The following is a 56378-nucleotide window of genomic DNA, read 5'->3' as shown; positions in this document are numbered from 1 at the left end:
TGAGCGTTTCCCAGTTCTTGTACACCTCGCCATCGGGCAACACGACCGTCGACACCTGCTTGCCGAGCGGCGCCAGCGCACGCCGCAGCGCATCGCCGTAGAGCGGCTCGACTGTCGTGTTGGTGACGATCGTCACCGATGCACCGGCGATATGCGGCGCAAACAGCGCCGTCTGACCGATCAGATCGGCGCCGATGTGGATGGGATAGGCGCGCTCGCCCAGTTCGACGTTGACGGTAATCATGGGGGTAATCATGCTTGCCATTATGGCGCAGGATGCCGGGTGACGCCGGCCAGCTCGAGCTGCATCAGGACCATATTGACGAGCCCGTTGACCGATGGGCGCCCGGTTTCGATGACGAAATGCGCGCATTCGCGGTATAGCGGATCGCGCACTTCATACAGCGCTTCGAGTTTCGCTTTCGGGTCGTCGGTCTGCAACAGCGGACGATTCTTGTCGCGCCGCGTGCGCAGCCACAGGTCGTGCGGATTGGCGCGCAGATAAACCACGAGACCGCGATTGCGCAGCGCCTCGCGATTTTCGGGGCGCAGTATCGCGCCACCGCCGGTGGCGAGCACGATGTTCTCGCGTGCGGTCAGATCGCCGATCACCTGGGCCTCGCGGTCGCGAAAACCGGCCTCGCCTTCGTGCTCGAAAATCAGTGCGACGCGTGCGCCGGTACGCGCTTCGATCTCATGGTCCGAATCGAAAAACGGGCGATCGAGCCGGCGTGCCACCGCCCGGCCCACCGTGGTCTTGCCCGCCCCCATGAGCCCTACAAAAAAGACATTGGCGTGTGCGTCCCGCGCTTGCAACGGTATCCTCTGGTTAATCCGGTAGTTCGTGCCGCAGCTTACTGGCAAAGCGACTGCCTTGTCGAGCCTGCGGCCGCGGCGGGCAGGGGCACTCATGGTCCCGGCACGACGCGTGGTGTGATGAAAACGACCAGTTCGCCGTTACGCTGGCGACGGGCCCGATGACTGAAAAGTGCACCCAAAACCGGTATTTTGCCCAGAAGCGGCACTCGCGTCACATCGTCGCGCTCATCCTGCTCGTAAATCCCACCGATCGATACCGTGCCGCCGTCCTCCACTTCAACGCGCGTCTGCACATGTTTCGTGTTGATTGCGGGCCCTGCCGCGGTCTGTTCGCCGACACTGTCCTTCGCTACATCGAGGTCAAGGACGACGCGGCCGTCGGGTGTGATCTGCGGTTCGACCTCGAGTTTGAGGCCCGCGCGGCGGAACTGCACGCCAGAGACGCCCTGCCCAACCTTCGCCTGATACGGCAGCTCGGTGCCCTGCTCGACGATGGCCTTCATGCGGTCCGCGGTGACGACACGTGGGCTCGATACGGTTTGCCCGTGTCCCTCCGCCTCCAGCGCGCTCAGCTCGATATTCAGCAGGCGCGTGGCTTGCGCCGCGAACAACGTCAAGCCTGCGGTCGCGGCGTCAAACCCGGAGAGCGGCCGCGCCGACAGGTCCATGACCTTGCCTTCGCTGCCGCCGACCACACCAATCCCCGAACCGCTCTCGTGCGTATTCGCGAGCAACATGCGCGCGCCGAGGTTGCGCGAAAAGCCTCGCTCGCCTTCGACGATGCGCGCTTCGATCAGCACCTGTCGCGTCGGCCGGTCGATGGCTGCGATCACGTCCGCGATCTGCGCGAGCCGCGCGTCGAGATCGGTGATGAACAGCAGGTTGGTCCGTGCATCGGCCATCACCGCGCCGCGTTTCGACAGCACCCGCTGGTTGCCCGCCGCGCTCAACAATCGGCGGACTTCTTCCGCGCGGGCATAACGCAACTCGAACACGCGGCTCGCGAGCGGCTCGAGGTCGGCTGCGCGCGCATGCGTTTCGAACCGCTGACGCTCGCGCGTCGCCAGTTGCGCGAGCGGTGCAACCCAGATTACATTGCCGCGGCGTTCCATCGCGAGGCCGTTTACGTCGAGCAGCATATCGAAAGCATCTCGCCAAGGGACCTTGTCGAGTCGCAGCGACACGGTGCCGCGCACCTGGTCGCTCGAGACGATGTTGAGCCCGGTAAATCGCGCGAATGCGTTCAGCACCGCGCCTAGCTCGGCCTTTTGGAAATGCATCGTGATCGGGCGATTGGCGGGGATGCCGCTGGCGGGATCGTTGGATTCATCGGCGCTTGTTGCGATCCGTTGTGCGCGCGGTAGCGGCACCGGTGGCCCCTCGAGTGCATCATGGGCGGCGCCCGCCGAATGCGCGGCTTCGCTGCGAGGCGTCGTGATGCCGTCGACTTCGCCGCTACGCGTCTCCCTGCTCCCGCTATCGCCGCCGGACCCGGCAACACGCTCAGCAGCATCTAGCTGGAATCGATTCGCCACCTCCACGATCTCATCGCGCGGCAATGGCGGGACGCCGAACGGCGCGATCGTATCGTCGAGCGGCATGCGTTCGGGCAACGGTGGCAACGATGCGTGCGCTGCAGGAACCATGGCGACCGCGATGGCCGAGACACACACCGCGATATACGTCGTTTTGCGGAGCACGCTCATTCCGATTCCCCAAGTTTCCCAGCAAGCGTCAGCAGATGCGCGCCACCACGGGTCGCAAGCGTGAGTCCGAGCGCGTCGATCTTCGTCACGCGTTGCTCACCGAACGGCTGGCCAGGCTCGACGGTCTGTGTACCTTCCGCCGTTTCTACGAGCGCGAGCCCATGCGTGTCGTCGCGCAGCAGACCGACGAGCCGCAACGGCGTCGCTTCCGGCAGGTCGACGTCGCCAATCCGCTGCGGCGAAAACGGATCGTGGAACGCGACATCCTGGTCGATCTGCGCATCGCTCGCGTCGAGCATCTGATCCGGTGGTGCCAACTGCCCCGCGCCGACGGGAAAGAGCCTGCTGAACACCTGCAACGTCGTGGCGATTTCAAGCGCGTCGTCATGACGCTTCACGGTCAGATCGGCAGGGACAACCAGCACCGGCAAACCTGCCAACCCGCGCACGAACTTCACGACCTGAGCAAAATTGCCACGTGCAGCGAGCCTCACGGACCGCATCGCGTCGAGTCCTTCGCCACTCGCAGCACCCGGTTCGAGCGAGACGAGAACGAGCCCACTGCGCGCAGCGAGTTGCGAAAACGCGCGCACATCGTCTGCGGATGTCCAGACCACGGGTTGTCCGTGCAGTGTTTTCGCCGCGACGCGCGCGCGTAACGCGGGCAGTTGTGCCAGTGCATGACGTGCCGACGCGAGGCGGTGTTGCGCATCATCGAGTGCGGTGTGGCTGGCCGCGATGCCGCCGAGATCCACGGCATTCCAGCTACGCGCGCCCAGTACGAATACACCGGCAGCAACCAGCAATGCGATAGCGAGCCGGCGTGTGCCGCTCCACGCTTCGAGCGGCACACGCAACCGGTCCAGCCAGCGCTCGAGAGACGTCGCAGTGCTTCGCCGCGGGGCAATGCCCGTTGTCATGGACGGATTCATCGCACCCCTCCCGCACGTGATGCAACCTGCTGATGCGTCACGCTGCCCGCAGGCGCAAGCGGCTTCATCCAGCGCACGTTCGCTCCGAATTCGAAGGTACCGTCGCCGATAGCGCCCGCGCCGCGCCCGGCACTCGCCGGTCGACGCAGTTCGCTCGCTTCCGCACTCTCAACACCTCGCACACTATCGAGCCGCTCGATCCACGCCGCCGCCGCGGCATGGTCATCCGATCTCGCAAGCAGTTCCGTTTCCTCTGCGCGATGTCGTAACTGTTGCAAGGCCACGCCGGCAGCCGGTTCGCTGCTCAAGGTATCCAGCACGTCCAGCAGGCGCTTGAGCGGCACCCCACGTGTCCGCGCGTGTATGGCGCCCGACTGCGCATCGGCTTCGTTGCGCGAAAGCCGGGTCTGCTCGGCAAGCGGCGCGGCCAGTTGCACGAGCGTTCGCTCGACCGACGCACGGCTCGCCTCGATACCCGTGCGCTGCCACGTCTGCCACATGGCAAGCAGCAGCACGCACGCACCGCCTGCCAGCGCGGCGCAGCCACATTCCACGAGACAGCGACGCCGCGCCAACGCAGCGTTGCGCCGGCGATACGGCAGTAGATTGAACCCGCCGATCCACGGTCGGCCAGGCATCGCATGACCCGGTCGGTCAAACAGAGCGTGTACGAACTTCATTCGAATACGCCGCGCAACGCGAGACCAAATGCAACGGTACATGCCGGCTCATGCAGCAGCGCAAGAGCAAACGGATGCGCGCCCTCATCGAACGCCGCGCATTCGAACGGCAACGTCGTGCAGCCAAGCACGTCGCCCACGTCGGCCGTGGAAAAACCGATCCCATCGAGCAGATCCACCTCGCCGCCAATCAACACGCAACCCGATGCGTGGTCCGCCGCGAGATCGCGCAATGCGTCGGCGAAGTCGTCATGCTCGGGGGCGGGATAGCGGATTTCGCCGTCGATCGCATCGCCTGCGATGCGCCACCCGTGAACACCCTCGGCACCGATCCAGATCGCGAGATAAGGCTCGTGCGCGCCGAGTTCGCGCCCCGCCGCATAACGCAATGCGCGCAACGCGGCAAACGGCTCGCTGTCGAGCGCCGTCAACGTAATGCCCGCCGACGCCGCACACTCCACCCGCGCTTCGAGATGCGCCCGCCCGGCGGCCGCGATCGTCAGACGATCCGGCTCGGGCGAAGCGTCGTCGATAAACCAGTCGACCGCGAGCGCATGTCGTTCGATGCCCGCGATCCGCTCCGCCTCGACGAGCACCGCCGGCTCCAGTTCGCTCAACGCATGACGCCGCACCGAACGCACGGCGCCCGCTCCAAGCTGCGAGAGCGGCATCGTCGCCGTCAGGGTCGCCGATGCCGGCAACCCCATCGCACAACGCAACGTCCGTGCGGCACAGATGGGCGGCAATCCGGCAAACAGATCGCGTAGCGCACGCGCTACCGCGGCGCGATCGACGATTTCCGCGCCCGCCATCGCACCGGCCGTGAGCGGCGCGAACGCCACATGTTCGAGCCGTACCGCACCGCCGCGGCGCGAACGCGTGCTCAATACGACTAGCCGCAACGCCTGTGGGCCCACATCGATGCCGGCCGCAAAGCGTCGCGCCGGTAACAGCAACGAATTTCTGAATGCCATCGCGTCTCCCGTGCTGGCTGCCGCGACGAACCATTCGTGCGCGGATCACGGAAGACATTCTGCAAAGCGAACGCCGCGTGCGACATTCGGCCGGATGGCCAATGCGTACAGGAGCCGTCCAGCGACAACTCACACGGCACGCCGCAGCGGGCCGCAAAGCGACTACAGTTGAGCTATCCCGACGCGAAAGAATGGATGAAGCGGCCCGCAAAGTAAGCATGTCGAAAGCAACGGAATCGGGCGGCTATAATCGCGGGACTGTTTTTTGGTGTTCATATGCAATCTTCGTCCCCGACATCTCCGCCGCCCGCGCCGCAAAAGCGCAAGCGTCCGCTGTGGCTCACACTCGTCTTCGGACTGGTGGGCCTTATCGTGGCGTGCATTGTGTGCGTCGCGCTCGTGCTCGGCTACGCACTGGTCGTCGCAACGCCCAATCTGCCGTCGCTCGATGCACTCACCGATTACCGGCCGAAGGTACCGCTGCGCATCTATACCGCCGACCACGTGCTGATCGGCGAATTCGGCGAAGAGCGGCGTGACATCGTGCGTATCCAGGACGTGCCGGACAATCTGAAAAAAGCCGTGCTCGCCATCGAGGACGCGCGCTTCTACGATCATGGCGGCGTCGATCTGACCGGTATCGCGCGTGCCGGCTTCGTTGCGCTGACCAACGGTCATGCCACCCAAGGCGCGAGCACGATCACGATGCAGGTGGCGCGCAACTTCTTCCTGTCGAGCGAGAAAACCTATACGCGCAAGATCTACGAGATGCTGCTCGCGTACAAGATCGAATCGAAGCTGTCGAAGGATCAGATTCTCGAGGTGTATATGAATCAGATCTATCTCGGTCAGCGCGCCTACGGTTTTGCGAGTGCCGCGCGGGTCTACTTCGGCAAGGACCTGAAGGACCTGACGCTCGCCGAATGCGCGATGCTCGCGGGTCTGCCGAAAGCGCCGTCGGCCTATAACCCGGTGGTGAATCCGAAGCGCGCGAAGGTGCGCCAGGAATACATCCTGCAGCGCATGCTCGAACTGCGCTACATCACGCAGGAACAGTACGACGCTGCAAGTCACCAGCCGCTCATCGTGAAGGGCGCGGGCAAGGAGTTCAGCGTGCACGCGGAATACGTCGCGGAAATGGTGCGCCAGATGATGTACGCGCAGTACCGCGAGGACGCCTACACGCTCGGCCTGAGCGTCGTGACGACGATCGATTCCGCCGATCAGGACGTCGCCTATCGCGCGCTGCGCAAGGGCTTGATGGACTACGAGCGGCGCCACGGCTACCGTGGCCCCGAAGCGTTCATCGATCTGCCCGACGATGCCAACGACCGCGAACAGGCCATCGACGACGCACTGCTCGAACATCCGGACAACGGAGAAATCATTGCGGCCGTGGTGACGTCGGCGAATCCGAAAGCGGTGCAGGTAACGTTTATCGACGGCAACGCTGTGACGCTGCAGGGCGACGGGCTGCGCTTTGCGTCGTTTGCGCTCGGTCCGCGCGCACAGCCGAACCAGCGTGTGCGTCCGGGCGCGATCGTTCGCGTCGTCAAGGGCGATGACGGCAACTGGGCGATCACACAGTTGCCGCAGGTGGAAGGCGCCTTCGTGTCGGTCGTGCCGCAGGATGGCGCGATTCGCGCGCTGGTCGGCGGATTCGACTTCAACAAGAACAAGTTCAATCACGTGACGCAGGCGTGGCGCCAGCCGGGTTCGAGCTTCAAGCCGTTCATCTATTCGGCTTCGCTCGAGAAAGGCCTCGCGCCCGCCACCATCATCAACGACGCGCCGCTCTTTTTCAGCGCGGCGGAAACCGGCGGCCAGGCATGGGAGCCGAAGAATTACGGCGGCGGGTTCGACGGTCCGATGACGATGCGCACCGCGCTGCAGAAATCGAAGAACCTCGTATCGATCCGGATTCTCAACCAGATCGGCACGAAATACGCGCAGCAGTACATCACACGCTTCGGCTTCGATGCGGATCGTCATCCGGCCTATCTGCCGATGGCGCTCGGTGCGGGTCAGGTCACACCGCTGCAGATGGCCGGCGCATTCTCGGTGTTTGCGAACGGCGGCTATCGCGTGAACCCGTATCTGATCGCGGAAGTGACCGATTTGCACGGCGTCGTGGTCGCGCATGCGCAACCGCTTATCGCAGGAGAAAGCGCGCCGCACGCAATCGAACCGCGCAACGCGTATGTGATGAACAGCCTCTTGCAAAGCGTCGCGCAACGCGGCACCGGCGCGAAGTCGAACGTTCTGAAGCGCACGGATCTCGGTGGCAAGACAGGCACGACCAACGATTCGCGCGATGCGTGGTTCGGCGGCTATCAGCACACGCTGACTGCAATCGCGTGGATCGGCTATGACAATCCGCGCAGCCTCGGCGATCGCGAAACCGGCGGCGGGCTCGCGCTGCCGGTATGGATCGAGTACATGGCCAATGCGTTGAAGGGTGTGCCGGAATACCGGATGCCGATGCCTGACGGCGTCGTCACGCTCGGCGACGAACTGTATTTCGAGGACTTCACGCCGGGCCACGGTTTCGTCGCGACGGTCGGCGTAAGCCAGGCGTCGCTGGATGCCGGGGCGAGCGGCGCGATGCCGGGCGCTGCACCGGTACAGGTCGGCGAGCAGGAAAAGCAGGACATCATGAATCTGTTCCGCGGGCACTAAGCCGCTGTGCAGCCGCTCCGGCGCGCAGCAGGCAGACGGCGTTACGGTTCGAAATGAACCGCCTCGCCGGCCTGCTGCGTTGCGTAATCCGATAGCGCGGAGAAAAACTCGGTGCCGCCGCGCGTATCGCGCCACGCGCCATCCGTGAAGCGGAAGTGAAAACCGCCCGCCTTCGCGGCGATCCAGATCTCACGCATGGGCGGCTGAAGATTCACGATAATCTTCGTGCCGTTCTCGAATTCGAGCGTCAGGACATTGCCGCTGCGCTCGAATTCGATATCCGCATTCGAGTCGTCGAGCGTGCGCTCCACAGCCGCCAGTGCGGCCTCGGCGCGGGTCAGGTATTCGTTGTCGGACATGCTAAACTCCAGCGATTGATTATTCAGGGACAGTCTCATGCGAGTCGTCTTTCGGATGAGCGCGATTGTAGCGGCTTTGGCCATTCTCGCAGGTGGCGCGCTGAGCGGCTGCGGTCAACGCGGCGCGCTCTATATGCCTGTCGTGCCGCCTCTGCCGCCCAAACCCGTCGAACAGACCCAGCAACCCAACGCGGATGCTGCATCGTCGGCACAAACGGGCAGCGTGCCCGACACGTCGGGTACGCCGCTGTCGCTGTCGCCGGATACCCAGTTGAGCAACCCGCCGGCGTCGGACGCCGTGCCGGCTTCGGCAGCGTCCGCGGCGACACCATATACACCGTCTACACCGTTGCCGGCCTCCTCCGGCACTCAAACCACAGAGTAAGACTTTCGCATGACTCGTTCCGCATTCGCGTATGTCGACGGCGTGCTGCACGTCGAAGGCGTGTCCGCTATTTCGCTCGCCGACCAGTTCGGCACGCCGCTGTACGTCTATTCGCGTGCTGCGCTGACCGATACCTGGCAAGCCTATGCCGGTGCCTGCGCAGGTCGCCGTGCAACCGTGCACGTGGCCGTCAAGGCCAACAGCAATCTCGCGGTACTCAACGTGTTTGCGCGTCTCGGGGCGGGCTTCGACATCGTATCGATCGGTGAACTCGCGCGCGTGCTGGCTGCTGGCGGCAAGGCAGAACACACCGTGTTTTCGGGAGTCGGCAAGAACGGGAGCGAAATGCGCGAAGCCCTTGCGGCCGGCGTGAAATGCTTCAACGTCGAATCGATTCCCGAACTCGACCGGCTCAATACGGTTGCCGGTGCGATGGGCAAAATTGCGCCGGTGTCGCTGCGCGTGAACCCCGATGTGGACGCAAAGACGCATCCGTATATTTCCACCGGGCTGAAGTCGAACAAGTTCGGCGTCGCCTTCGACGAAGCGCGCGCCACCTATCGCGCGGCCGCGGCGATGGCCCATCTCGAGGTGGTCGGGATCGACTGTCATATCGGCTCGCAGATCACCGAAATCGCGCCGTATCTCGATGCCGTCGACAAACTGCTCGAGCTGGTCGAACAGATCGAAGCGGACGGTGTGAAGATCCGGCACATCGATGTCGGTGGCGGGCTCGGTATCACCTACGCCGATGAAACGCCGCCGGACATCGGCGAGTTCGTGCGGACGGTGCTCGATCGTATCGATGCGCGCGGCCACGGTCATCGTGAGGTGTATTTCGAACCGGGCCGCTCGCTCGTCGGCAATGCGGGCATCCTGCTGACGCGCGTGGAGTATCTGAAGCCCGGCGCGGAAAAGAACTTCGCGATCGTCGATGCCGCGATGAACGATCTGGCTCGCCCTGCCATGTACGGCGCGTATCACGTGATCGAACCGGTCGTGCAACGCGAAACGACTGCGCAGCTCTACGATGTAGTCGGTCCGGTTTGCGAAAGCGGCGACTGGCTAGGCCGCGAGCGGCAACTGGCGCTGTTGCCCGACGATCTGCTCGCGATCCGCTCGGCGGGGGCGTACAGCTTCGTGATGAGCTCGAATTACAACACGCGGCCGCGTGCGGCCGAGGTGATGGTCGACGGTGACGCGGTGCATCTGGTGCGCGAGCGGGAACAGATTGCGCAACTGTTCGCTGGCGAAACGATCCTGCCGGAGTGAATACGATGCGAGCACGGTCCATCCGGACCGGCCGCATGAAAAAAGGCGATGCTTATAACGGCATCGCCTTTTTTTATTGGTTGCATCGGTGTCGCATGCCCCCTTCAATCACACAGCGGGTCGAGCTTGCTCACCGATCACCGTAAGCGCCGCCGCGCCATACGCTCCCTCAACCACACCAGCAGCCGCCAGCCGAGCAACGCCACCACAATCGCGCCATAGATCTTCGGCAGCACCAGGTCGTGCTTGCCGGCCTTCATCCACCAGAAATGCAGGATCGCGAGCGCACCGATCAGGTAGATCGTGCGATGCAAGCTCTGCCACCGACGTCCCAGCTTGCGAACCATCGCGCGCGGCGACGTAACAGCCAGTGGAATCAGCAGCACGAACGCGGCAAACCCAACCGTGATGAACGGACGCTTGACGATGTCCTTCAAAATCGCCGCAACGTCGAACCATTTGTCGAACCAGAAGTACGTCGTGAAGTGCAGTGTCGCGTAGAAGAACGCATACAGGCCCAGCATGCGGCGGAACCTGACCAGCGCAGTCACGCCAGTGAGCCGACGCAACGGTGTGATCGCCAGCGTGATGCACAGGAAGACGAGCGTCCACAGGCCGGTTGAACGCGTGATGAATTCGATCGGGTTCGCGCCGAGCCGATCCGTCACGCCGAAGAACACGATACGCACCAGCGGGTACCACGCGGCAACAAAAACGAAGATCTTTGCCAGCACGATCCAGCGGTTAGCGGCGGCCGCGGTACGCGTCGCGCCAGCGCGGGTGGGCGGCGGTGCGGTTGGGGTATCGGATTGCATGGCCCGCCCCGCTCAAAAATTCTTCTTCAGGTCGAGGCCCTGATATAACGACGCGACCTGATCGCCGTAGCCGTTGAACATCAGCGTCTTGCGCTTCGGCGTGAAGAAACCGTCCTCACCGATACGCCGCTCGGTGGCCTGGCTCCAGCGCGGATGATCGACGTTCGGATTCACGTTCGAATAAAAGCCGTACTCTTGCGGCGCGTAGGTGTTCCAGGCCGTCGACGGCTGCTTTTCGACAAAGCGGATCTTCACCAGCGACTTCGCACTCTTGAACCCGTACTTCCACGGCACGACGATGCGGATCGGCGCGCCGTTCTGGTTCGGCAGCACCTGACCATAGACGCCCACTGCGAGCAACGTGAGCGGATTCATCGCTTCGTCCATCCGCAATCCCTCCGAATACGGCCACGCGAGGATCGGCTGCGACAAGCCGGGCATCTGTGACGAGTCTGCCAGCGTGATGAACTGCACGTATTTCGCGTTACCGGTGGGCTGCGCGCGCTTGACCAGCTCGGACAGTGAGAAGCCGATCCACGGAATCACCATCGACCAGCCCTCCACACATCGGTGCCGGTAAACCCGCTCCTCGAGCGGCGCGAGCTTCAGCAACTCATCGATGTCGTAGACCTTCGCATTCTTCACCTCGCCTTCGACGCTCACGCGCCACGGCCGCGGGCGCAGCGTGCCGGCATTTTCGGCGGGGTCGCCCTTGTCGGTGCCGAATTCGTAGAAGTTGTTGTAGGTGGTGATGTCCTTATACGGCGTCACCTTGTCCGTCACGACGAACTTCGGATTCGTCTTCGCGGCCAGTTTCTGCGCACGGCTATCCGGCGACGTGTACGCCGCGAGCGCTTCGCCATTTACCCCGATCAACCCGCCGAGCGCGGCCGCTCCCGCCGCCTGCAGCACGCGCCGCCGGTTCTCGAAGAACTGCTGCGGCGTAATGTCGCCGCGCGCGATGTCGTCGCCACGCAGGGCCATGCTGCCGGTTCGCCTGATCCACATGTTGCCGCTCCCCGTGACGCCGCGCGCCACATCGATGTCCGTTCGACCCGCCAATACAGGGGTCATGCTGTAGTGAACGCCGGGAAGGTCCCGAATCATCCACCGCCTGAATAAAAAAACCGCCGGTGCAACGCACCCGGCGGTTTGATAGTCGTTGCAGCGCGGCGGATCTTACAGCTTGCCGTAGCTATGCAGGCCCGACAGGAACATATTGACGCCCAGGAAAGCAAAGGTCGTAACCAGCAGGCCGGTGAGCGCCCACCAGGCCGCCACGGCGCCGCGCAGGCCTTTCATCAGCCGCATGTGCAGCCAGGCCGCGTAATTCAGCCAGACGATCAGCGCCCACGTTTCCTTCGGGTCCCAGCTCCAGTAGCCGCCCCACGCTTCGGCGGCCCACAGCGCGCCGAGAATGGTCGCGATCGTGAAGAACGCAAAGCCGACTGCAATCGACTTGTACATCAGGTCGTCGAGTACATCGAGCGGCGGCAGCCGGTCCGCCAGCACGCCACGTTCCTTCACGAGGTACGCGACACCAACCATCGCCGACAGCGCAAAGCTACCGTAACCGATGAAGTTGGCCGGCACGTGGATCTTCATCCACCAGCTTTGCAGCGCGGGAACAAGCGGCTGGATCTGCTGCGCGTCGCGCGCAATCGAGTACCACATCAGGAAACCGACGGCCGCGCTGATCACCAGCAGCACGAACGCGCCGAGCGCCCGCGTGTTGTAGTGGCGCTCGTAGTACAGATAGAACAGCGCCGTGATCAGGCTGAACAGCACGAACACTTCATAGAGGTTCGAGATTGGGATGTGGCCGACATCCGCGCCGATCAGGTACGACTCGTACCAGCGCACCATCAGTCCGACGAAACCCATCAGCACCGCGGCCCACGTCATCCGCGAGCCGATCGAGCCACCCGTGGGCGAGCGCGACAGCAGACCGATCCAGTAGAACAGCGTGGCGAGCACGAACAGCGCGCTCATCCAGAGGATCGCGGACTGGCTCGACAGGAAGTATTTGAGGAAGAACGCGTTGTCGGCTCGCGCCAGATCGCCGTGGTAGGTCTGGATCGCAAACAGCGACAGCACGGCGATGCCGGCCATCAGCAGCCGCGCCGGCTTCCAGCGCCAGCCGAGTACGATCATCGCCGGCACTGCGCAGACCAGTATCAGCTTGTCGTAGTAGTTCATGAACGGGTGGTACCGCCACAACGCAAAGCCCGCGCCCGCGACCAGCGCGAGGGCGAACAGCCAGTCGGTGGGACCAAGGCGTTTCAGGAACGGGCGCTCGTCGAACAGCGCCGGATCGGTTGCCGGAGTGGCGGGCGCGCTTGCCCGCGGAGAAGCCGCGGGGCGCGATGAGGACGTGGGAGATTGAGTTAAATCCATGTTCTTACCGGGTCGAATCGGGTGAGCCTGAGGGCTGCGGCGCCGTGGAGGCGCCGGCTGGGCCGGATGCGTCGGTCGGTTTGGCGCCCAGCGCCGCACCGACCGCGTCGCGCGTCTGGACAAACTCTTTTTCGAAATCGAGTGTCTTGCGGGCGCTGGACATCGCCATGACGATGTTGACGCCGCGATCGGTATCTCTGAGCCAGAACCACAGCCTTCGTTCGCGGACGTAGAACATCGAGAAGATGCCTAGCACGAGGAGCAGGCTGCCAAGATACACGACTTTTTTGCCAGGTGCGCGCGTGAGCTGAAATACCGAAGCTTGCACCTGCTTGAATGAATCCAGCTGCAAATAGACCGGCGAACCATACAAAAAGCTGTCAGATATCGCGTTGATCGCGCTTTGCAGGAAGCGGCTGTTGTCCGCTGTGGGCGTTTCCGGTGCTTCGCCGGCCTGGGCACGGGACAGTTGCCACAGGTCCCAGGTCGCGCCTTCCAGCATGCGCAGCAGCAATCCGGCGGCCTTTTCCTGCTCAGCCTTCGGCACCGAACGGTCGATGAAGCCCGCCACCGCCTGGAACCCGCCCATGTCCTGCCCGGTCGACGTCTGGCCCATGCTGCTATCGGCGCCGGCGAACAAGGTCAGCACGCGCACGGCGCTTTCCTGCAAATGTTCCTGCAGATCGCGGTTCGCCTCGGGCACCGAGCGCGCCGCGAAACGACGCGCGGCTTCGGCACGCAGCGCCGGGTCTTCGAACGCCGCGCGCAGATTCATCCACTCGTTGACGGTACCGCCGCTGTCGGCGGGAATTCGCAGATAGCGGAATGGATCGTCGGGATTGACGCGCATGCCGGCGAGGAACATTCGTTCGCCGGCGACATCGACGGGCAGCATGTAGTTGTTGTACTCGCGTGCCTGGCCGTCCTTGCCGCGGACCTTGTACTGCACCGATGGGCCTACGTTATGCAGATCGAGTGGCTTCGATGTCTTCGCACCGGAGCCGAGCCGTTCGTCGAACGCTTCCTTCAGCGTGCGGTGAGCAGCCACGCCGCGCGCGTCGTTCATCCCGCTGCCGTCCGAGATGTTCTCGACGTTGATCGCACGGAAATCGGCGAATTCGACGGTCTGGCCGTTCACGCCTGGCATCGCGGGGGAAAGCGGCGCCGAATTGCCGATCGTGCCGCTAAACGGCATCGTCTTCGTCGTGCCGCCGACCATCGGAAACGCAGTCATCTGCATCTGTGAGCCGCCGTCCTGGAAGCTCGACTGGTAGATCGACACGCCGTCGTAGGTGAACGGCTTGTTCACCTCGACGCGCGCCGGAATACGTTCGCCAGTCTTGTGATCGATCACGACGATATCGCTCGCGAACAGCTTCGGCATGCCCGTCGAGTAGTAGTCGACGATGAACTTCTTCAGCTCGATCGAAAACGGCAGATCCTGGATCAGCGAACCGTCCTGCTGGTTCAGGATTGCCGTCGACACATACTGTCCTTCGGGCACCCACGCATAGCCGCGGAAGGTCGGGTTGTTCTGCGAGAGACGGTGCTCGGCGGCAATGTCGTTGATGACCGTGTTGCCACGAACCGGTGTCTTGTCGAACAGCAGCATCTGCAGCTTGATTGGCAGGTTGCTGTCGAGCAGCCCACCGATACAGATCACCACAAACGCAACGTGCGCGAAGATGTACCCGATCTTCGTCAGCGCGCCGCGTTTCGCCGCAATCAACGTTGCGCCTTCGCTCTCGCGTGTGACGAACCGGTAGCCGAGCTTGCCGGACAGACGCGCCAGCAGCGCGGTCGCGTCCGCCCGCGTACCGCTCACGGCGAACTCACCCTTGTGATGGAACGCGCGCAGGCTGCCTTCGCGTACCTTGTCTTTCCAGCTCTTCATGTCGGCCAGCATCTTCGGCGCGTTGCGGATCACGCACAGCGACACCGATACGACGAGGAAGCTGAGAATCAGCATGAACCACCACGCGCTGTACACGTTGTACAGCGACAGCGAGCGGAAAATGTCCGCCCAGAACGGGCCGAACTGGTTGACGTAGTTGGGGTACGGGTCGTCCTGGGTGAGCACGGTGCCGATGATGCTGGCGATCGCGAGGATCACGAGCAAGGCGATCGCAAAGCGCATCGAACTCAGTAGCTCGACTGTGCGACGGACGACCCGCTGACCCGACTTCAACTGCAAACCCGACGTGGTGACGCTCATTCAAACTCCGACTGAACAGCAAAAAAGGGTGGAGGGCTGTCGCTATGGGCGCGACGCCCCCACCCTTTTCTTGTTTTTCACCGGCCTCGCCGGGCCGGCTGCACTTGCGTGCGGACCGCTGTTTAGTGCAAGCCCGCGATGTAATCGGCTACTGCCTTGATCTCGCTATCCGACAGACGCGATGCGATCGTATGCATCGCCTCGTTGTTGTTCCGCGCGCCCGGACCCTGCTGGAACGCGGTCAACTGCGCCACGGTGTAGTCGGCCCACTGCCCCGACAACCGCGGATACTGCGACGGAATGCCCTGACCGGTCGGACCGTGGCAGCTTGCGCATGCCGGTACGCCCTTCTCCGCGATGCCGCCGCGATAAATCTTCAGACCGAGCGCAACCGTGTCCTTGTTATGCGCGAAACCCGGCTTGGGTGTCTGCTCGGAGAAATACGTTGCTACGTTGACCATGTCCTGGTCGGACAGTCCAGCCACGATGCCCACCATGATCGCGTTGTTCCGCGCGGGCTTCGTCGCACCGGGCTGCGTCTTGAAATCTTTGAGCTGCTTGACGAGATACTCGGGATGCTGGCCTGCCAGCTTTGGATACGCGCCGCCGGCGCTATTTCCGTCTGCTGCATGGCATGCCGCGCAAACCTGCGTCGCGATGACCTGCCCTTTGTTGGCGTCCGGCTTTGCCGGATCTGCTGCTCTTGCCTGTGCCGCGAAAACTGAAAGACCTGCTGCTGTGTGAAGTACCACCAGAAACTTGCCCAGTCGATTCATTCGCACACCCTGTCTCGTCTTGTGGGAATTAGATGTTTTGCAAAACACGACGGTGACCGAACAACCTTGCAAAGACGCGCGCACTGGCCTCGCTGGTATTCAGTAAACCGTCGTATTGTACAATAACTCGCTAATCGCGAAGACGCCAGTCGGGCATGTCCCGGCCCCAATCCGGGTTCCCGTCGCGTCTCACCTCCTGGTTCCTCCATGGCCTTTCTGCTCCACCAAGCCCGTTTCTTCACTACCGTCAATCATTTACGCGATCTGCCGGCAACGCCTCAGCCTGAGATTGCATTCGCCGGACGGTCGAACGCGGGTAAATCGACGGCCATCAATGTGCTGTGCAATCAAAAACAACTGGCGTTCGCCAGCAAGACGCCGGGGCGCACGCAGCATATCAATTACTTCTCCGTGGGGCCTGCAGACGAGCCGGTCGCCCACGTGGTCGACCTGCCCGGCTACGGTTATGCCGAGGTGCCGGGTGCGGCCAAGGCCCACTGGGAGGCGCTGCTGTCGACCTACCTGCAGTCGCGCGCGCAGTTGCGCGGCATGATCCTGATGATGGACGCACGGCGTCCGTTGACCGAGCTGGATCGCCGCATGATCGAATGGTTCGCGCCGACCGGCAAACCGATCCACGCCCTGCTGACGAAGTGCGACAAATTGACGCGTCAGGAATGCGTCAACACGCTGCGGGCTGCACAGAAGGGTTTCGCCGAGTACAAGGCGGCCGGCTATCAGGGCGAACTGAGCGCGCAGCTGTTTTCGTCGCTGAAGCGGATCGGGCTGGATGAGGCGCATGTGCTGATCGAGAGCTGGCTCATACCGGGCGAGTCTTCCGTGGGTGTCGATGCCTGACGCATCCGGACCGGCTTCGACCTCGCCGTAGCGTTTTTCGATCGCCCATAAAAAAACCCGCCGCTATGTGACGGCGGGCGAAACAGCCTAATCGAAAAACGACAGGCACCCGCTCAGGGAGGAGAAGCGGGGAGGTCAGCGCATGGCGCCTTGCTCGATCGGTATGATATACCATTGTCTCAAAAAGAGTTTTCGGGGCGCGCGGCAAGCCCCGCGGTAGGCCATTTTGTCATCTCTTCCATATTCGCCATGAGCTTCTATCCGCATCACCGTCCGCGCCGCATGCGCCGCGACGACTTCTCGCGCCGCATGATGCGCGAGAACATCCTCACCACCAACGACCTGATCTACCCGGTATTCGTCGTCGAGGGCAGCAACCAGAAACAGGCCGTGCCGTCGATGCCGGGCGTCGAACGCGTATCGGTCGATTTGCTGATGGGCGTAGCCGAGCAGTGCGTTGCGCTGGGCATACCCGTGCTGTCACTGTTTCCGGCCATCGAGCCGTCGCTGAAGACACCCGATGGTCGTGAAGCGACCAATGAAGCCGGTCTGATCCCGCGTGCGGTCCGCGAGCTGAAGAAACGCTTCCCCGAACTGGGCATCCTGACAGACGTTGCACTCGATCCGTACACGAGCCACGGCCAGGACGGTGTACTCGACGAAAACGGCTACGTGATCAACGACGAAACCGTCGAGATCCTCGTCGATCAGGCGCGTGCGCAGGCGGAAGCCGGCGTCGATATCGTCGCACCGTCGGACATGATGGACGGGCGCATCGGCGCGATCCGCGAGATGCTCGAAAGCGATGACCACATCCATACGCGGATCATGGCTTATTCGGCGAAGTACGCGTCGGCCTTCTACGGCCCGTTCCGCGACGCGGTCGGTTCGGCGACGAATCTGGGCAAGAGCAACAAGATGACCTATCAGATGGATCCGGCCAACACCGATGAAGCGCTGCGCGAAGTGCAGGCGGACATCGACGAAGGCGCGGACATGGTGATGGTGAAGCCCGGCATGCCGTATCTGGACATCGTGCGGCGCGTGAAGGATGAGTTCCGCTTTCCGACCTATGTGTACCAGGTGAGTGGCGAATACGCGATGCTCAAGGCCGCCGCGCAAAACGGCTGGCTGGATCACGATAAGGCGATGATGGAAGCGCTGCTGGCGTTCAAGCGGGCTGGCGCCGATGGTGTGTTGACGTACTTTGCGCTCGATGCTGCGCGGCTGTTGCGGGCTCAGGGGTAGTTGGCGCAGGCCGCACGACGCGGCCGTGCGAGTATGGGAAAAGCAAAGGCGCTGATCAGCGCCTTTGCTTTTTGCCTGCTGCTTATGCAGTACCGCTCACGATTGCGGCTGCGGAGTCGCAGCCGCAGCACGGTCGAGACTACGCAGAAACACATCCGCCGATTCATAACCGACGACGCGCAGCACTTCCTTCCCGCTACGATCGAAGAAAATAATGCCGGGCGGCCCGAACAGCTTGAAGCGCTTGAGCAGCGCCTGGTCGTCGGAATTGTTCGCCGTCACGTCGGCGCGCAGCAGAGCCATCTGCTTGAGTCGCGCCTGCACGCGCGGATCGCTGAACGTGAACTTCTCCATTTCCTTGCAGCTCACGCACCAGTCGGCATAAAAATCGAGCATCGCTGGCTGGTTGCTTGCGGCGACCGCCTGATCGAGTTGCTGCGACGACCGGACCGGCGCAAAGATGAGATCGCTCTGCGCCGCCTGCGCGGCTTGCGCGCCGCCTGCCCCCACCGCTGCATCACGCGCTGCGAGAACAGCGAGCGGCCGCAGCGGATCGGTCGATCCCGCTGCGAGGCCGACGAGCAGCACCGCGGCCCAGATCGCCAGCGCTGCGCCGAGCCCGCGCCCGAGGCCACGCCAGATCGAACCGCCAGCCGCCTGCGTCGAAAACAGACCGAGTCCCGCTGCGGCGACGAGCAGCCACAACACGCTCAGCAGCATCTGTGCGGTCGCGCCAAGCACCGGCCAGACGATCCATAACGCAGCCGCCAGCAGCACGATGCCGAAGAACACCTTCACGCCATCCATCCAGGTGCCGGCGCGCGGCAGCAGCGTTCCCGCACCGAGACCGATGATCAGCAGGGGAACGCCAAGCCCGATCCCCATCGAGAACAGTGCGGCCCCACCAAGCCATGCGTTTCCTGTATGCGCAATGAACGCAAGCACGGCGAACAACGGCGCGGTCATGCATGCGCCAACGACGAGTGCCGAAAGCGCGCCCATCACCGCGACGGCCGCGAACTTGCCGCCCGAGCGTCCCTGCGATGCCTTCGACACACCATCCTGCCAGCGCTGCGGCAGGGCGATATCGAAACCTGCGATCAGCGTCAACGCAAACGCCGTGAGCAGCACCGCGAAGACGCCGAGCACCCAGGGGTTCTGCAGCCACGCGCCGAGGCTCTGGCCGATCAGTGCCGCGGCAATGCCGAGCGCTGTGTAGACGAGCGCCATCCCGATCACGTAGGCGAGCGACAACGAGAAGCCGCGCCTGCGCGTAACCCGCGCACCTTCACCGATGATGATCGCGGACAGAATCGGGATCATCGGATACGAACACGGCAGCAGGCTCAATACGACACCCGCGATGAAGTACAAGCCAACGATCGTGAAGAAGCCACCGCCTTCGAGCAACGATTGCGCATAGTCAGCGCTCGTTGCGCGTTCGTACCACGAGCCCTGCTGCCCCGCCGATGTTGGCGCAGGCGTCGTAGCGGTCGTGGCCGCCGCAGCGTGGAGCGCAGCACCGCTCACGTGATAGACACGCTCCATCGGCGGATAGCAGATGCCTGCATCGGCACAGCCCTGCGACGTCACCGCCAGATCGAAACCGCCGGTAGCCTGTTTAACGGGAATATGGATCGTCAGATCGCCGCGATAGGTCTCGACGTTTTTCGCGAACGTCTGATCGAACTTCACATGACCGGCCGGCAACTGCGGATCGCCGAGCGTCGCGGTACCGCTTTTCACCGCGAAGGCAAAGCGCTCGCGGTACATGTAGTACCCGTCGGCGATCTTGTAGTGAACGTCGACGACACCGGGTTGTTCGCTTGCGCTGAAGCGGAATGCATCGGCGGGATCGAGGAAATCGTCGGCGGCGCGTGCGACACCCGTCGACAGCAGGATCAACGCAAGACAAGAAAGCAGCAGTGCGACGACGGATGTTGCGAGGTTCGATCGACGGTCAGTACGCTTAAACATGAAGGGGGCGTTGGGTTTCGGCGTTGACCCACTGCCCGTATGCGGCAGATGCGGTGACTTGCCATGAAAGGATCTCAGGCGTGTCGTACGGATGATGCGCCTGAATGAACTGTTCCAGTTCCAGCGCGCGAACCGCGCTGGTCTTGAAGAGCAACTGGATCTCGTCCGCGGATTCGATCTTGCCTTGCCAGTGATAGCTCGATTGCACGTCCCCGAGCTGCGTTACACAGGCTGCGAGTCGCGAGGTCAGCGCATCGGACGCAAGCTTCTGGGCGGTGTCCACATCGGGCACGGTGGTCAGAATCAAGGTCACGTTCACGCTCACAAACGGCTCCGGCAGCGGGGAAATCGGATGCCGCAATCGTAACACCTGATGCTGTGCGCCCGCTCGCGGCCAGTGCGGCTATCGGTCGCGCGGTATAGGGTGAAAACAGGCGCAAGAACAGGCGCGATAGCTATCGGCACCAACAAAAAAGCCAGGCATTGTGAGCCTGGCTTTTTAGCACAATTCGTTGCCGCAGATCTTCAACTGCGGCCGCAGAATTTATTCTGCTTCAGTAACGTTGTCGCCTTCCGGGGTTTCCGGACGATCGAGCAGTTCGACCAGCGCCATCGGTGCATTGTCGCCGACGCGGAAACCGAACTTCAGGATGCGCAGGTAGCCGCCCGGACGGTTCGCGAAACGCGGACCGAGCACGTCGAACAGCTTGCCCACCGAGTCACGATCGCGCAGGCGGTTGAACGCCAGACGACGATTGGCCAGCGACGGCTTCTTGCCGAGCGTGATCAGCGGCTCGACGACTTTACGGAGTTCCTTCGCCTTCGGCAGCGTCGTCTTGATGACTTCGTGCTCGATCAGCGAGTTGGACATGTTACGGAGCATTGCCAGACGGTGGCTGCTCGTGCGGTTCAGTTTCCGCAAACCATGACGGTGACGCATTTCAGTTCCTTCGATTCAAAGTTTTGGTCCAGCTCTTCTATCGCTTCCTTTACTGCGGAAGCACGGGCCGGTAGTGAAAAAAGGCAAGACGCGGATTTTAAAGGAAAATCCGCGCCTTTACCAGTCGCGGTACAGCCTGCGATTTACTTGTCCAAACCAGCCGGCGGCCAGTTTTCCAGCTTCATACCCAGCGTCAGACCGCGCGAAGCGAGTACTTCCTTGATCTCGTTCAGCGACTTGCGGCCCAGGTTCGGCGTCTTCAGCAACTCGTTTTCCGTACGCTGGATCAGGTCGCCGATGTAGTAGATGTTCTCGGCCTTCAGGCAGTTCGCGGAACGAACCGTCAACTCAAGATCGTCCACCGGACGCAGCAGGATCGGATCGATCTGCGGTGCACGCGACGGCGCTTCAGCAGCGGCTTCCGTGCCTTCCAGCGCGGCGAACACCGACAGCTGGTCGACCAGGATGCGCGCCGATTGACGGATCGCTTCTTCGGGCGAGATCACACCGTTGGTTTCGATGTTCATCACGAGCTTGTCGAGGTCGGTACGCTGTTCGACACGCGCGCTTTCCACGGCGTAACTCACACGGCGAACCGGCGAGAACGATGCATCCAGCACGATACGACCGATGATCTTGGCCGATTCTTCGCCATAACGACGCACGTTGCCCGGCACATAGCCACGGCCCTTTTCGACCTTGATCTGCACGTCGAGCTTGCCGCCCTTCGACAGATGCGCGATGACGTGGTCAGGGTTGATGACTTCGCAATCGTGGGCGAGTTCGATATCGCCGGCGGTAACGAGGCCTTCGCCTTCCTTGCGCAACGTGACCGTCACTTCGTCACGATTGTGCAACTTGAATACGACACCCTTGAGGTTCAACAACAGGTTGACGACATCCTCTTGCACACCGTCGAGCGTCGAGTACTCATGCACGACGCCTGCGATCGTCACTTCGGTCGGCGCGTAGCCGATCATCGACGACAGCAGCACGCGCCGAAGCGCGTTACCCAAGGTATGGCCATAGCCGCGTTCAAACGGCTCCATGACCACTTTCGCGTGGCTCTCGCCAAGCGATTCGACAGCGATGATCTTGGGCTTCAACAAACTGGTTTGCATAGGTTTTCCTTTTCAATACCCTCGGCTCGTTACACCGATAAGGCTGACCGGTAACAACCTGAAAATAAACAGCCGAGCCGCCCCCTTGCTCAGCGCAATCAGGGCGCCCCGGCCGTCAATCCGATTACCGCGAATACAATTCGACGATCAGGCTTTCGTTGATATCGCCAGCGATGTCGCTGCGTTCCGGCTTTTGCTTGAACGTGCCTTCGAATTTCTTCGAATCGACGGAGACCCAGCTCGGCAGACCGCCTTGCTCGGCCAGCGACAGCGCTTCGAGAATCCGCGCCTGCTTCTTCGCCTGTTCGCGCACCGACACGACGTCGCCAGCCTTAATTTGCATCGACGGAATGTTGGAGACGACGCCGTTCACCGTGATCGCCTTGTGGCCCACGAGCTGACGTGCTTCAGCGCGCGTCGAGCCAAAGCCCATGCGATACACGACGTTGTCGAGACGCGACTCGAGCAGTTGCAACAGGTTTTCACCCGTGTTGCCCTTGATACGATCGGCGTCAGCGAAGTAGCGGCGGAACTGGCGTTCGAGCACACCGTAGATGCGCTTCACTTTTTGCTTTTCGCGCAGCTGCGTGCCGTAGTCGGACGTACGGGCACCCGAGGTGCGGCCATGCTGGCCAGGCTTGCTGTCAAGCTTGCACTTGTCAGCGAGCGAACGACGGGCGCTCTTCAGGAAGAGGTCAGTGCCTTCACGGCGGGACAACTTGGCTTTAGGGCCGATATAACGTGCCACTTTGCATTCCTTCTATGATTGATCACGTGAACTTGCATTCACGCTAGTCCGAACCCTTTGGGTCGAACGGTGGGCTTAGTTAATTCAATAACGCAAGTAGCCTGTCGACGCCCAAGGCGGCAACAGGCACAAGCAAACGCGGCGCCTTAGATACGGCGACGCTTCGGCGGACGGCAGCCGTTGTGCGGAACCGGCGTCACGTCGGAGATCGTGGTGATCTTGATACCAAGACCATGCAGCGCGCGCACCGCGGACTCACGGCCAGGGCCAGGGCCCTTGATCCGCACTTCGAGGTTCTTCACGCCGTATTCCATCGCCACGCGGCCAGCCGATTCGGCTGCCACCTGAGCTGCAAACGGCGTCGACTTACGCGAGCCCTTGAAGCCCTGACCACCCGACGTTGCCCAGGCAAGCGCGTTGCCTTGACGATCGGTGATCGTGATGATGGTGTTGTTGAACGACGCGTGAACGTGAACCACGCCCTCGGCGACGTTCTTCTTGACCTTCTTGCGAACGCGTTGCGCCGCCGAGTTGTTCGAAGCCTTAGCCATTACGTTTTCCTGTAACTGTCAATTCCGCTTACTTCTTCAGCGACTGCGCTGCACGACGCGGACCCTTGCGTGTACGGGCGTTCGTACGCGTACGCTGACCACGCAGGGGCAGGCCCTTGCGATGGCGCACGCCACGGTAGCAGCCCAGATCCATCAGGCGCTTGATGTTCATCGTCGTCTCACGGCGCAGATCGCCTTCGACGATGAACTTGCCGATTTCTTCACGCAGCTTTTCGAGGTCTGCGTCGCTCAGGTCCTTGACCTTCTTCGAAAATGCCACACCAGACGCGACGCAAATGTCGCGTGAACGCGTGCGGCCAATACCGTAGATCGCCGTCAGGCCGATTTCGGTATGCTGGTGGTTCGGGATGTTAACCCCTGCGATACGAGCCATTGTTTTTCCTCAAACAAAAAGCGCAAGCAAAAGCGCGGCGTTCAGCCTTGACGCTGTTTGTGGCGCGGATCAGAACTGCAAATCACCCGCACAACGCCCTTGCGCTTGATGATCTTGCAATTGCGGCAAATGCGCTTAACCGATGCCATCACTTTCATGATATTACCCTTTTTTCAAATCACTTCGCCCGGAACACGATCCGCGCACGCGACAGATCGTAAGGCGTCAATTCAACCGTCACCTTGTCGCCGGGCAGGATGCGGATGTAGTGCATCCGCATCTTCCCGGATATGTGTCCCAATACGACATGGCCGTTTTCCAGCTTCACCCGAAAGGTAGCGTTGGGGAGGTTTTCGATGACCTCACCCTGCATCTGGATTACATCGTCTTTGGCCATGTGTCCTTTCAACGCATCGGGACGCCGCCGCCTTTGAAGTTTGCTTTCTTCAGCAGCGATTCATACTGTTGCGACATAACGTACGACTGCACCTGCGCCATGAAATCCATTGTGACGACGACAATGATCAGCAGCGACGTTCCACCAAAATAAAACGGCACGTTCCAGCGCAGCACCAGAAACTCGGGCAGCAGGCAAACAAACACGATGTAGATCGCACCCGCCAGCGTCAAACGCGTGAGAATGCGGTCGATATATCGCGCCGTCTGATCGCCCGGGCGAATGCCTGGGACGAAAGCGCCGCTCTTCTTCAGGTTGTCAGCTGTTTCTCTGCTGTTGAACACCAGCGCGGTGTAGAAAAAGCAGAAAAACACGATTGCCAACGCATACAGCAATACATACACCGGTTGCCCAGGCTTCAGCGCTTCGGCCACGTTATGCAGCGTGTCCGAGAACCAGCCTGTGCGCGACCCCGAACTAAACCAGTTCAGGATAGTTGCCGGGAACAGGATGATCGACGATGCGAAGATCGGCGGAATCACACCCGACATGTTCAGCTTCAGCGGCAAATGCGAAGACTGACCGCCGTAAATCTTGTTGCCGACCTGCCGCTTCGCGTAATTCACAAGAATCTTGCGCTGGCCGCGTTCGATAAACACCACCAGATACGTCACAGCAGCAATCAGCGCGACCACGATAATCGCCGACACGGGACCCATCGAGCCGGTTTGCACCAGCGAGACCAGCCCGCCGATCGCGTTCGGGAAACCCGCCGCAATCCCGCCGAAGATGATGATCGAAATACCGTTACCAAGACCGCGTTCCGTGATCTGCTCGCCGAGCCACATCAGGAACATCGTGCCCGTCACGAGCGTCACGACCGTCGTCAACCGGAATACCATCCCCGGATCGATTACCAACGCCGGTTGATTCTCCAGCGCCACCGCAATACCAAAAGCCTGGAACGTTGCCAGCACAACCGTAAAGACCCGCGTGTACTGCGTGATCTTTCGCTGTCCCGACTGCCCTTCCTTCTTCAGCGCCTCGAGCTGCGGCGATACGATCGCCAGCAACTGCATGATGATCGACGCCGAGATATACGGCATGATCCCCAGCGCAAAAATCGTAAACCTCGAAAGTGCGCCACCCGAGAACATGTTGAACATGCCAAGGATGCCGCCCGACTGGCTTTGGAACAGCTTTGCCAGTTGGTCCGGGTCAATACCCGGCACCGGAATATGCGCGCCGATACGGTAGACGATCAGTGCCAGCAGCAGAAACACTGCCCGCCGACGCAGATCGCCATACTTCGCCGCGCTTCGACCGGGTTTTGCGAGACTCGGGCTGTTAGCCAAGTAGCTTCTCCGATGCAAATGCTAGTGACGGCAACCGACTTGCTCGTTACTCGGCAAAAGAACCGCCTGCTGCTTCAATCGCAGCACGCGCGCCCTTCGTCGCACCCAAACCCTTCACCACGATCTTGCGCTTCAGTTCGCCCGTAGCGATGATCTTGGCGCTGCGCGTCAGTTCGCCGACCAAGCCGGCTTGCTTCAGTGCGAGCAGATCGATTTCGTCGACCGGCAGCTTTTCCAGATCCGAGAGACGCACTTCACCGACAAATTCCTTCGTCAGCGAGGTGAAGCCGCGCTTCGGCAGACGGCGTTGCAAAGGCATCTGACCGCCTTCGAAACCCACCTTGTGGAAGCCGCCCGAACGCGATTTCTGACCTTTATGGCCACGACCTGCGGTTTTGCCGAGGCCGGAGCCGATGCCGCGACCGACGCGACGCTTAGCGTGCTTCGAGCCTTCTGCCGGCTTCAGGGTATTCAATTCCATTATCAACTCCTTGAGTCCCGGTCAGCTGCTTAGCCGATGACCTTAACGAGGTACGAAACCTTGTTGATCATGCCGCGCACAGCAGGCGTGTCTTGCAACTCGCTAACCGAGTTGAGTCGGCGCAGGCCGAGACCACGGACCGTTGCACGGTGTGTTTCGCGGGTCCCAATCACGCTCTTGACGAGCTGAACCTTGACAGTTTTTTCAGACATGGTGTCCACCTTTAGCCGAGAATTTCTTCGACGGACTTGCCACGCTTCGCCGCGATATCACCCGGCGTCGACTGCTTGCGCAGGCCGTCGAGCGTTGCACGAACGAGGTTGTACGGGTTCGTCGAACCGTGGCTCTTGGCCACAACATTCTGCACGCCCATCACGTCGAACACTGCGCGCATCGGGCCGCCGGCGATCACACCGGTACCGTCCTTCGCCGGAGCGAGGAGGACCATCGATGCGCCGTGCTTACCGTGCACTTCGTGCTGCAACGTACCGTTCTTGAGCGGTACCTTGAACATGTTGCGACGAGCCTGTTCCATTGCCTTCTGGACGGCAACCGGCACTTCCTTCGCCTTGCCCTTGCCCATACCGACGCGACCATCGCCATCGCCAACCACGGTCAGTGCGGCGAAACCGAGAATCCGGCCGCCCTTCACCACCTTGGTCACGCGATTGACCGAGATCATCTTTTCACGAAGGCCATCGTCGCGTTCGTCAGCCTGAACTTTCGCTTGCATCTTTGCCATGACGAATTCTTCCCTTAGAACTTGAGCCCGGCTTCGCGCGCCGCATCAGCCAGCGCCTTAACGCGGCCGTGGTAGCGGAAACCCGAGCGGTCGAAGGCGACGGATTCGATGCCGGCAGCCTTAGCCTTTTCTGCGATGCGCTTGCCGATCAGCGTGGCAGCGGCGACGTTGCCGCCCTTGCCTGTCTTTTCGGCCAGTTCTGCACGCACTTCGGCTTCGAGCGTCGACGCGCTGGCGAGCACCTTGGTGCCGCACGGCGAGAACACCTGTGCATAGATGTGCGTGTTCGTGCGATGCACGGCGAGACGCGCGACCTGCAGCTCAGCGATCTTGATACGCGTCTGACGAGCGCGGCGCAGGCGAGATTGAGTCTTATCCATGATTGCGCACCCTTACTTCTTCTTCGTTTCTTTAAGGATCACGACTTCGTCGGCGTAGCGCACACCCTTGCCCTTATAGGGCTCGGGCGGACGATAACCGCGAACTTCCGCAGCTACCTGGCCAACCTTCTGCTTGTCGATTCCCTTGATCACGATTTCGGTTTGCGTCGGGGTTTCAGCCTTGATGCCTTCCGGCATCTGGTGCACCACCGGGTGCGAGAAACCCAGCGACAGATTCAGCTTGTCGCCTTGCGCCTGTGCGCGGTAACCGACGCCAACCAGCGTCAGCTTGCGCTCGAAACCCTTCGTAACGCCGTGCACCATGTTCGCAACCAGTGCGCGCATCGTGCCCGACATCGCATTCGCTTCGCGGCTTTCGTCAGCCGGCTCGAACTTCACGACGCCGCTGTCGATCGCCACCTTCACGAGGCTGTTGCCAGCCCGCGAAATCGTACCCAGTGGGCCCTTGACGATGATGTCGTCGCCGCTCAAGGCAACTTCTGCGCCTTGCAGCACGATCGGGCTTTTACCTACTCGAGACATGTTTCTCTCTCCTTTCGGCTTAAGCGACGTAGCAGATGACTTCGCCGCCCACGCCAGTAGCGCGAGCCTTGCGGTCAGTCATCACACCCTTGGGCGTCGAAACGATCGCCACCCCCAAGCCATTCATGACCTGAGGGATGTCGTTACGGCCACGGTACACACGCAGACCAGGCTTCGAAACGCGTTCAAGGCGTTCGATAACCGGGCGGCCAGCGTAGTACTTCAACGCGATATTCAATTCAGACTTCGCACCTTCGGACTTCACTGCGAAATCATCGATATAGCCTTCGTCCTTCAGGACCTGCGCGATCGCAATCTTGACTTTCGACGAGGGCATTGTCACCGAAACCTTCTCGACCATCTGCGCGTTGCGGATGCGAGTCAGCATATCGGCGATAGGATCACTCATGCTCATTTACATCTCTCCTATTACCAGCTCGCCTTGGTCAGGCCAGGGATCTCGCCACGGAACGCGATTTCGCGAATCTTGCTACGGGCAAGGCCGAATTTGCGGAACGTGCCGCGCGGGCGACCAGTAATCGCGCAACGATTGCGCTTACGGGTCGGGTTCGAATTGCGCGGCAGTTGCTGCAGTTCCAGACGGGCTGCATAACGCTCTTCGTCCGTCTTGCTTTGATCGTCGATGATCGCCTTCAGCGCAAGGCGCTTCGGTGCGAACTTCGCTGCAAGGCGGGCGCGCTTCTTTTCACGTTCGATCAGTGCCAGTTTAGCCACGGTAACCTCAGTTTCTGAACGGGAACTTGAAGCTGGCGAGCAGTGCCTTTGCTTCGTCGTCAGTCTTCGCAGTCGTCGTGATGCTGATGTTCAGCCCACGCAGTGCGTCGATCTTGTCGTAGTCAATTTCGGGGAAAATGATCTGCTCTTTCACACCGATGTTGTAGTTGCCGCGACCGTCGAACGCACGACCCGACACGCCACGGAAGTCACGCACCCGGGGGAGCGCAACCGTCACGAAACGGTCCAGAAATTCGTACATTGCCTGGCCACGCAACGTGACCATCGCACCGATCGGATAGCCCTGACGGATCTTGAAGCCGGCAATTGCCTTGCGCGCCTTCGTGATCACCGGCTTCTGACCAGCGATCTTCGTCAGATCGCCCACAGCGTTTTCGATGATCTTCTTGTCAGCGACGGCTTCGCCAAGACCCATGTTCAGGGTGATCTTGGTGATGCGCGGCACTTCCATCACGGACTTGTAACCGAACTTCTCGGTCAGGCCGGGAACAACCTTCTCTTTATAAAACTCTTGCAAACGTGCCATTTTTCACTCCGCAGCGTCAGGCGCTCAGCACTGCACCGGTCGATTTCAGGAAACGAACTTTCTTGTCTCCCTCGACCTTGATGCCGACACGCGACGGCTTGCCATTTCCGTCGACCAGCGCGACGTTCGAAATGTGCAACGGCATTGTCTTTGCTTCCACGCCGCCCGTCGTACCCTTCATCGGATTTGGCTTGACATGCTTCTTGACGATGTTGATGCCTTCGACAGTCAGGCGATCTTCGTCAAGGGCCAGCACGACGCCGCGCTTGCCTTTGTCTTTGCCGGTGATGATGATGACCTCGTCACCCTTGCGAATCTTGTTCATCGCGACTCCTTACAGCACTTCCGGTGCCAACGAAACGATCTTCATAAACCGTTCGGTACGCAACTCACGTGTAACCGGCCCGAAAATGCGGGTGCCGATCGGCTCAAGCTTGGCATTTAAAAGCACGGCGGCATTGCCGTCGAACTTGATCAGCGAGCCGTCCGGACGACGCACGCCCTTGGCGGTGCGAACCACCACGGCGTTATAAATTTCGCCTTTCTTGACGCGCCCGCGCGGCGTTGCCTCTTTGACGCTCACCTTGATGATGTCGCCGATGCTGGCATAACGACGCTTCGAGCCGCCGAGCACCTTGATGCACAGGACTTCACGTGCACCCGTGTTGTCGGCCACTTCAAGCCGAGTTTCGGTCTGGATCATGGTTTATCATTCCCAACTTAATCCGGACGCACCACCATGGCACACCCGGTCAGTCTTGGTCCCGTCAGCCGACTGGCTGCTTGGGTAAGAACAGCAGCGACAGCAAACGAAACCCGCCATCGCAATCCGGTGAATCTTTCAGCCCGGACTGGCGTCCGAACTGCTTCCCCCACCAACTTCGCCCGCGATGGGGCTCCCACAAAGAGGGAAGACCGAGATTATAACAAATAATCTCGGTCTTGCAAGCGAAACTTACTGCGATTTCAGCTACTGCTACAACTGTGCAATCTTTAGATCACGCGAGCTGCTTCAACGAGGCGCGACACGGTCCAGGCCTTCGTCTTTGCGATCGGACGAGTTTCCTGGATTTCAACGAGGTCACCCTCGTTGTACGTGTTCGTCTCGTCGTGCGCGTGATACTTCTTCGAGCGCACAACGTACTTGCCGTACATCGGGTGCTTCACGCGGTGCTCGACCAGCACGGTAACCGTCTTGTCCATCTTGTTGCTGACGACCTTGCCGACCAGCGTCCGCTTAAGCGAGGTTTTTACGCTATCGTTCATTTCTGGTTCGCCTTCTCAGTCAGGACGGTCCGCACACGTGCGATGTCGCGACGAACCTTCTTCAGCTGACTCGTGTTCGTGAGCTGCTGGGTCGCGAGTTGCATGCGCAGGCCGAATTGCGCCTTCAACAGGTCCGACAGCTCCTTGTTGAGCGCGGCCTGATCTTTCGGGTGAAGTTCGGAAGCCTTCATCGTTTACTCCTTAGGCGCCGAGCTGGCGCACGATAAACGCCGTCTTCAGCGGCAGCTTCGCTGCAGCCAGACGGAACGCTTCGCGTGCCAGTTCTTCGGTTACGCCGTCCATTTCGTACAGCATCTTGCCCGGTTGAATCTCTGCGACGTAGTACTCAGGGTTACCTTTACCGTTACCCATCCGTACTTCAGCCGGCTTTTGCGAGATCGGCTTGTCCGGGAAAATGCGGATCCAGATCCGGCCGCCGCGCTTGATGTGACGCGTCATGGCACGACGAGCAGCCTCAATCTGACGCGCCGTCAGGCGGCCACGACCGATCGACTTCAGACCGTACTCACCGAACGACACCGCGTTGCCGCGAGTAGCCACGCCGGTGTTACGACCTTTCTGCTCTTTGCGATACTTTCTGCGTTTCGGTTGCAGCATCGTTATTCTCCAGTCTTGCCGTCGCCGTCGGGCTTGCCACCCGTCGTCGCGCGACGCGGCGCGCCACGGCGCGCACCTGCCGGGGCTCCGCCTTCGCCATCACGGCGCGGACGACGATCGCCACCCGGGCGCGCGTTGCGGCGCGGACGCTTTTCTTCAGCGACTTCTTCCACCACCGGTGCGTCGTTGCGGCCAAGCGTGTCGCCCTTGTAGACCCACACCTTGACGCCGATGATGCCGTACGTCGTCTTCGCTTCCGAAGTGGCGTAGTCGATGTCCGCACGCAGCGTATGAAGCGGTACGCGACCTTCGCGATACCATTCCGTACGGGCGATTTCGATCCCGTTCAGACGGCCCGCGCTCATGATCTTGATGCCCTGGGCACCGAGACGCATCGCGTTTTGCATTGCACGCTTCATCGCGCGACGGAACATGATCCGGCGCTCGAGCTGTTGCGTAATCGAATCGGCGATCAGTTGCGCATCAGTTTCCGGCTTGCGGATTTCTTCGATGTTCACGTGAACCGGAACACCCATGCGCTTCTGCAGCTCGGACTTCAGCAGTTCGATGTCCTCGCCCTTCTTGCCGATCACGACACCCGGACGCGAGCTGTAAATCGTGATGCGAGCGTTCTTTGCCGGACGCTCGATCACAACACGGCCCACCGAAGCGTTCTTCAGCTTCTTCTTCAGGTATTCACGAACACCGATGTCTTCCTGCAACATCGCCGCGAAATTGTTGTTGTTCGCGTACCAACGCGACGCCCAATTGCGGCTGACGGCCAAACGGAAGCCAGTCGGATGAATTTTCTGTCCCATCGTATGACCCCTTAATTCCCGACCGTCACAGTGATGTGACAGGATTGCTTCTCGATGCGGTTGCCGCGGCCTTTAGCGCGCGCGGTGAACCGCTTGAGAGAGGCCGCCTTATCGATATAGATGCTCGTGATCTTGAGCTCGTCGATATCAGCGCCTTCGTTGTGCTCCGCATTCGCGATCGCCGACAGCACGACCTTTTTCACGATGCCAGCCGCCTTCTTCGGCGAGAACGTCAGAACGTTCAGCGCCTTGTCGACCGGCAAACCGCGGATCTGGTCAGCCACAAGGCGCGTTTTCTGCGCCGAGATGCGGGCACCGCGATGAATTGCTTTCACTTCCATCATGAGCCCCTTATTTCTTGGCCTTCTTGTCGGCTGCATGACCCTTGAACGTACGGGTCAATGCAAACTCGCCAAGCTTGTGGCCGACCATGTTTTCCGAGACATACACCGGAACGTGTTGACGGCCGTTATGAACGGCGATCGTCAGACCGATGAAGTCCGGCAGGATCGTCGAACGACGCGACCAGGTCTTGATCGGTTTCTTGTCGCGCGTAGCTGCAGCCGCCTCTACCTTCTTCAGCAAATGGGCGTCGCAGAACGGACCTTTTTTTACAGAACGTGCCATTGTCTGCTCCTTAACGCTTGTGACGGCGCTGGACGATCATGCTCGTCGTGCGCTTGTTGCTGCGGGTACGGTAGCCCTTCGTCGGCGTGCCCCACGGGCTCACCGGATGGCGACCTGCTGCCGTCTTGCCTTCACCACCACCGTGCGGGTGGTCGACCGGGTTCATGACAACGCCACGCACCGTCGGACGGATACCGCGCCAGCGATTTGCGCCGGCCTTACCGATTTGACGGAGGCTGTGTTCTTCGTTGCCCACTTCACCGATCGTTGCGCGGCACTCGACGTGCACGCGGCGGATTTCGCCGGAGCGCAGGCGAACCTGCGCGTACGTGCCTTCACGAGCCAGAAGCATGGCCGACGTGCCGGCCGAACGCGCGATTTGCGCGCCCTTGCCCGGCAGCATTTCGATGCAGTGAATCGTCGTACCGACGGGGATGTTGCGGATCGGCAGCGTGTTGCCCGCCTTGATCGGCGCTTCCGAACCGGACAGCAGTTGCTGGCCGACCGTCATACCCTTCGATGCGATGATGTAGCGACGTTCGCCGTCTGCGTACAGAACCAGCGCGATGTTTGCGCTGCGGTTCGGATCGTATTCGAGACGCTCGACCTTTGCCGGAATGCCGTCCTTCGTACGCTTGAAATCGACGATACGGTACTGTTGCTTATGACCACCGCCCTTATGGCGCGTGGTGATGTGGCCGTTGTTGTTACGGCCGGCGGTCACGCTCTGCGAATCGAGCAGCGGTGCGAACGGCTTGCCCTTATGCAGATCCTTGTTGACCACCTTGACCATCGCACGGCGGCCCGGCGAAGTCGGCTTAACTTTAACGATTGCCATGATTACTTGGCCTCCGCTTCAAAGTTGATTTCCTGGCCGGGCTTCAGGCAGACATACGCCTTCTTCACGTCCTTGCGCTTGCCCATGAAGCGGCCAAAGCGCTTGGCTTTACCCTTCTGGACCAGCACGTTGACGGAATTGACTTCCACCTTGAACAGCAGCTCGACAGCAGCCTTAACTTCCTGCTTCGTCGCATCCGGCGCGACTTCGAACACGACCTGCTCGTGCTTGTCGGCCACCAGCGTCGCTTTTTCGGAGATCACCGGCGCGAGCAGAACCTGCATCAAACGATGATCGTTTTTGCGAATCTCGCTCATGACAGCAACTCCTCGATCTGGGCGACCGCGGCTTTCGTGATCAGTACTTTCTTGAAGTAGATCAGCGACAGCGGGTCGGCATAACGCGGCTCGACAACCGCCACGTGGGCGAGGTTGCGCGACGCGAGGTACAGGTTTTCGTCAACCGTGTCGGTAATGACCAGCACGGAATCGAGACCCATTGCCTTGAATTTTTCGGCCAGCAGCTTGGTCTTCGGCGCTTCGAGCGTCATCTCGTCGACCACCGAGATACGGCCTTCACGGGCCAGCTGCGAGAAGATCGAGCAGAGACCTGCGCGATGCATCTTCTTGTTGACCTTGTGCGAGAAGTTTTCTTCCGGCGAATTCGGGAAGATACGGCCACCGCCGCGCCACAACGGGCTCGACGACATACCGGCACGGGCACGGCCCGTACCCTTCTGGCGCCACGGCTTCTTGGTCGTGTGCTTGACCTGCTCACGATCTTTCTGCGCGCGGTTGCCGCTACGGGCATTGGCCTGGTAGGCCACCACGACCTGGTGAATCAGGGCTTCGTTGTAGTCACGGCCGAACACGACGTCCGACGCGCTGACTGCTGCGCCTTCCTGACCATTGGCGTTCAGGAGCTTAAGTTCCATTATTTCGCTCCTTTCACGGCACGCGTCTTCACGGCCGGCGTCACGAAGACCTTGCCGCCTTTCGCACCCGGAACGGCACCCTTGACCAGCAACAGCTTGCGGTCGGTGTCGATACGAGCGATTTCGAGGTTTTGTACCGTAACGGTGTCGTCACCCATGTGACCGGTCATGCGCTTACCCGGGAACACACGGCCCGGATCCTGCGCCATACCGATCGAACCCGGCACGTTGTGCGAGCGCGAGTTACCGTGCGAGGCACGGCCAGATGCGAAGTTGTGACGCTTGATGGTACCGGCGTAGCCCTTACCGATCGACACGCCTTGCACGTCGACTTTCTGGCCCACTTCGAAGACATCGACGTCCACCACTGTGCCAGCCGACAACTCGGCTGCCTTAGTGGCATCGATCTGGAATTCCTTGAGGATTTCGCCTGCCTGAACACCGGCTTTGGCGAGATGACCTGCGAGCGGCTTCACCACGCGTGAAGCACGGCGCGTACCGAACGCAACCTGAACAGCTGTGTAGCCGTCGGTTTCAACAGTCTTGATCTGCGTCACGCGGTTGTCGGACACGTCCAGCACGGTAACGGGAATCGAATCCCCTTCAGCCGTGAAGATACGGGTCATGCCAACCTTGCGACCTACGAGTCCAAGGCTCATCGTTTTCTCCATTCCCGACTGCGATTGGTCGGGGCTAATTTACAAAATGCCGGCGCTCGGACCCGGGTTTAACCGGGAAATCGCACCGACTTTTTTGCGCAAATGCGCGAAAAGCCTTGCATTATAGCAGGCTTTTCGTTTTCCGCAAGCAATCAATGACTTAGCACTGCCCGGTACCCCGGGCAGCCGGTAGAACCTTATTGCAGCTTGATTTCGACATCCACGCCAGCCGGCAGATCGAGCTTCATCAATGCGTCGACGGTCTTGTCCGTCGGATCGACGATGTCCATCAGGCGCTGGTGGGTACGAATTTCGAGCTGGTCACGCGACGTCTTGTTGACGTGCGGCGAGCGCAGAATGTCGAAGCGTTGAATACGCGTCGGCAGCGGCACCGGACCACGGACGATCGCGCCAGTGCGCTTGGCCGTATCGACGATTTCAGCAGCCGATTGATCGATCAGGCGATAGTCGAAAGCCTTCAGGCGAATACGGATTTTCTGGTTCGGCATGACAATTCCTTGAAAAGAGCGAGGCGGTCTCGCACCGCCGGATTAAAAAAGAACGTAGGACCGGGCACCCTCCGCGGAGGCGGGCACCCGGTCCCGGGCACCTTTACTGCAACTACAACAGCAAGCCCGCGATTTTACTCGAGGATCTTGGCAACGACACCGGCGCCGACGGTACGACCGCCTTCGCGGATAGCGAAGCGCAGGCCTTCTTCCATGGCGATCGGGTTGATCAGCTTCACCGTGATCGTCACGTTGTCGCCCGGCATCACCATTTCCTTGTCCTTCGGCAGCTCGATCGAGCCCGTCACGTCCGTCGTACGGAAGTAGAACTGCGGACGGTAGTTGTTGAAGAACGGCGTGTGACGGCCGCCTTCATCCTTGCTCAGCACGTACACTTCTGCCGTGAAGTGCGTGTGCGGGTTGATCGAACCCGGCTTGGCCAGCACCTGGCCACGCTCCACGTCTTCACGCTTCGTGCCGCGCAGCAGGATACCCACGTTGTCGCCTGCCTGACCCTGGTCGAGCAGCTTGCGGAACATTTCCACGCCCGTGCACGTCGTCTTCACCGTCGGCTTGATCCCGACGATTTCGATTTCTTCGCCGACCTTCACGACACCGCGCTCAACCCGGCCCGTCACCACCGTACCGCGACCCGAGATCGAGAACACGTCTTCCACCGGCATCAGGAATGCGCCGTCCACTGCGCGCTCCGGCGTCGGGATGTACGTGTCCAGTGCATCGGCCAGGCTCATGATCGCCACTTCACCCAGTTCGCCCTTGTCGCCTTCCAGCGCCAGCTTGGCCGAACCCTTGATGATCGGCGTGTCGTCGCCCGGGAAGTCGTACTTCGACAGAAGTTCGCGAACTTCCATTTCGACGAGTTCCAGCAGCTCGGCGTCGTCCACCATGTCGCACTTGTTCAGGAACACGATGATGTACGGCACACCGACCTGACGCGCCAGCAGGATGTGCTCACGCGTTTGCGGCATCGGGCCGTCAGCGGCCGAGCACACCAGGATTGCGCCGTCCATCTGCGCTGCACCCGTGATCATGTTCTTCACATAGTCAGCGTGGCCCGGGCAGTCAACGTGCGCGTAGTGGCGGTTCGCCGTTTCGTACTCGACGTGCGCCGTGTTGATCGTGATACCGCGCGCCTTTTCTTCCGGCGCTGCGTCGATCTGGTCGTACGCCTTCGCTTCGCCGCCGAACTTCGCGGTCAGCACCGTCGTGATCGCTGCCGTCAGCGTGGTCTTGCCGTGGTCAACGTGACCGATCGTGCCAACGTTCACGTGCGGCTTCGTCCGCTCGAATTTACCTTTAGCCATGTTTCTCTTCTTTCAAAAAAGTTAATCGATGAATGGTGCCGAAAGTCTTACTTCGACTTCGCGTTAATGATCGCTTCGGACACGTTGCGCGGTGCTTCAGCGTAGTGCTTGAATTCCATCGTGTACGTTGCGCGCCCTTGCGTGAGCGAACGCAGCGACGTCGAGTAACCGAACATTTCCGACAACGGCACTTCTGCGCGGACGATCTTGCCGCCGCCGACCATGTCTTCCATGCCCTGAACGATACCGCGGCGACCCGACAGGTCACCCATCACGTTACCCATGTAGTCTTCAGGCGTTTCCACTTCCACCGCCATCATCGGCTCGAGCACGACCGGGTTCGCGCGGCGCATCGCTTCCTTGAACGCCATCGAGCCAGCCATACGGAACGCATTTTCGTTCGAGTCGACGTCGTGGTACGAACCGAACGTCAGGTGAACCTTCACATCAACCACCGGGAAGCCAGCCAGCACGCCTGCCTTCAGCGTGTCCTGGATACCCTTGTCGACGGCCGGGATGTATTCGCGCGGAATCACGCCACCCTTGATCTCGTCGAGGAACTCGTAACCCTTGCCCTGCTCGTTCGGCTCGAGCGTGATCGTTGCGTGACCATACTGGCCGCGACCACCCGACTGCTTGACGAACTTGCCGTCGACATCGGTTGCCGTGCCGCGAATGGTTTCGCGGTAGGCCACCTGCGGCTTGCCAACGGTTGCCTCGACGCCGAATTCACGCTTCATCCGGTCAACGAGAATTTCCAGGTGCAGCTCGCCCATGCCCGAAATGATGGTCTGGCTCGACTCTTCGTCGGTTGCCACGCGGAAAGACGGATCTTCCTGCGCGAGACGGTTCAGTGCGAGACCCATCTTTTCCTGGTCGGCTTTCGTCTTCGGCTCAACGGCCTGCGAGATCACCGGCTCCGGGAAAATCATGCGTTCGAGCACGATAGGATGCTGCGGATCGCACAGCGTGTCGCCCGTCGTCGCTTCCTTCAGGCCGACAGCCGCGGCGATGTCGCCCGCGTGCACTTCCTTGATTTCTTCGCGCTGGTTCGCGTGCATCTGCAGAATCCGGCCGAGACGTTCCTTCTTGTCCTTGGTCGCATTCAGCAGCGTATCGCCCGACTTCACGACGCCCGAGTACACACGGAAGAAGATCAGCTGGCCGACGAACGGGTCCGTCATGATCTTGAACGCGAGTGCCGAGAACTTTTCGTCGTCAGCAGCACGGCGCTCCGCCTTCTCGCCGTTTTCGAGTTCACCCGTCACCGGGGGAATGTCGATCGGCGACGGCAGGAAATCGATCACGGCGTCGAGCATGCGCTGCACGCCCTTGTTCTTGAACGCGGTACCGCACAGCATCGGCTGGATTTCGCACGCGATCGTACGGTCGCGCAGCGCCTTCACCACTTCCGCTTCGGACAGCTCTTCGCCGCCGAGGTACTTTTCCATCAGCTCTTCGCTGGCTTCAGCAGCCGACTCGATCATCTTTTCGCGCCACTCGTTGCACGTGTCAACGAGTTCAGCCGGGATGTCGATGTAGTCGAACTTCGTGCCTTGCGACGCTTCGTCCCACACGATCGCCTTCATCTTGATCAGATCGACGACGCCCTTGAAGTTTTCTTCCGAACCGATCGGCACTACGACCGGAACCGGATTCGCCTTCAGACGCGTCTTCAACTGGTCATAGACCTTGAAGAAGTTCGCGCCGGTACGGTCCATCTTGTTGACGAATGCGAGACGGGGAACCTTGTACTTGTTCGCCTGACGCCACACGGTTTCCGACTGCGGCTGCACACCGCCCACTGCGCAATACACCATGCATGCGCCGTCGAGCACGCGCATCGAGCGCTCAACTTCAATCGTGAAGTCGACGTGACCCGGCGTGTCGATGATGTTGATGCGGTGTTCCGGATAGTTGCCGCCCATGCCCTTCCAGAAGGCCGTAGTAGCAGCGGACGTAATCGTGATGCCGCGCTCCTGCTCCTGCTCCATCCAGTCCATGGTTGCAGCGCCGTCGTGCACTTCACCAATCTTGTGGTTCACGCCGGTGTAAAACAGAATGCGCTCGGTCGTCGTCGTCTTGCCGGCGTCGATGTGAGCGCTAATACCGATATTGCGGTAGCGCTCGATGGGAGTCTTGCGAGCCACTTTGATCCTCTATGGGGGTTGGCGCGCGGGACATGAATCCCTGCGCGCCCTAACACAAACGGGCGAGGCGCTTTAAAGCGCACCCGCCCGGAATTTCTTTCCGCTTGACCCGGGGTCGGGACGCTTAGAAACGGAAATGCGAGAACGCCTTGTTGGCTTCTGCCATCCGGTGGACTTCGTCGCGCTTCTTCATCGCGCCGCCGCGGCCTTCAGCAGCCTCGGACAGTTCACCAGCCAGGCGCAGGGCCATGGACTTCTCGCTACGCTTTTTCGCAGCCTCACGCAGCCAACGCATCGCCAATGCCATACGACGCGACGGGCGCACTTCGACCGGAACCTGGTAGTTCGCACCACCAACGCGACGGCTCTTCACTTCGACCACCGGCTTCACGTTGTTGAGCGCTACCGTGAACACTTCCAGCGGGTCCTTGCCACCCTTGGTCTGGATCTGTTCAAAAGCGCCGTACACGATACGCTCGGCAACCGACTTCTTGCCGGAGAGCATCAGTACGTTCATGAATTTTGCTACATCAACGTTACCGAACTTCGGATCCGGCAACACTTCCCGCTTGGGGACTTCGCGACGACGCGGCATGTTTCTTCCTTTAACTTTTCAGTTGGAACCGTGCCTTTCTGGCACCTGGCCCCGCGGTCACCAACTAACCCGATCCATCTTTTACGACTAACCAGCCCGGTCGGGTGACCACTTACTCGACAGCACCGGCGAATCCGGTACCACCGCCATTACCGCCCTTTCAGGCGACCTGAACCCTGTTACTGCTGACCGGCTACTTACTTGCCGGCCTTGGCGCGCTTCGCACCGTACTTCGAGCGAGCTTGCTTACGATCCTTGACGCCCTGGGTATCCAGCGAGCCACGAACCATGTGATAACGCACACCCGGCAAATCCTTCACACGGCCGCCGCGGATCAGCACAACCGAGTGTTCCTGCAGGTTGTGGCCTTCACCGCCGATGTACGAAATAACTTCGAAGCCGTTCGTCAGACGAACCTTGGCGACCTTACGGAGCGCCGAGTTAGGCTTCTTCGGCGTCGTCGTGTACACACGGGTGCACACGCCACGACGCTGGGGGCAGTCCTGCAAGGCCGGGCTCTTGCTCTTCACAGTTTCTGAAGCGCGGCCTTTGCGAACCAGTTGATTGATGGTTGGCATTGTTTATTCCTGAAATTGAACAAAATCGACGCATCTGTTTCTGGGCAAAGCAGAAATGGAGCGCATCGAAAACTTCCAAACTCCCGTATCCAAGCCGCAACCGGCGCACGAAAGACGCGCGCAGGCAAGCCAAAATCCGGAACCTAGCATGATATTCTGGAAATACCAACCAAGTCAACAGCTTGCGAGGGTTCGGGGACGGGTGCGGCTAGTCCGCGGACACGACTTCCAGCAGTTCGGTACCGAAGCGGTCGAGCTTGCGGGCGCCGATGCCCGGAATATGCCGCAAGCCGTCGATTGTCTCGGGCCCATTGCGGGCAATCTCGGCCAGCGTTGCGTCGTGGAAGATCACGTAGGCCGGTACGCCGTCGCTCTTCGCGGTTTCTGTGCGCCATGTGCGCAGGCGCTCCCAGCGGGCGCGTTCGCGCGGGCCCATGCCCAGCGTCGGGTCGGCGCGCTCGCTGGTGCGGCCCGACGACTGGCGCGTCCGCGTCGGTTTCACGTAGCGGCGCAGCGTCACGTTCTGCTCGCCCTTGAGCACCGCCTTGCTCGCTTCGGTCAGCACCAGCGACCCATACCCCTCGTGATCGACAGAAAGGTAGCCGAACGCGACCAGCTGGCGGTATACCGCGCGCCACTCGGGTTCCGACAGCGCGGCGCCGATACCGAACGTGCTGATCTTCTCGTGGCCGCGCTGGAGGATCTTCTCGCTCCGGTTGCCGCGCAGGATGTCGATCAGATGTCCCGCGCCGAAGTGGAAACCGCTCGCGCGGTGCGCGCGGAACACACAGGACAGCGCCATCTGCGCCTCGCGGGTCGCATCCCACGACGCCGGCGGCTCAAGGCACGTGTCGCAGTTGCCACACGGCGCGCTCGGCTCGCCGAAATAACCGAGCAGCCGCACGCGCCGGCACGATGCGGCCTCGCACAGGCCGAGCAGCGCATCGAGCTTGCCAGTCTGCACGCGCTTGTGCGCCTCGTCCGCCTCCGATTCATCGATCATCTTGCGCTGCTGAACCACGTCGCCGAGACCGTAGGTCATCCACGCGTTGGCAGGCATACCGTCGCGCCCCGCGCGGCCGGTTTCCTGGTAGTAGCCCTCGACGCTCTTCGGCAAATCGAGGTGAGCGACGAAGCGGACGTCGGGTTTGTCGATGCCCATGCCGAAGGCGATCGTCGCGCACATCACGACGCCCTCTTCGCGCTGGAACATCTCCTGATGCTTCTGGCGGATCTCGAACTCCATGCCCGCGTGATAAGGCAGCGCGCGTACGCCCTGCGCCTTCAGCCATTCCGCGGTTTCCTCGACCTTGCGGCGCGACAGGCAGTAGACAACACCGGCGTCAGTGGTGCCGTCCTGCCGCGTGTGTTCGGCGCGGATGAAGTCGAGCAACTGCGACCGCGCGTTGTCCTTTTCGACAATGCGGTAGCGGATATTCGGGCGATCGAAGCTCGATACGAAGATGCGCGCGTCGTCGAGCGCGAGGCGCTGGACGATTTCCTCACGCGTGATCGCGTCCGCCGTCGCCGTAAGGGCGATGCGCGGCACCGACGGAAACCGTTCATGCAACACAGAAAGCTGGATATATTCCGGCCGGAAGTCGTGCCCCCACTGCGACACGCAGTGCGCTTCATCGATCGCGAAGAGGCCAATGCGGGTGCGCTCCAGCAGTTCGAGAAAGCGCGACGTCATGAGCCGTTCCGGCGCGACGTACAGCAAGTCAATATCGCCTTCACGCAAGGCGCGCTCAGTCGCGGCGGCTTCCGCGCCGGAGAGCGTCGAATTCAGGTAGGCCGCGCGCACGCCGACCTCGGTCAGCGCCGCGACCTGATCCTGCATCAGCGCGATCAACGGCGACACGACGATGCCGGCGCCGAAGCCCGCTTCGCGCCGCACCAACGATGGAATCTGGTAACACAGCGACTTGCCGCCGCCGGTCGGCATTAACACGAGCGAGTCGCCACCCGCGGCCACGTGCTCGACAATCTCGCCCTGCTGCCCTCTGAACGCGGGATAACCGAAGACTTCTTTGAGAATTTCGAGCGGACGGGACATTGAGATCGGGAAGAGACGGCGGGGCGGACAGACGAATTTTACCAACGCATCTGGTCCATGCTCGTATTTCTCGCAGACATTAACCATTCGGTCGATTGAACGGGCGAAAAAAAACCGCCCAGTCGAAACTGGGCGGCTCGATCGGTTTGCAGGCCAGGCGGCTTGCGCCGCCAGGTCTTACTCGCCGGAGTGTTGCTGTTCGGCAGCGGGGGTTTCCGGCGTACCGAATTCGAAGGCCTCTTCGGCCGCGATCTGATCGAAACGCTCGCGGTCGGACAGTTCCTTGCTCTTGCGTGCCTTGTGGAACGCGAGACCCGTACCAGCCGGAATCAGGCGGCCAACGATCACGTTTTCCTTCAGCCCGCGCAGATCGTCGCGCTTGCCCATGATCGCCGCTTCGGTCAGCACGCGGGTCGTTTCCTGGAACGACGCCGCTGAGATGAACGAATCGGTCGACAGCGACGCCTTCGTGATACCGAGCAGCACGTTTTCGTACGTCGCCGGACGCTTGTCTTCCGCGATCATCCGGTCGTTCTCGTCGAGCATGTCCGACCGCTCAACCTGTTCGCCCGGAATGAAGCGCGTATCGCCGTTGTCCGAAATCTGCACACGACGCAGCATCTGACGCACGATCACTTCAATGTGCTTGTCGTTGATCTTCACGCCCTGCAGACGGTACACGTCCTGCACTTCGTCCACGATGTAGCGCGACAGCGCCTCGACGCCCTGCAGACGCAGGATGTCGTGCGGATCGGCCGGCCCGTCGACAATCATTTCGCCCTTGTTGACGACCTGACCATCGTGCACCAGAACCTGCTTTTCCTTCGCGATCAGGAACTCGTGCTGTTCGCCTTCGAGGTCCGTGATAACGAGACGCTGCTTGCCCTTCGTGTCCTTACCGAACGACGTCGTACCCGTGACTTCCGCGAGAATGCCGGCGTCCTTCGGCGAACGTGCTTCGAACAGTTCGGCCACGCGCGGCAGACCACCGGTAATGTCACGCGTCTTCTGCGATTCAGTCGGGATACGTGCGAGCACTTCACCGACCTGCACCTGCTGACCGTCCTTCACGGTGATCAGCGCGCCGACCTGGAAGCCGATCTGCACCGAATGCTCGGTGTTCGGGATCTTCACTTCCTCGCCGGCCGCGTCGAGCAGTTTCACCTGCGGACGCACGCTCTTCGAAGCCTGCGAACCGCGGCGCTTCACGTCGATCACGACGAGCGTCGACAGCCCCGTCACGTCGTCGATCTGCTTTGCCACCGTCACGCCTTCTTCGACGTTTTCGAACTTCACCGTACCACCGTACTCGGTGATGATCGGGCGCGTCATCGGATCCCACGTCGCGAGCTGCGTACCGGCCTTGATCTGCGCACCATCCAGCTGCAGCAGCGTCGCGCCGTACGGCACCTTGTGACGTTCACGCTCACGGCCGTGGTCGTCGGTGATCATCGCTTCGCCCGAACGCGAGATGACGATCTGCTCGCCCTTCGCGTTGGTGACGTAACGCATCGTCGACGTGAAACGGACCGTACCGTTCGACTTGGCTTCAACCGACGAAGCAACCGCCGCACGCGATGCCGCACCGCCGATGTGGAACGTCCGCATCGTCAACTGCGTACCCGGTTCACCGATCGACTGAGCAGCGATCACGCCCACTGCTTCGCCGACGTTGACCGACGAGCCGCGGCCAAGGTCGCGGCCGTAGCACGCGGCGCACAGGCCGTAACGCGTTTCGCAGGTAAGCGGCGTACGTACGCGCACTTCGTCGATGCCGAGGCGTTCGATTTCTTCGACCGCATCTTCATCGAGCAGCGTGCCCGATTCGTACAGCGTTTCCTGCGATTCCGGGTTGACGACGTCCGCCACCGCGACGCGGCCGAGAATCCGGTCACGCAGTGCTTCGACGACTTCACCACCCTCGACGAGTGCCTTCATCGCCACGCCATTCGACGTGCCGCAATCGTCTTCGACCACCACGAGATCCTGCGTGACGTCGACGAGACGACGCGTCAGGTAACCCGAGTTCGCCGTCTTCAGTGCCGTATCAGCCAGACCCTTACGTGCACCGTGGGTCGAGATGAAGTACTGCAACACGTTCAGGCCTTCGCGGAAGTTCGCCGTAATCGGCGTCTCGATGATCGAGCCGTCCGGCTTCGCCATCAGGCCACGCATACCGGCCAGCTGACGAATCTGGACTGCGGAACCCCGCGCGCCCGAGTCAGCCATCATGTAGATGGAGTTGAACGACTCCTGGCGCGTTTCCTTGCCGTCGCGATCGACCACCGGTTCCGTCGACAGCTGTTCCATCATCGCCTTGCCGACCGCTTCCGACGTTGCCGACCAGATGTCGACCACGTTGTTGTAGCGCTCTTGCGACGTGACGAGACCCGACATGTACTGACGGTCGTATTCCTTCACCTTCTTCGCGGCGTCGCCAACGATCGTTTCCTTCTGCGGCGGCACGAGCATGTCGTCGACGCAGATCGAAATACCGGCGCGCGTCGCCAGACGGAAGCCCGACTGCATCAGCTGGTCGGCGAAGATCACCGTTTCGCGCAGACCGCACTTGCGGAAAGCCGTGTTGATCAGACGCGAAATTTCCTTCTTCTTCAGCGGCTTGTTCAGCACCGTGAACGGCAGTCCCGGCGGCAGAATTTCCGACAGGATCGCGCGGCCGACGGTCGTCGCGTACAGCGAGATCTTCGGCACGAACTGCGGTGCGCCTTCCGACGTGTCTTCGTTGCGGACCATTTCGGTGATCCGAACGTTGACGCGCGATGCGAGTTCGACTTCCTTGTTCTCGTACGCGCGCAGTGCTTCCGACACGCCCGTGAACGACAGGCCTTCGCCCTTCGCATTGACGGCTTCACGCGTCGCGTAGTACAGGCCGAGCACGATATCCTGCGACGGCACGATCGACGGATCGCCGTTGGCCGGGAACAGGACGTTGTTCGACGCCAGCATCAGCGTGCGTGCTTCCATCTGCGCTTCGAGCGACAGCGGAACGTGAACAGCCATCTGGTCACCGTCGAAGTCGGCGTTGAACGCCGCGCAAACGAGCGGATGCAGCTGGATCGCCTTACCTTCGATCAGCACCGGCTCGAAAGCCTGAATGCCAAGACGGTGCAGCGTCGGCGCGCGGTTCAGCATGACCGGATGTTCGCGAATGACTTCTTCGAGAATGTCCCACACCACCGGCGTCTGGTTCTCGACTTCCTTCTTCGCAGCCTTGATGGTGGTAGCGACACCCATCACTTCGAGCTTGTTGAAGATGAACGGCTTGAACAGTTCGAGCGCCATCAGCTTCGGCAGACCGCACTGATGCAGCTTGAGCGTCGGGCCGACCACGATGACCGAACGGCCCGAGTAGTCGACGCGCTTGCCCAGCAGGTTCTGACGGAACCGGCCGCCCTTACCCTTGATCATGTCGGCGAGCGACTTCAGCGGACGCTTGTTCGCGCCCGTCATTGCCTTACCGCGACGACCGTTGTCGAGCAGCGAATCGACGGCTTCCTGCAGCATCCGCTTTTCGTTGCGGACGATGATTTCAGGTGCCTTCAGTTCGAGCAGACGCTTCAACCGGTTGTTACGGTTGATCACGCGGCGATACAGGTCGTTCAGGTCCGACGTCGCGAAACGGCCGCCGTCGAGCGGCACGAGCGGACGCAGTTCCGGCGGCAGCACCGGCAGCACTTCGAGCACCATCCAGTCAGGCTTGATGCCCGAACGCTGGAAAGCCTCGAGCACCTTCAGGCGCTTCGCGTACTTCTTGATCTTCGCTTCCGAACCCGTGTTCTTGAGTTCGGTGCGCAGCATCTCGACCTGTTCGTCGATGTTGATCGCACGCAGCAGCTCGCGCACGCCTTCCGCGCCCATCTCGGCGCGGAATTCGTCACCGTACTCTTCGACCTTGTTGTAGTAATCCTCTTCGGTCATGATCTGCCGCGCTTTCAGCGGCGTCATGCCCGGATCGATCACTACGTAGGCTTCGAAGTACAGCACGCGTTCGATGTCGCGCAGCGTCATGTCGAGCACCATGCCCAGACGCGACGGCAGCGACTTCAGGAACCAGATGTGCGCAACCGGCGAGGCCAGTTCGATGTGGCCCATCCGTTCGCGACGCACCTTGGCGAGCGTCACTTCGACGCCGCACTTTTCGCAGATCACGCCGCGGTGCTTCAGACGCTTGTACTTACCGCACAGACATTCGTAGTCCTTGATCGGCCCGAAGATCTTCGCGCAGAACAGACCATCGCGTTCCGGCTTGAACGTACGGTAGTTGATCGTTTCCGGCTTCTTCACCTCACCGAACGACCACGAACGGATCTTGTCTGGCGAGGCCAGACCGATCTTGATCGCGTCAAACACTTCAGGTTGTTGGACTTGCTTGAATAGATCGAGCAGAGCTTTCATTGCTTTCTCTCCGTAGTCCGATTAGTTGCGGTCGAGGTCGATGTCGATACCGAGCGAGCGGATTTCCTTCACCAGCACGTTGAAGGATTCCGGCATGCCTGCATCGATCACGTGATCGCCCTTGACCAGGTTCTCATACACCTTGGTCCGGCCTGTCACGTCATCCGACTTCACCGTCAGCATTTCCTGCAGCACGTACGATGCGCCGTACGCTTCGAGCGCCCACACTTCCATTTCACCGAAGCGCTGACCACCGAACTGCGCCTTGCCGCCCAGCGGTTGCTGCGTTACGAGCGAGTACGGGCCAGTCGAACGTGCGTGCATCTTGTCGTCGACCAAGTGGTGCAGCTTCAGGTAGTGCATGTAGCCGACCGTTACCGATCGCTCGAATGCCTCACCCGTGCGGCCGTCATACAGACGCACCTGGTTCTTCGACTTCGTCATGCCGAGGTTCTGCGCGATGTCGTCCGGGAACGCCAGGTTCAACATGCCCGACATTTCCTCTTCCGTCGCACCGTCGAACACCGGTGTTGCGAACGGCACGCCTTCACGCAGGTTCTTCGCGAGTTCGACGATTTCTTCGTCCGTGAACGTGTCGATCTCTTCCGCGCGGCCCGACTCGTTGTAGATCTTGGTCAGGAATTCGCGCAGTTCGGCAATCTTCGCCTGACGCTGCAGCATTTCGCCAATCCGCCAGCCGAGACCCTTCGCAGCCCAGCCCAGATGCACTTCGAGCACCTGCCCGACGTTCATCCGCGACGGCACGCCAAGCGGGTTCAGCACGACGTCGGCCGGACGGCCATCAGCCATGTACGGCATATCTTCGATCGGCACGATCTTCGACACGACACCCTTGTTACCGTGACGACCCGCCATCTTGTCGCCAGGCTGCAAGCGGCGTTTCACCGCGAGGTACACCTTGACCATCTTCAGCACGCCCGGCGGCAGTTCGTCGCCTTGCGTGAGCTTCTTGCGCTTTTCTTCGAACGCCAGATCGAACTGGTGACGCTTCTGTTCGATCGAGTCCTTGATCGCTTCGAGCTGTGCCGCTGCTTCTTCGTCCGCGAGGCGGATATCGAACCAGTGGTAGTGATCGAGATCTTCCAGGTAAGCCTGTTCGATCTTCGTTCCCTTCGCGAGCTTCTTCGGACCGCCGTTCGCGACCTTGCCGACGAGCATCCGTGCGAGACGCTGGAATGCATCGCCTTCTACGATACGCAGCTGGTCGTTCAGGTCGAGGCGATAGCGCTTCAGCTCATCATCGATGATCTGTTGCGCGCGCTTGTCGCGCTGGATGCCTTCACGCGTGAACACCTGCACGTCGATGACCGTACCGCTCATGCCCGACGGCACGCGCAGCGACGTATCCTTCACGTCCGAAGCCTTCTCACCGAAGATCGCACGCAGCAGCTTTTCTTCCGGCGTCAGCTGGGTCTCGCCCTTCGGCGTCACCTTACCGACCAGCACGTCGCCCGCTTCGACTTCCGCGCCGATGTACACGATGCCCGACTCATCGAGACGGCCAAGCTGTACTTCTGCGAGATTCGAAATGTCGCGCGTGATTTCTTCCGGTCCGAGCTTCGTGTCGCGAGCTACGACGTTCAGTTCTTCGATGTGGATCGACGTGTAACGGTCGTCCGCCACCACCTTCTCCGAGATCAGGATCGAATCTTCGAAGTTGTAGCCATTCCACGGCATGAACGCGACCAGCATGTTCTGGCCGAGTGCCAGTTCGCCCAGATCGGTCGATGCGCCGTCAGCCAGCACGTCGCCACGCGACACGATGTCGCCGACCTTCACGATCGGGCGCTGGTTGATGTTCGTGTTCTGGTTCGAACGCGTGTACTTGATCAGGTTGTAGATGTCCACGCCGACGTCGCCAGCAGCGGCTTCGTCATCGTTCACGCGAATCACCATACGGCCTGCGTCGACGTAATCCACCACGCCACCGCGGAATGCCTGAACCGTCGTACCCGAGTCGACTGCCACCGTGCGCTCGATACCCGTACCGACCACGGCCTTCTCAGGACGCAGACACGGCACAGCCTGACGCTGCATGTTCGAACCCATCAATGCGCGGTTCGCGTCATCGTGTTCGAGGAACGGAATCAGCGATGCGGCCACCGAGACGATCTGCGACGGCGCCACGTCCATGTACTGGATGCGGTCCGGCGTGACCATCAGCGTTTCGCCCGCTTCACGCGACGACACGAGTTCGTCGGTCAGCGAGCCGTCAGCCGCCACCGCCGCGTTCGCCTGAGCGATCACGTAACGGCCTTCTTCGATCGCCGACAGATAGTCGATCTGATCCGTCACCTTGCTGTCCACAACCTTGCGATACGGCGTTTCGAGGAAGCCGTATTCGTTCAGGTGCGCGTACAGTGCGAGCGAGTTGATCAGGCCGATGTTCGGACCTTCCGGCGTTTCAATCGGGCACACGCGGCCATAGTGGGTCGGGTGCACGTCGCGGACTTCAAAGCCAGCGCGCTCGCGCGTCAGACCGCCCGGTCCAAGTGCCGATACGCGGCGCTTGTGGGTGATTTCCGACAGCGGGTTGGTCTGGTCCATGAACTGCGACAACTGCGACGAACCGAAGAACTCGCGGATCGCCGACGAAATCGGCTTCGAGTTGATCAGGTCGTGCGGCATCAGGTTTTCGCTTTCGGCCTGGCCGAGGCGTTCCTTCACCGCGCGCTCGACACGCACGAGACCGGCGCGGAACTGGTTTTCCGCCAGTTCACCGACGCAACGCACACGACGATTGCCCAGGTGATCGATGTCGTCGACTTCGCCCTTGCCGTTACGCAGTTCAACGAGGATCTTGATCGTCGCGAGGATGTCGTCGTCCAGCAGCGTCATCGGACCGACGATCTCGTCACGGCCGACCCGGCGATTGAACTTCATACGGCCGACCTTCGACAGATCGTACGCATCTTCGCTGTAGAACAGACGGTTGAACAACGCCTCGACCGCTTCTTCGGTCGGCGGTTCGCCCGGGCGCATCATGCGGTAGATCGCGATGCGGGCAGCCATGCGGTCAGCCGTTTCATCGATACGCAGCGTCGACGAGATGTACGGACCTTGATCCAGATCGTTCGTGTAGAGCGTCTGGATGTCCTTGATCTTCGCTTCGCGCAGCTTCTCGAGAACCGTTTCGGTGATTTCGTCGTTCGCGTTCGCGATCACTTCGCCGGTATCGCCGTCGACTACGTTCTTCGCCAGCACGCGGCCGAGCAGGTAGTCTTCCGGAACCGAGATGAACTTGGTCTTCGCGCTTTCGAGGTCGCGAATGTGCTTCGCGTTGATCCGCTTGTCCTTCTGGACAATCACGTTGCCGTCGCGATCCGAGATGTCGAAACGCGCGACTTCGCCACGCAGACGCTCCGGCACGAACTCCATCTGTGCGCCTTCCGGCATCAGAGCGAAGTTATCGAACACGAAGAAGTTTGCGAGGATCTGTTCCGGCGTGAGGCCGATCGCCTTCAGCAGGATCGTGACCGGCATCTTGCGGCGACGGTCGACACGGAAGTACAGCACGTCCTTCGGGTCGAATTCGAAGTCGAGCCACGAACCGCGGTACGGAATGATCCGCGCGGAGAACAGCAGCTTGCCCGAGCTGTGCGTCTTGCCTTTGTCGTGTTCGAAGAACACGCCAGGCGAGCGGTGCAGCTGCGAAACGATCACGCGTTCCGTGCCGTTGATGACGAACGAACCCGTCGGCGTCATGAGCGGAATTTCGCCCATGTACACCTCTTGTTCCTTCACTTCCTTCACGACCGGCTTGCTCGGCGACTCTTTATCGAGCAGCACGAGGCGCACCTTGGCACGCAGGGCGGAACAGTACGTCAGGCCGCGCTGCTGGCATTCCTTGATGTTGAATGCCGGCGACGACAGCATGTAGCTGACGAACTCAAGACGGGCGAACCCGTTGTGCGAAACGATTGGAAAAACAGACGTAAACGCAGCCTGCAGGCCTTCCGGCTTGCGCTGCGTTGCAGCCACGTCTGCTTGCAGAAACGTGCTGAATGATTCAAGCTGGGTAGCCAGCAAGAAAGGTACTTGGTGAACGATGGGGCGCTTCGCAAAGCTCTTGCGAATACGCTTCTTCTCGGTGAAGGAATATTGCATACGATCTCCGAATCACGGCGGGCATTGTTGTCGAGGCAGGATACCTGGATGAGACAACCCGAGTGTTCACCGACTGAGACCCGATGGCCGTCCGATGGCCTGAACGAGCCTAAAAGCTTGGTGGTTGGCCGCTACCAACCGCTGGCTGACGGCAGCGGATGCCTATGTTGCCCGCTGCCCGACCAAACTTGCCTTCTGCAGTCGCTTCAGAAGACAAAGAGAAACGCCGGTCGACATTACCGAAAGACGATTCTCTTTGGCTTCTGGGGCCTCCGTTATTGCCGATACGACCCTGCAAAAACGTAGTCCCCACAAAGCACAAAAAGGCCGGCGGTGGAAAACCGCCAGCCTTCGCGCAGCACGCCGAAACTTACTTGATTTCAGCCTTCGCGCCAGCTTCTTCCAGCTTCTTCTTGGCTTCTTCAGCTGCAGCCTTCGGTACCGCTTCCTTCACAGGCTTCGGTGCACCGTCGACCAGGTCCTTCGCTTCCTTCAGGCCGAGACCCGTCAGTTCGCGAACAGCCTTAATGACCGAAACCTTGTTCGCGCCGACTTCCGTCAGGTTGACCGTGAATTCGGTTTGCTCTTCAGCAACGGCTGCTGCGCCGCCGCCTGCCGGGCCTGCCACTGCAACAGCAGCTGCCGACACGCCAAACTTTTCTTCGAACGCCTTGACCAGCTCGTTCAGTTCCAGAACCGACATCGAGCCTACGGCTTCGAGGATGTCTTCTTTTGCGATTGCCATTTGAAATACTCCTAAATTGAATTCGGATACAGCTAGCGATCGATTACGCTCAACCGACGTGCGTCACGCACTGCCTGAAATTCAGGCAGCTTCGGCTTCTTCGCCCTTCTTCGCGGCCAGTGCGCCAAGAGCGCGCGCGAAGCCGGAGACGGGTGCCTGCATAACGAACAGCAGCTTGGAGAGCAGTTCCTCGCGGCTCGGGATGGAAGCCAGCGCTTGCACGCCCGCCTTGTCCATCACGTTGCCTTCGTAGGAACCGGCCTTGATGATCAACTTGTCATTGCTCTTGCTAAAGTCATTGACGACCTTCGCAGCAGCAATTGCATCTTCAGAGATGCCGTAGATCAGAGGACCGGTCATCTGCTCAGCCAGCGGAGCAAACGGGGTACCTTCAACAGCGCGACGCGCCAGCGTGTTTTTCAACACGCGCAGATACACCTGTTGCTCGCGCGCTTTCGCGCGCAGCTTGGTCAGATCGCCAACCGCGATTCCACGATATTCGGCCAGAACGACGGTCTGGGCTTTCGCGACTTGCGCGGCAACCTCAGCGACGACGGCCTGCTTACTTTCTTTGTTGAGTGGCACGGTTAACCTCCAGATTCGATACACGCAGCGGATGCTTTGCATATCGCATTCAACAACGGCGTCCGACCAGTCAGGAGCATTTCGACCGCCTGCTAACCGCATTGCTGCGGGTACCAAACGGCTTCAGCACTACAAAACCATTTCGGGTTCGCCATCTGCGTTGGCTTTGCATTAAGAGAACACCTGCCTGCTGCGTTCCCGCCAACGGTCTTTGACAACCGGCCGTTCGATGCAGACTGCCATCTCGCGACCGCCCAAAGCCCTTAAAAACCGCCTCGACTCGCGTCGAAGCGGTCAATTCTTTTACTGTGCTGCGAGCGATGCCTGGTCGACGCGTACGCCGACACCCATCGTGCTCGACAACGCGACCTTGCGCAGGTACACACCCTTGCTCGTTGCCGGCTTCGCCTTTTGCAGCGCTTCGACGAGAGCATTCAGGTTGCTGCGCAGTGCCGTTGCTTCGAACGAAGCACGGCCGATGGTGGCGTGGATGATCCCGGCCTTGTCGACACGGAACTGCACCTGACCAGCCTTGGCGTTCTTCACAGCCGTTGCGACGTCCGGCGTCACGGTGCCGACCTTCGGGTTCGGCATCAGGCCGCGCGGACCGAGGATCTGACCCAGCGTACCGACCACACGCATCGTGTCCGGCGAAGCGATCACGACGTCGAAGTTCAGGTTACCGGCCTTGACCTGTTCAGCCAGGTCTTCCATACCGACAATTTCCGCGCCGGCTGCACGAGCTTGCTCAGCCTTTTCGCCTTGAGCGAAAACAGCAACGCGCACCGACTTGCCGGTACCGGCAGGCAGCACGACCGAGCCGCGAACGACCTGGTCCGACTTCTTCGCATCGATGCCGAGTTGCACAGCAACGTCGATCGATTCGTTGAATTTCGCGTTCGCGCACTCTTTGACGAGCGTCAGCGCTTCGTCGATTGCGTAGAGCTTCTGGGCATCGATCTTCGATGCGAAAGCTTGCAGACGCTTAGAAAGCTTGGCCATTTACACGCCCTCCACGGTGATGCCCATCGAGCGGGCGCTACCAGCGATCGTACGAACCGCTGCGTCGAGATCAGCTGCCGTAAGATCCGGCATCTTGGCCTTCGCGATGTCTTCAGCTTGAGCGCGCGTGATCTTGCCGACCTTGTCGGTGTGCGGCTTGGCCGAACCCTTGTCGATCTTCGCTGCCTTCTTGATCAGAACCGTAGCCGGCGGCGTCTTCAGGACGAATGTGAAGCTCTTGTCCCCAAACGCGGTGATCACGACCGGGATCGGCAGACCGGGTTCCATCGCTTGAGTCTGCGCGTTGAACGCCTTGCAGAACTCCATGATGTTCAAACCGCGCTGACCCAGTGCCGGACCGACCGGCGGCGACGGGTTGGCTTTACCTGCAGGAATCTGCAGCTTGATAAAGCCGATGATTTTCTTTGCCATGTTGAAAACCTCGTTGGAACGCGTTAGCGTTCAGGTGAGTAGTAACGCGCTTTCATCGAAAAAACCGACTACTTACGCTCCTCAACGGCCATTACGCGGACCGTAAGCGCGAAAACCGGGGCGCGCCAGACGGCGCGCCCCGCAAAAATCTGGATTACAACTTCTCGACCTGGCCGAATTCCAACTCGACCGGCGTTGCACGGCCGAAAATCGTCACGGATACGCGAACACGCGACTTCTCGTAGTTCACTTCCTCGACGCTGCCGTTGAAGTCCGTGAACGGACCGTCCTTCACGCGCACCATTTCGCCGACTTCGAACAGGGTCTTCGGGCGTGGCTTCTCCACACCTTCCTGCATCTGCGACATGATCTTCTCGACTTCCCGCGGGGAAATCGGGCTCGGACGATTGCGCGCACCACCAACGAAACCGGTCACCTTTGCGGTGTTCTTCACCAGATGCCACGTTTCGTCCGTCATTTCCATTTCCACGAGCACATAGCCCGGGAAGAAACGACGTTCGGTCACCGATTTGTGACCACCCTTCACCTCAACCACCTCTTCGGTCGGTACGAGGATCTGGCCAAACTTGTCCTGCATGCCAGCGCGATCGATGCGCTCCTGAAGCGCACGTTGCACGCTCTTCTCCATGCCGGAGTAGGCGTGCACCACATACCAACGCTTGCCGCTCGGGGATGCCGGAGTATCGCTCATATCATTTCCAACCCAGAATCACCGAGAAAATCGCCCATTCAATGGATTTGTCGCTGATCCAGAGAAATATCGCCATGACGAATACGAAGGCAAACACCACGAGGGTCGTCTGGGTAGCCTCTTTACGAGTGGGCCACACGACCTTGCGGACTTCCTTGTACGAGTCTTTGGCGAACGCGATGAAACCCTTGCCGGGCGCGGAGATAAGACCGACCGCCACACCCGCGATCACACCAACTGCCAAGGCTGCACCGCGGACGTACCACTCCTGGCTGCCAAGCCAGAAGAACCCCACGAACCCGGCCAAGACCAACAATACGCCTGCGGCCAGCGTTAGCTTGTCGCCAGAAGTATTTACAGTTTCGACGGAAGGATTCGCCATAACACCTTAACGAGCGCCACATTAGCGCGAGATTGGCAGGGGCAGAGGGAATCGAACCCCCAACCTTCGGTTTTGGAGACCGACGCTCTGCCAGTTGAGCTATACCCCTAAACCATTTTGGGGTTGACGACATCGCCAACCCCGAAACAACCGATCAACGAGAAGTAACTGGCTTACTCGAGGATCTTGGCAACGACACCGGCGCCGACGGTACGACCGCCTTCGCGGATAGCGAAGCGCAGGCCTTCTTCCATGGCGATCGGGTTGATCAGCTTCACCGTGATCGTCACGTTGTCGCCCGGCATCACCATTTCCTTGTCCTTCGGCAGCTCGATCGAGCCCGTCACGTCCGTCGTACGGAAGTAGAACTGCGGACGGTAGTTGTTGAAGAACGGCGTGTGACGGCCGCCTTCATCCTTGCTCAGCACGTACACTTCTGCCGTGAAGTGCGTGTGCGGGTTGATCGAACCCGGCTTGGCCAGCACCTGGCCACGCTCCACGTCTTCACGCTTCGTGCCGCGCAGCAGGATACCCACGTTGTCGCCTGCCTGACCCTGGTCGAGCAGCTTGCGGAACATTTCCACGCCCGTGCACGTCGTCTTCACCGTCGGCTTGATCCCGACGATTTCGATTTCTTCGCCGACCTTCACGACACCGCGCTCAACCCGGCCCGTCACCACCGTACCGCGACCCGAGATCGAGAACACGTCTTCCACCGGCATCAGGAATGCGCCGTCCACTGCGCGCTCCGGCGTCGGGATGTACGTGTCCAGTGCATCGGCCAGGCTCATGATCGCCACTTCACCCAGTTCGCCCTTGTCGCCTTCCAGCGCCAGCTTGGCCGAACCCTTGATGATCGGCGTGTCGTCGCCCGGGAAGTCGTACTTCGACAGAAGTTCGCGAACTTCCATTTCGACGAGTTCCAGCAGCTCGGCGTCGTCCACCATGTCGCACTTGTTCAGGAACACGATGATGTACGGCACACCGACCTGACGCGCCAGCAGGATGTGCTCACGCGTTTGCGGCATCGGGCCGTCAGCGGCCGAGCACACCAGGATTGCGCCGTCCATCTGCGCTGCACCCGTGATCATGTTCTTCACATAGTCAGCGTGGCCCGGGCAGTCAACGTGCGCGTAGTGGCGGTTCGCCGTTTCGTACTCGACGTGCGCCGTGTTGATCGTGATACCGCGCGCCTTTTCTTCCGGCGCTGCGTCGATCTGGTCGTACGCCTTCGCTTCGCCGCCGAACTTCGCGGTCAGCACCGTCGTGATCGCTGCCGTCAGCGTGGTCTTGCCGTGGTCAACGTGACCGATCGTGCCAACGTTCACGTGCGGCTTCGTCCGCTCAAACTTACCCTTGGCCATTTCCGACTCCTAAGAGGATTTCCGTACGTTGCGCGAGGCGCAAACAGTCACTAGCTACTTGCTGGTGCCCATGGGCAGGATCGAACTGCCGACCTCTCCCTTACCAAGGGAGTGCTCTACCACTGAGCCACATGGGCGCTACATCTCAACACTGGAGCGGGTGAAGGGAATCGAACCCTCGTCATAAGCTTGGAAGGCTTCTGCTCTACCATTGAGCTACACCCGCAAGGATCCTGTCGATTCCCTCTACTTCGCTTGCATTCTGGTGGAGGAGGTTGGATTCGAACCAACGTAGGCGTAAGCCAACAGATTTACAGTCTGCCCCCTTTAGCCACTCGGGCACCCCTCCGCAGAGAACTGATGATTATGGGGGAGCAACACCACACTGTCAAGTGCGCTACCGCTCCCAAACCATGAAGCTCTCACTTAATACACCAGAAACGCCAAGCCCCCGCGAGCGGGAAGGCTGGCGGGGGCGAGGTTTGGAGCATGAGGAGCCTGACGATTACCTACTTTCACACGGGCAATCCGCACTATCATCGGCGTGGAGTCGTTTCACGGTCCTGTTCGGGATGGGAAGGGGTGGTACCGACACGCTATGGTCATCAGGCAT

The 56378-nt window shown here is 60.8% G+C and carries 62 protein-coding genes, 4 tRNA genes and 1 rRNA gene (1 of these 67 running past the window's edge); 5 read left to right on the top strand and 62 right to left on the bottom strand.

Annotated features, from left to right (window positions below; genetic code table 11):
- The 6 genes from aroB to pilM all read right to left on the bottom strand — a co-directional run.
- Window positions 1–244 carry the beginning of a 3-dehydroquinate synthase gene (gene aroB, locus BWP39_RS18490; RefSeq protein WP_096722796.1) on the bottom strand. The gene continues 833 nt to the left of window position 1, outside the view, so the window shows 244 of its 1077 coding nt (coding positions 1–244); its start codon is at window positions 242–244; its stop codon lies beyond the left edge, outside the window.
- Between the two features lie 20 nt (window positions 245–264).
- Window positions 265–816 (bottom strand): shikimate kinase, encoded by a 552-nt coding sequence (locus BWP39_RS18485; protein WP_096722794.1) that lies wholly within the window; start codon window positions 814–816, stop codon window positions 265–267.
- Window positions 817–908: 92 nt separating this feature from the next.
- Window positions 909–2525: a type IV pilus secretin PilQ gene (locus BWP39_RS18480; RefSeq protein WP_096722792.1), complete on the bottom strand. Its 1617-nt coding sequence runs from the start codon at window positions 2523–2525 to the stop codon at window positions 909–911.
- Window positions 2522–3457, bottom strand: a complete 936-nt coding sequence (locus tag BWP39_RS18475) for a hypothetical protein (RefSeq protein ID WP_207556948.1) — start codon at window positions 3455–3457, stop codon at window positions 2522–2524. The genes BWP39_RS18480 and BWP39_RS18475 overlap by 4 nt, the downstream gene beginning before the upstream one ends.
- Window positions 3454–4095 (bottom strand): hypothetical protein, encoded by a 642-nt coding sequence (locus BWP39_RS18470; protein ID WP_207556947.1) that lies wholly within the window; start codon window positions 4093–4095, stop codon window positions 3454–3456. Before BWP39_RS18470 ends, BWP39_RS18475 begins: the two co-directional genes overlap by 4 nt.
- 38 nt (window positions 4096–4133) lie before the next feature.
- Window positions 4134–5111, bottom strand: a complete 978-nt coding sequence (gene pilM, locus BWP39_RS18465; RefSeq protein ID WP_096722790.1) for a type IV pilus biogenesis protein PilM — start codon at window positions 5109–5111, stop codon at window positions 4134–4136.
- Window positions 5112–5387: 276 nt separating this feature from the next.
- Here pilM and BWP39_RS18460 point away from each other — a divergent pair, with 276 nt between their 5' ends.
- Window positions 5388–7790 carry a penicillin-binding protein 1A gene (locus tag BWP39_RS18460; RefSeq protein WP_096722788.1) on the top strand — a complete coding sequence of 801 codons (2403 nt, stop codon included), beginning with the start codon at window positions 5388–5390 and terminating at the stop codon, window positions 7788–7790.
- Window positions 7791–7831: 41 nt separating this feature from the next.
- On the opposite strand, the gene cyaY is transcribed toward BWP39_RS18460, so the two are convergent.
- Complete coding sequence (gene cyaY / locus BWP39_RS18455; RefSeq protein WP_096722988.1) at window positions 7832–8149, bottom strand: iron donor protein CyaY; 318 nt, start codon at window positions 8147–8149, stop codon at window positions 7832–7834.
- Window positions 8150–8186: 37 nt separating this feature from the next.
- Between cyaY and lptM the strand changes: the two genes are divergently transcribed.
- Together lptM and lysA are read left to right on the top strand one after the other, a co-directional pair.
- Complete coding sequence (lptM, locus tag BWP39_RS18450) at window positions 8187–8534, top strand: LPS translocon maturation chaperone LptM (protein ID WP_096722786.1); 348 nt, start codon at window positions 8187–8189, stop codon at window positions 8532–8534.
- 9 nt (window positions 8535–8543) lie between these two features.
- Complete coding sequence (gene lysA / locus BWP39_RS18445) at window positions 8544–9806, top strand: diaminopimelate decarboxylase (protein ID WP_096722784.1); 1263 nt, start codon at window positions 8544–8546, stop codon at window positions 9804–9806.
- 137 nt (window positions 9807–9943) lie between these two features.
- On the opposite strand, the gene msrQ is transcribed toward lysA, so the two are convergent.
- From msrQ to BWP39_RS18420, 5 genes are all read right to left on the bottom strand, one after another.
- Window positions 9944–10621, bottom strand: coding sequence for a protein-methionine-sulfoxide reductase heme-binding subunit MsrQ (msrQ, locus tag BWP39_RS18440; protein WP_096722782.1), 678 nt, complete (start codon window positions 10619–10621; stop codon window positions 9944–9946).
- A gap of 12 nt (window positions 10622–10633) precedes the next feature.
- A complete protein-coding gene (gene msrP, locus BWP39_RS18435) occupies window positions 10634–11629 on the bottom strand; it encodes a protein-methionine-sulfoxide reductase catalytic subunit MsrP (protein WP_096722986.1) in 996 nt (331 codons plus the stop codon).
- Window positions 11630–11800: 171 nt separating this feature from the next.
- Window positions 11801–13018, bottom strand: a complete 1218-nt coding sequence (ccsB, locus tag BWP39_RS18430) for a c-type cytochrome biogenesis protein CcsB (RefSeq protein ID WP_096722780.1) — start codon at window positions 13016–13018, stop codon at window positions 11801–11803.
- A gap of 4 nt (window positions 13019–13022) precedes the next feature.
- Entirely contained in the window at window positions 13023–15233 is a 2211-nt protein-coding gene (locus BWP39_RS18425; RefSeq protein WP_096722778.1) for a cytochrome c biogenesis protein ResB, read from the bottom strand.
- 122 nt (window positions 15234–15355) lie between these two features.
- Entirely contained in the window at window positions 15356–16009 is a 654-nt protein-coding gene (locus BWP39_RS18420; protein WP_091019661.1) for a c-type cytochrome, read from the bottom strand.
- A 207-nt stretch (window positions 16010–16216) separates the two neighbouring features.
- Between BWP39_RS18420 and yihA the strand changes: the two genes are divergently transcribed.
- Together yihA and hemB are read left to right on the top strand one after the other, a co-directional pair.
- Window positions 16217–16867, top strand: a complete 651-nt coding sequence (gene yihA / locus BWP39_RS18415; protein ID WP_096722776.1) for a ribosome biogenesis GTP-binding protein YihA/YsxC — start codon at window positions 16217–16219, stop codon at window positions 16865–16867.
- Between the two features lie 249 nt (window positions 16868–17116).
- Window positions 17117–18115 (top strand): porphobilinogen synthase, encoded by a 999-nt coding sequence (gene hemB / locus BWP39_RS18410; RefSeq protein ID WP_096722774.1) that lies wholly within the window; start codon window positions 17117–17119, stop codon window positions 18113–18115.
- 96 nt (window positions 18116–18211) lie between these two features.
- Here the strand turns inward: hemB and dsbD are convergent, their stop codons facing one another.
- From dsbD to rrf, 50 genes are all read right to left on the bottom strand, one after another.
- Complete coding sequence (gene dsbD / locus BWP39_RS18405) at window positions 18212–20092, bottom strand: protein-disulfide reductase DsbD (protein WP_096722772.1); 1881 nt, start codon at window positions 20090–20092, stop codon at window positions 18212–18214.
- Window positions 20085–20411, bottom strand: a complete 327-nt coding sequence (gene cutA / locus BWP39_RS18400; protein WP_235851458.1) for a divalent-cation tolerance protein CutA — start codon at window positions 20409–20411, stop codon at window positions 20085–20087. Before cutA ends, dsbD begins: the two co-directional genes overlap by 8 nt.
- A 225-nt stretch (window positions 20412–20636) precedes the next feature.
- Window positions 20637–21032, bottom strand: coding sequence for a 50S ribosomal protein L17 (gene rplQ, locus BWP39_RS18395; RefSeq protein ID WP_091019652.1), 396 nt, complete (start codon window positions 21030–21032; stop codon window positions 20637–20639).
- A 143-nt stretch (window positions 21033–21175) separates the two neighbouring features.
- Entirely contained in the window at window positions 21176–22153 is a 978-nt protein-coding gene (locus tag BWP39_RS18390) for a DNA-directed RNA polymerase subunit alpha (protein WP_091019650.1), read from the bottom strand.
- Window positions 22154–22277: 124 nt separating this feature from the next.
- Entirely contained in the window at window positions 22278–22901 is a 624-nt protein-coding gene (gene rpsD, locus BWP39_RS18385) for a 30S ribosomal protein S4 (RefSeq protein WP_091019647.1), read from the bottom strand.
- A gap of 146 nt (window positions 22902–23047) precedes the next feature.
- Entirely contained in the window at window positions 23048–23452 is a 405-nt protein-coding gene (gene rpsK / locus BWP39_RS18380; protein ID WP_091019645.1) for a 30S ribosomal protein S11, read from the bottom strand.
- A gap of 28 nt (window positions 23453–23480) precedes the next feature.
- Complete coding sequence (gene rpsM / locus BWP39_RS18375) at window positions 23481–23846, bottom strand: 30S ribosomal protein S13 (protein WP_091019643.1); 366 nt, start codon at window positions 23844–23846, stop codon at window positions 23481–23483.
- 41 nt (window positions 23847–23887) lie between these two features.
- Window positions 23888–24004: a 50S ribosomal protein L36 gene (gene rpmJ, locus BWP39_RS18370; protein WP_004199844.1), complete on the bottom strand. Its 117-nt coding sequence runs from the start codon at window positions 24002–24004 to the stop codon at window positions 23888–23890.
- A gap of 20 nt (window positions 24005–24024) precedes the next feature.
- Window positions 24025–24243, bottom strand: a complete 219-nt coding sequence (infA, locus tag BWP39_RS18365; protein ID WP_004521905.1) for a translation initiation factor IF-1 — start codon at window positions 24241–24243, stop codon at window positions 24025–24027.
- A gap of 8 nt (window positions 24244–24251) precedes the next feature.
- On the bottom strand, window positions 24252–25598 hold the full coding sequence (gene secY / locus BWP39_RS18360; protein WP_091019640.1) for a preprotein translocase subunit SecY: 1347 nt from the start codon (window positions 25596–25598) through the stop codon (window positions 24252–24254).
- 46 nt (window positions 25599–25644) lie between these two features.
- Window positions 25645–26079 (bottom strand): 50S ribosomal protein L15, encoded by a 435-nt coding sequence (rplO, locus tag BWP39_RS18355; RefSeq protein ID WP_091019638.1) that lies wholly within the window; start codon window positions 26077–26079, stop codon window positions 25645–25647.
- A gap of 29 nt (window positions 26080–26108) precedes the next feature.
- Window positions 26109–26291, bottom strand: a complete 183-nt coding sequence (rpmD, locus tag BWP39_RS18350; RefSeq protein ID WP_091019636.1) for a 50S ribosomal protein L30 — start codon at window positions 26289–26291, stop codon at window positions 26109–26111.
- Between the two features lie 11 nt (window positions 26292–26302).
- Window positions 26303–26821: a 30S ribosomal protein S5 gene (gene rpsE / locus BWP39_RS18345; RefSeq protein WP_091019634.1), complete on the bottom strand. Its 519-nt coding sequence runs from the start codon at window positions 26819–26821 to the stop codon at window positions 26303–26305.
- Window positions 26822–26835: 14 nt separating this feature from the next.
- Window positions 26836–27201, bottom strand: a complete 366-nt coding sequence (rplR, locus tag BWP39_RS18340; RefSeq protein ID WP_091019632.1) for a 50S ribosomal protein L18 — start codon at window positions 27199–27201, stop codon at window positions 26836–26838.
- Between the two features lie 12 nt (window positions 27202–27213).
- Window positions 27214–27744 carry a 50S ribosomal protein L6 gene (rplF, locus tag BWP39_RS18335; protein WP_096722769.1) on the bottom strand — a complete coding sequence of 177 codons (531 nt, stop codon included), beginning with the start codon at window positions 27742–27744 and terminating at the stop codon, window positions 27214–27216.
- A 19-nt stretch (window positions 27745–27763) separates the two neighbouring features.
- Complete coding sequence (rpsH, locus tag BWP39_RS18330; RefSeq protein WP_091019626.1) at window positions 27764–28159, bottom strand: 30S ribosomal protein S8; 396 nt, start codon at window positions 28157–28159, stop codon at window positions 27764–27766.
- A gap of 14 nt (window positions 28160–28173) precedes the next feature.
- Window positions 28174–28479, bottom strand: coding sequence for a 30S ribosomal protein S14 (gene rpsN, locus BWP39_RS18325; protein ID WP_096722767.1), 306 nt, complete (start codon window positions 28477–28479; stop codon window positions 28174–28176).
- Between the two features lie 7 nt (window positions 28480–28486).
- Window positions 28487–29026, bottom strand: a complete 540-nt coding sequence (gene rplE, locus BWP39_RS18320; RefSeq protein ID WP_091019622.1) for a 50S ribosomal protein L5 — start codon at window positions 29024–29026, stop codon at window positions 28487–28489.
- 16 nt (window positions 29027–29042) lie between these two features.
- Window positions 29043–29351, bottom strand: coding sequence for a 50S ribosomal protein L24 (rplX, locus tag BWP39_RS18315; RefSeq protein ID WP_091019620.1), 309 nt, complete (start codon window positions 29349–29351; stop codon window positions 29043–29045).
- Between the two features lie 9 nt (window positions 29352–29360).
- Window positions 29361–29729, bottom strand: coding sequence for a 50S ribosomal protein L14 (rplN, locus tag BWP39_RS18310; protein WP_091019618.1), 369 nt, complete (start codon window positions 29727–29729; stop codon window positions 29361–29363).
- A gap of 290 nt (window positions 29730–30019) precedes the next feature.
- Complete coding sequence (rpsQ, locus tag BWP39_RS18305; RefSeq protein WP_091019616.1) at window positions 30020–30292, bottom strand: 30S ribosomal protein S17; 273 nt, start codon at window positions 30290–30292, stop codon at window positions 30020–30022.
- The gene (gene rpmC / locus BWP39_RS18300) at window positions 30289–30483 is read right to left on the bottom strand and encodes a 50S ribosomal protein L29 (RefSeq protein WP_091019615.1); all 195 of its coding nucleotides are present in this window, start codon (window positions 30481–30483) and stop codon (window positions 30289–30291) included. Before rpmC ends, rpsQ begins: the two co-directional genes overlap by 4 nt.
- 10 nt (window positions 30484–30493) lie before the next feature.
- Window positions 30494–30910: a 50S ribosomal protein L16 gene (gene rplP / locus BWP39_RS18295; protein WP_091019613.1), complete on the bottom strand. Its 417-nt coding sequence runs from the start codon at window positions 30908–30910 to the stop codon at window positions 30494–30496.
- A 2-nt stretch (window positions 30911–30912) separates the two neighbouring features.
- Window positions 30913–31728, bottom strand: coding sequence for a 30S ribosomal protein S3 (gene rpsC / locus BWP39_RS18290; RefSeq protein WP_096722765.1), 816 nt, complete (start codon window positions 31726–31728; stop codon window positions 30913–30915).
- A gap of 11 nt (window positions 31729–31739) precedes the next feature.
- Window positions 31740–32072, bottom strand: a complete 333-nt coding sequence (rplV, locus tag BWP39_RS18285; RefSeq protein ID WP_007180133.1) for a 50S ribosomal protein L22 — start codon at window positions 32070–32072, stop codon at window positions 31740–31742.
- A gap of 7 nt (window positions 32073–32079) precedes the next feature.
- Window positions 32080–32355: a 30S ribosomal protein S19 gene (gene rpsS / locus BWP39_RS18280; RefSeq protein ID WP_091019609.1), complete on the bottom strand. Its 276-nt coding sequence runs from the start codon at window positions 32353–32355 to the stop codon at window positions 32080–32082.
- Between the two features lie 10 nt (window positions 32356–32365).
- Window positions 32366–33193 carry a 50S ribosomal protein L2 gene (rplB, locus tag BWP39_RS18275; RefSeq protein ID WP_096722763.1) on the bottom strand — a complete coding sequence of 276 codons (828 nt, stop codon included), beginning with the start codon at window positions 33191–33193 and terminating at the stop codon, window positions 32366–32368.
- A 2-nt stretch (window positions 33194–33195) separates the two neighbouring features.
- Window positions 33196–33510, bottom strand: coding sequence for a 50S ribosomal protein L23 (gene rplW / locus BWP39_RS18270; protein ID WP_091019604.1), 315 nt, complete (start codon window positions 33508–33510; stop codon window positions 33196–33198).
- Window positions 33507–34127, bottom strand: a complete 621-nt coding sequence (gene rplD, locus BWP39_RS18265) for a 50S ribosomal protein L4 (RefSeq protein ID WP_096722761.1) — start codon at window positions 34125–34127, stop codon at window positions 33507–33509. The genes rplW and rplD overlap by 4 nt, the downstream gene beginning before the upstream one ends.
- Window positions 34127–34786 (bottom strand): 50S ribosomal protein L3, encoded by a 660-nt coding sequence (gene rplC, locus BWP39_RS18260; RefSeq protein ID WP_096722982.1) that lies wholly within the window; start codon window positions 34784–34786, stop codon window positions 34127–34129. Before rplC ends, rplD begins: the two co-directional genes overlap by 1 nt.
- Window positions 34787–34983: 197 nt before the next feature.
- The gene (gene rpsJ / locus BWP39_RS18255) at window positions 34984–35295 is read right to left on the bottom strand and encodes a 30S ribosomal protein S10 (RefSeq protein WP_091019600.1); all 312 of its coding nucleotides are present in this window, start codon (window positions 35293–35295) and stop codon (window positions 34984–34986) included.
- A gap of 134 nt (window positions 35296–35429) precedes the next feature.
- A complete protein-coding gene (tuf, locus tag BWP39_RS18250; protein WP_096722746.1) occupies window positions 35430–36620 on the bottom strand; it encodes an elongation factor Tu in 1191 nt (396 codons plus the stop codon).
- A 47-nt stretch (window positions 36621–36667) separates the two neighbouring features.
- Complete coding sequence (gene fusA / locus BWP39_RS18245; protein WP_096722759.1) at window positions 36668–38770, bottom strand: elongation factor G; 2103 nt, start codon at window positions 38768–38770, stop codon at window positions 36668–36670.
- Between the two features lie 124 nt (window positions 38771–38894).
- On the bottom strand, window positions 38895–39365 hold the full coding sequence (gene rpsG / locus BWP39_RS18240) for a 30S ribosomal protein S7 (protein WP_006053291.1): 471 nt from the start codon (window positions 39363–39365) through the stop codon (window positions 38895–38897).
- 197 nt (window positions 39366–39562) lie between these two features.
- Window positions 39563–39943 carry a 30S ribosomal protein S12 gene (gene rpsL / locus BWP39_RS18235; protein WP_035935550.1) on the bottom strand — a complete coding sequence of 127 codons (381 nt, stop codon included), beginning with the start codon at window positions 39941–39943 and terminating at the stop codon, window positions 39563–39565.
- A gap of 208 nt (window positions 39944–40151) precedes the next feature.
- Window positions 40152–41999, bottom strand: coding sequence for a DNA helicase RecQ (recQ, locus tag BWP39_RS18230; RefSeq protein ID WP_096722757.1), 1848 nt, complete (start codon window positions 41997–41999; stop codon window positions 40152–40154).
- A 177-nt stretch (window positions 42000–42176) separates the two neighbouring features.
- On the bottom strand, window positions 42177–46415 hold the full coding sequence (gene rpoC, locus BWP39_RS18225) for a DNA-directed RNA polymerase subunit beta' (RefSeq protein WP_096722755.1): 4239 nt from the start codon (window positions 46413–46415) through the stop codon (window positions 42177–42179).
- 21 nt (window positions 46416–46436) lie between these two features.
- Entirely contained in the window at window positions 46437–50543 is a 4107-nt protein-coding gene (gene rpoB, locus BWP39_RS18220; protein ID WP_096722753.1) for a DNA-directed RNA polymerase subunit beta, read from the bottom strand.
- 370 nt (window positions 50544–50913) lie between these two features.
- Window positions 50914–51288 (bottom strand): 50S ribosomal protein L7/L12, encoded by a 375-nt coding sequence (gene rplL / locus BWP39_RS18215; protein WP_091019589.1) that lies wholly within the window; start codon window positions 51286–51288, stop codon window positions 50914–50916.
- Between the two features lie 81 nt (window positions 51289–51369).
- Window positions 51370–51915 carry a 50S ribosomal protein L10 gene (rplJ, locus tag BWP39_RS18210; RefSeq protein ID WP_177228341.1) on the bottom strand — a complete coding sequence of 182 codons (546 nt, stop codon included), beginning with the start codon at window positions 51913–51915 and terminating at the stop codon, window positions 51370–51372.
- Window positions 51916–52176: 261 nt separating this feature from the next.
- The gene (gene rplA / locus BWP39_RS18205; RefSeq protein ID WP_096722751.1) at window positions 52177–52875 is read right to left on the bottom strand and encodes a 50S ribosomal protein L1; all 699 of its coding nucleotides are present in this window, start codon (window positions 52873–52875) and stop codon (window positions 52177–52179) included.
- On the bottom strand, window positions 52876–53307 hold the full coding sequence (gene rplK, locus BWP39_RS18200; RefSeq protein WP_096722749.1) for a 50S ribosomal protein L11: 432 nt from the start codon (window positions 53305–53307) through the stop codon (window positions 52876–52878).
- A gap of 154 nt (window positions 53308–53461) precedes the next feature.
- Window positions 53462–54019 (bottom strand): transcription termination/antitermination protein NusG, encoded by a 558-nt coding sequence (nusG, locus tag BWP39_RS18195; protein ID WP_027797944.1) that lies wholly within the window; start codon window positions 54017–54019, stop codon window positions 53462–53464.
- Between the two features lies 1 nt (window position 54020).
- On the bottom strand, window positions 54021–54401 hold the full coding sequence (gene secE, locus BWP39_RS18190; protein WP_091019583.1) for a preprotein translocase subunit SecE: 381 nt from the start codon (window positions 54399–54401) through the stop codon (window positions 54021–54023).
- A 33-nt stretch (window positions 54402–54434) separates the two neighbouring features.
- Window positions 54435–54510: transfer RNA gene (locus BWP39_RS18185), tRNA-Trp, on the bottom strand.
- Window positions 54511–54574: 64 nt separating this feature from the next.
- The gene (gene tuf / locus BWP39_RS18180) at window positions 54575–55765 is read right to left on the bottom strand and encodes an elongation factor Tu (RefSeq protein ID WP_096722746.1); all 1191 of its coding nucleotides are present in this window, start codon (window positions 55763–55765) and stop codon (window positions 54575–54577) included.
- Between the two features lie 62 nt (window positions 55766–55827).
- Window positions 55828–55902: transfer RNA gene (locus BWP39_RS18175), tRNA-Thr, on the bottom strand.
- Window positions 55903–55917: 15 nt separating this feature from the next.
- A tRNA-Gly gene (locus BWP39_RS18170) sits at window positions 55918–55991 on the bottom strand.
- Window positions 55992–56028: 37 nt separating this feature from the next.
- A tRNA-Tyr gene (locus tag BWP39_RS18165) sits at window positions 56029–56114 on the bottom strand.
- A gap of 147 nt (window positions 56115–56261) precedes the next feature.
- Window positions 56262–56375, bottom strand: a 5S ribosomal RNA gene (gene rrf / locus BWP39_RS18160).
- Between the last annotated feature and the right edge of the window lie 3 nt (window positions 56376–56378).

This window comes from Paraburkholderia acidicola, from assembly GCF_002362315.1.
GTDB lineage: Bacteria > Pseudomonadota > Gammaproteobacteria > Burkholderiales > Burkholderiaceae > Paraburkholderia > Paraburkholderia acidicola.
This window is presented reverse-complemented; position numbering and strand designations above follow the sequence as displayed.

Bases quoted from the DNA above. Each gene is read 5' to 3' on its own strand.
- BWP39_RS18480 (WP_096722792.1), bottom strand. From the start codon at position 2,525: ATGAGCGTGCTCCGCAAAACGACGTATATCGCGGTGTGTGTCTCGGCC.
- BWP39_RS18460 (WP_096722788.1), top strand. From the start codon at position 5,388: ATGCAATCTTCGTCCCCGACATCTCCGCCGCCCGCGCCGCAAAAGCGC.
- rplQ (WP_091019652.1), bottom strand. From the start codon at position 21,032: ATGCGTCACCGTCATGGTTTGCGGAAACTGAACCGCACGAGCAGCCAC.
- rpsE (WP_091019634.1), bottom strand. From the start codon at position 26,821: ATGGCAAAGATGCAAGCGAAAGTTCAGGCTGACGAACGCGACGATGGC.
- BWP39_RS18470 (WP_207556947.1), bottom strand. From the start codon at position 4,095: ATGCCTGGCCGACCGTGGATCGGCGGGTTCAATCTACTGCCGTATCGC.
- rpmD (WP_091019636.1), bottom strand. From the start codon at position 26,291: ATGTCTGAAAAAACTGTCAAGGTTCAGCTCGTCAAGAGCGTGATTGGG.
- rpsK (WP_091019645.1), bottom strand. From the start codon at position 23,452: ATGGCTAAGGCTTCGAACAACTCGGCGGCGCAACGCGTTCGCAAGAAG.
- msrQ (WP_096722782.1), bottom strand. From the start codon at position 10,621: ATGCAATCCGATACCCCAACCGCACCGCCGCCCACCCGCGCTGGCGCG.
- rpsS (WP_091019609.1), bottom strand. From the start codon at position 32,355: ATGGCACGTTCTGTAAAAAAAGGTCCGTTCTGCGACGCCCATTTGCTG.
- rpsC (WP_096722765.1), bottom strand. From the start codon at position 31,728: ATGGGACAGAAAATTCATCCGACTGGCTTCCGTTTGGCCGTCAGCCGC.
- BWP39_RS18390 (WP_091019650.1), bottom strand. From the start codon at position 22,153: ATGCAAACCAGTTTGTTGAAGCCCAAGATCATCGCTGTCGAATCGCTT.
- rplA (WP_096722751.1), bottom strand. From the start codon at position 52,875: ATGGCCAAGCTTTCTAAGCGTCTGCAAGCTTTCGCATCGAAGATCGAT.
- dsbD (WP_096722772.1), bottom strand. From the start codon at position 20,092: ATGTTTAAGCGTACTGACCGTCGATCGAACCTCGCAACATCCGTCGTC.
- rplN (WP_091019618.1), bottom strand. From the start codon at position 29,729: ATGATCCAGACCGAAACTCGGCTTGAAGTGGCCGACAACACGGGTGCA.
- lysA (WP_096722784.1), top strand. From the start codon at position 8,544: ATGACTCGTTCCGCATTCGCGTATGTCGACGGCGTGCTGCACGTCGAA.
- rplF (WP_096722769.1), bottom strand. From the start codon at position 27,744: ATGTCTCGAGTAGGTAAAAGCCCGATCGTGCTGCAAGGCGCAGAAGTT.
- rplE (WP_091019622.1), bottom strand. From the start codon at position 29,026: ATGGCACGTTTGCAAGAGTTTTATAAAGAGAAGGTTGTTCCCGGCCTG.
- rplK (WP_096722749.1), bottom strand. From the start codon at position 53,307: ATGGCAAAGAAAATCATCGGCTTTATCAAGCTGCAGATTCCTGCAGGT.
- nusG (WP_027797944.1), bottom strand. From the start codon at position 54,019: ATGAGCGATACTCCGGCATCCCCGAGCGGCAAGCGTTGGTATGTGGTG.
- cyaY (WP_096722988.1), bottom strand. From the start codon at position 8,149: ATGTCCGACAACGAATACCTGACCCGCGCCGAGGCCGCACTGGCGGCT.
- yihA (WP_096722776.1), top strand. From the start codon at position 16,217: ATGGCCTTTCTGCTCCACCAAGCCCGTTTCTTCACTACCGTCAATCAT.
- rplL (WP_091019589.1), bottom strand. From the start codon at position 51,288: ATGGCAATCGCAAAAGAAGACATCCTCGAAGCCGTAGGCTCGATGTCG.
- pilM (WP_096722790.1), bottom strand. From the start codon at position 5,111: ATGGCATTCAGAAATTCGTTGCTGTTACCGGCGCGACGCTTTGCGGCC.
- rplV (WP_007180133.1), bottom strand. From the start codon at position 32,072: ATGATGGAAGTGAAAGCAATTCATCGCGGTGCCCGCATCTCGGCGCAG.
- secE (WP_091019583.1), bottom strand. From the start codon at position 54,401: ATGGCGAATCCTTCCGTCGAAACTGTAAATACTTCTGGCGACAAGCTA.
- tuf (WP_096722746.1), bottom strand. From the start codon at position 55,765: ATGGCCAAGGGTAAGTTTGAGCGGACGAAGCCGCACGTGAACGTTGGC.
- rpoB (WP_096722753.1), bottom strand. From the start codon at position 50,543: ATGCAATATTCCTTCACCGAGAAGAAGCGTATTCGCAAGAGCTTTGCG.
- rplR (WP_091019632.1), bottom strand. From the start codon at position 27,201: ATGGATAAGACTCAATCTCGCCTGCGCCGCGCTCGTCAGACGCGTATC.
- rplP (WP_091019613.1), bottom strand. From the start codon at position 30,910: ATGCTGCAACCGAAACGCAGAAAGTATCGCAAAGAGCAGAAAGGTCGT.
- tuf (WP_096722746.1), bottom strand. From the start codon at position 36,620: ATGGCTAAAGGTAAATTCGAGCGGACGAAGCCGCACGTGAACGTTGGC.
- rpsH (WP_091019626.1), bottom strand. From the start codon at position 28,159: ATGAGCATGAGTGATCCTATCGCCGATATGCTGACTCGCATCCGCAAC.
- lptM (WP_096722786.1), top strand. From the start codon at position 8,187: ATGCGAGTCGTCTTTCGGATGAGCGCGATTGTAGCGGCTTTGGCCATT.
- rplB (WP_096722763.1), bottom strand. From the start codon at position 33,193: ATGGCAATCGTTAAAGTTAAGCCGACTTCGCCGGGCCGCCGTGCGATG.
- rpmJ (WP_004199844.1), bottom strand. From the start codon at position 24,004: ATGAAAGTGATGGCATCGGTTAAGCGCATTTGCCGCAATTGCAAGATC.
- recQ (WP_096722757.1), bottom strand. From the start codon at position 41,999: ATGTCCCGTCCGCTCGAAATTCTCAAAGAAGTCTTCGGTTATCCCGCG.
- rplO (WP_091019638.1), bottom strand. From the start codon at position 26,079: ATGGAATTGAATACCCTGAAGCCGGCAGAAGGCTCGAAGCACGCTAAG.
- rpsG (WP_006053291.1), bottom strand. From the start codon at position 39,365: ATGCCGCGTCGTCGCGAAGTCCCCAAGCGGGAAGTGTTGCCGGATCCG.
- BWP39_RS18425 (WP_096722778.1), bottom strand. From the start codon at position 15,233: ATGAGCGTCACCACGTCGGGTTTGCAGTTGAAGTCGGGTCAGCGGGTC.
- rpmC (WP_091019615.1), bottom strand. From the start codon at position 30,483: ATGAAGGCTTCCGAACTTCACCCGAAAGATCAGGCCGCGCTCAACAAG.
- msrP (WP_096722986.1), bottom strand. From the start codon at position 11,629: ATGTGGATCAGGCGAACCGGCAGCATGGCCCTGCGTGGCGACGACATC.
- BWP39_RS18420 (WP_091019661.1), bottom strand. From the start codon at position 16,009: ATGAATCGACTGGGCAAGTTTCTGGTGGTACTTCACACAGCAGCAGGT.
- rpsQ (WP_091019616.1), bottom strand. From the start codon at position 30,292: ATGAACGATAGCGTAAAAACCTCGCTTAAGCGGACGCTGGTCGGCAAG.
- rplC (WP_096722982.1), bottom strand. From the start codon at position 34,786: ATGAGCCTTGGACTCGTAGGTCGCAAGGTTGGCATGACCCGTATCTTC.
- BWP39_RS18475 (WP_207556948.1), bottom strand. From the start codon at position 3,457: ATGAATCCGTCCATGACAACGGGCATTGCCCCGCGGCGAAGCACTGCG.
- hemB (WP_096722774.1), top strand. From the start codon at position 17,117: ATGAGCTTCTATCCGCATCACCGTCCGCGCCGCATGCGCCGCGACGAC.
- rplW (WP_091019604.1), bottom strand. From the start codon at position 33,510: ATGAGCGAGATTCGCAAAAACGATCATCGTTTGATGCAGGTTCTGCTC.
- rplD (WP_096722761.1), bottom strand. From the start codon at position 34,127: ATGGAACTTAAGCTCCTGAACGCCAATGGTCAGGAAGGCGCAGCAGTC.
- rpsL (WP_035935550.1), bottom strand. From the start codon at position 39,943: ATGCCAACCATCAATCAACTGGTTCGCAAAGGCCGCGCTTCAGAAACT.
- rplX (WP_091019620.1), bottom strand. From the start codon at position 29,351: ATGAACAAGATTCGCAAGGGTGACGAGGTCATCATCATCACCGGCAAA.
- infA (WP_004521905.1), bottom strand. From the start codon at position 24,243: ATGGCCAAAGACGATGTAATCCAGATGCAGGGTGAGGTCATCGAAAAC.
- rplJ (WP_177228341.1), bottom strand. From the start codon at position 51,915: ATGCAAAGCATCCGCTGCGTGTATCGAATCTGGAGGTTAACCGTGCCA.
- ccsB (WP_096722780.1), bottom strand. From the start codon at position 13,018: ATGGATTTAACTCAATCTCCCACGTCCTCATCGCGCCCCGCGGCTTCT.
- rpoC (WP_096722755.1), bottom strand. From the start codon at position 46,415: ATGAAAGCTCTGCTCGATCTATTCAAGCAAGTCCAACAACCTGAAGTG.
- rpsJ (WP_091019600.1), bottom strand. From the start codon at position 35,295: ATGCCGAACCAGAAAATCCGTATTCGCCTGAAGGCTTTCGACTATCGC.
- rpsM (WP_091019643.1), bottom strand. From the start codon at position 23,846: ATGGCTCGTATCGCAGGGGTTAACATCCCGAACCACCAGCATACCGAA.